35 protein-coding genes (1 of these 35 only partly in view) are annotated in these 41,136 nt (G+C 68.5%); 16 read left to right on the top strand and 19 right to left on the bottom strand.

The features are described from left to right. The 4 genes from MKI84_RS15360 to MKI84_RS15345 form a co-directional block, all read left to right on the top strand. Positions 1-669 (top strand): PDZ domain-containing protein (locus MKI84_RS15360; RefSeq protein ID WP_241620909.1); only part of this gene is annotated, 669 nt, incomplete at its 5' end. Between the two features lie 320 nt (positions 670-989). Next, positions 990-1,670: a response regulator transcription factor gene (locus MKI84_RS15355; RefSeq protein ID WP_241620942.1), complete on the top strand. Its 681-nt coding sequence runs from the start codon at positions 990-992 to the stop codon at positions 1,668-1,670. Beyond that, on the top strand, positions 1,654-3,066 hold the full coding sequence (locus MKI84_RS15350) for an ATP-binding protein (RefSeq protein WP_241620907.1): 1,413 nt from the start codon (positions 1,654-1,656) through the stop codon (positions 3,064-3,066). Before MKI84_RS15355 ends, MKI84_RS15350 begins: the two co-directional genes overlap by 17 nt. Before the next feature lie 82 nt (positions 3,067-3,148). Next, positions 3,149-6,148, top strand: coding sequence for a bifunctional [glutamine synthetase] adenylyltransferase/[glutamine synthetase]-adenylyl-L-tyrosine phosphorylase (locus tag MKI84_RS15345; protein ID WP_241620905.1), 3,000 nt, complete (start codon positions 3,149-3,151; stop codon positions 6,146-6,148). Here the strand turns inward: MKI84_RS15345 and MKI84_RS15340 are convergent. Then, on the bottom strand, positions 6,145-7,266 hold the full coding sequence (locus tag MKI84_RS15340; protein WP_241620904.1) for an NAD(P)/FAD-dependent oxidoreductase: 1,122 nt from the start codon (positions 7,264-7,266) through the stop codon (positions 6,145-6,147). The two genes, MKI84_RS15345 and MKI84_RS15340, sit on opposite strands and share 4 nt — an antisense overlap. 7 nt (positions 7,267-7,273) lie before the next feature. Next, positions 7,274-9,586: a PAS domain-containing sensor histidine kinase gene (locus tag MKI84_RS15335; protein ID WP_241620902.1), complete on the bottom strand. Its 2,313-nt coding sequence runs from the start codon at positions 9,584-9,586 to the stop codon at positions 7,274-7,276. A gap of 277 nt (positions 9,587-9,863) precedes the next feature. Here MKI84_RS15335 and fae point away from each other — a divergent pair, with 277 nt between their 5' ends. Continuing rightward, positions 9,864-10,403 carry a formaldehyde-activating enzyme gene (gene fae / locus MKI84_RS15330; protein ID WP_241620900.1) on the top strand — a complete coding sequence of 180 codons (540 nt, stop codon included), beginning with the start codon at positions 9,864-9,866 and terminating at the stop codon, positions 10,401-10,403. Between the two features lie 19 nt (positions 10,404-10,422). Here the strand turns inward: fae and MKI84_RS15325 are convergent, their stop codons facing one another. Further along, entirely contained in the window at positions 10,423-11,886 is a 1,464-nt protein-coding gene (locus MKI84_RS15325) for a sensor domain-containing diguanylate cyclase (RefSeq protein ID WP_241620898.1), read from the bottom strand. Between the two features lie 218 nt (positions 11,887-12,104). Then, a complete protein-coding gene (gene pepN / locus MKI84_RS15320; protein ID WP_241620896.1) occupies positions 12,105-14,741 on the bottom strand; it encodes an aminopeptidase N in 2,637 nt (878 codons plus the stop codon). A 189-nt stretch (positions 14,742-14,930) separates the two neighbouring features. Between pepN and MKI84_RS15315 the strand changes: the two genes are divergently transcribed. Further along, the gene (locus MKI84_RS15315) at positions 14,931-16,172 is read left to right on the top strand and encodes an acyltransferase family protein (RefSeq protein ID WP_241620894.1); all 1,242 of its coding nucleotides are present in this window, start codon (positions 14,931-14,933) and stop codon (positions 16,170-16,172) included. A 3-nt stretch (positions 16,173-16,175) separates the two neighbouring features. Here MKI84_RS15315 and folB read toward each other — a convergent pair whose 3' ends face one another. Genes folB through MKI84_RS15300 form a run of 3 tightly spaced genes read right to left on the bottom strand, consistent with a single transcriptional unit; the run spans position 16,176 to position 18,565 of the window. Then, positions 16,176-16,541, bottom strand: coding sequence for a dihydroneopterin aldolase (gene folB, locus MKI84_RS15310; RefSeq protein WP_241620893.1), 366 nt, complete (start codon positions 16,539-16,541; stop codon positions 16,176-16,178). 21 nt (positions 16,542-16,562) lie between these two features. After that, positions 16,563-17,606, bottom strand: coding sequence for a hydantoinase/oxoprolinase family protein (locus MKI84_RS15305; RefSeq protein WP_241620892.1), 1,044 nt, complete (start codon positions 17,604-17,606; stop codon positions 16,563-16,565). Beyond that, entirely contained in the window at positions 17,603-18,565 is a 963-nt protein-coding gene (locus MKI84_RS15300) for an ATP-grasp domain-containing protein (protein WP_241620890.1), read from the bottom strand. Before MKI84_RS15300 ends, MKI84_RS15305 begins: the two co-directional genes overlap by 4 nt. A 27-nt stretch (positions 18,566-18,592) precedes the next feature. Here MKI84_RS15300 and MKI84_RS15295 point away from each other — a divergent pair, with 27 nt between their 5' ends. Beyond that, entirely contained in the window at positions 18,593-19,291 is a 699-nt protein-coding gene (locus MKI84_RS15295; RefSeq protein WP_241620889.1) for a HisA/HisF-related TIM barrel protein, read from the top strand. Positions 19,292-19,296: 5 nt separating this feature from the next. On the opposite strand, the gene MKI84_RS15290 is transcribed toward MKI84_RS15295, so the two are convergent. From MKI84_RS15290 to MKI84_RS15275, 4 genes are read right to left on the bottom strand one after another with little or no spacing between them, the layout of a single operon-like run. Beyond that, positions 19,297-20,109: a triphosphoribosyl-dephospho-CoA synthase gene (locus tag MKI84_RS15290; RefSeq protein WP_241620888.1), complete on the bottom strand. Its 813-nt coding sequence runs from the start codon at positions 20,107-20,109 to the stop codon at positions 19,297-19,299. After that, on the bottom strand, positions 20,106-21,011 hold the full coding sequence (locus MKI84_RS15285) for a RimK family alpha-L-glutamate ligase (protein WP_241620886.1): 906 nt from the start codon (positions 21,009-21,011) through the stop codon (positions 20,106-20,108). Before MKI84_RS15285 ends, MKI84_RS15290 begins: the two co-directional genes overlap by 4 nt. Next, positions 21,008-21,976 (bottom strand): methenyltetrahydromethanopterin cyclohydrolase, encoded by a 969-nt coding sequence (mch, locus tag MKI84_RS15280; protein ID WP_241620884.1) that lies wholly within the window; start codon positions 21,974-21,976, stop codon positions 21,008-21,010. Before mch ends, MKI84_RS15285 begins: the two co-directional genes overlap by 4 nt. Positions 21,977-22,005: 29 nt before the next feature. Further along, a complete protein-coding gene (locus MKI84_RS15275; RefSeq protein ID WP_241620882.1) occupies positions 22,006-22,902 on the bottom strand; it encodes an NAD(P)-dependent methylenetetrahydromethanopterin dehydrogenase in 897 nt (298 codons plus the stop codon). A gap of 329 nt (positions 22,903-23,231) precedes the next feature. Here MKI84_RS15275 and MKI84_RS15270 point away from each other — a divergent pair, with 329 nt between their 5' ends. The 5 genes from MKI84_RS15270 to MKI84_RS15250 are packed head-to-tail and all read left to right on the top strand — an operon-like array spanning position 23,232 to position 28,244. Next, a complete protein-coding gene (locus MKI84_RS15270) occupies positions 23,232-23,612 on the top strand; it encodes a 4a-hydroxytetrahydrobiopterin dehydratase (RefSeq protein ID WP_241620881.1) in 381 nt (126 codons plus the stop codon). 5 nt (positions 23,613-23,617) lie between these two features. Then, a complete protein-coding gene (locus MKI84_RS15265) occupies positions 23,618-24,871 on the top strand; it encodes a molybdopterin-binding domain-containing protein (RefSeq protein WP_241620879.1) in 1,254 nt (417 codons plus the stop codon). Next, the gene (locus MKI84_RS15260) at positions 24,872-26,527 is read left to right on the top strand and encodes a formylmethanofuran dehydrogenase subunit A (RefSeq protein WP_241620877.1); all 1,656 of its coding nucleotides are present in this window, start codon (positions 24,872-24,874) and stop codon (positions 26,525-26,527) included. It begins immediately after the preceding gene. After that, positions 26,524-27,444 (top strand): formylmethanofuran--tetrahydromethanopterin N-formyltransferase, encoded by a 921-nt coding sequence (fhcD, locus tag MKI84_RS15255; RefSeq protein ID WP_241620875.1) that lies wholly within the window; start codon positions 26,524-26,526, stop codon positions 27,442-27,444. The genes MKI84_RS15260 and fhcD overlap by 4 nt, the downstream gene beginning before the upstream one ends. Continuing rightward, a complete protein-coding gene (locus tag MKI84_RS15250; protein ID WP_241620873.1) occupies positions 27,444-28,244 on the top strand; it encodes a formylmethanofuran dehydrogenase subunit C in 801 nt (266 codons plus the stop codon). The genes fhcD and MKI84_RS15250 overlap by 1 nt, the downstream gene beginning before the upstream one ends. Before the next feature lie 44 nt (positions 28,245-28,288). Here the strand turns inward: MKI84_RS15250 and mgtE are convergent, their stop codons facing one another. From mgtE to MKI84_RS15210, 8 genes are all read right to left on the bottom strand, one after another. Beyond that, a complete protein-coding gene (gene mgtE / locus MKI84_RS15245) occupies positions 28,289-29,665 on the bottom strand; it encodes a magnesium transporter (RefSeq protein WP_241620871.1) in 1,377 nt (458 codons plus the stop codon). A gap of 213 nt (positions 29,666-29,878) precedes the next feature. After that, positions 29,879-30,613 (bottom strand): (5-formylfuran-3-yl)methyl phosphate synthase, encoded by a 735-nt coding sequence (locus tag MKI84_RS15240; protein WP_241620869.1) that lies wholly within the window; start codon positions 30,611-30,613, stop codon positions 29,879-29,881. Continuing rightward, complete coding sequence (locus MKI84_RS15235) at positions 30,610-31,176, bottom strand: DUF447 domain-containing protein (RefSeq protein ID WP_241620867.1); 567 nt, start codon at positions 31,174-31,176, stop codon at positions 30,610-30,612. The genes MKI84_RS15240 and MKI84_RS15235 overlap by 4 nt, the downstream gene beginning before the upstream one ends. Beyond that, entirely contained in the window at positions 31,173-32,624 is a 1,452-nt protein-coding gene (locus MKI84_RS15230; RefSeq protein ID WP_241620865.1) for a DUF6513 domain-containing protein, read from the bottom strand. The genes MKI84_RS15235 and MKI84_RS15230 overlap by 4 nt, the downstream gene beginning before the upstream one ends. Continuing rightward, entirely contained in the window at positions 32,617-33,213 is a 597-nt protein-coding gene (locus MKI84_RS15225; RefSeq protein ID WP_241620863.1) for a flavoprotein, read from the bottom strand. Before MKI84_RS15225 ends, MKI84_RS15230 begins: the two co-directional genes overlap by 8 nt. Next, positions 33,210-33,827: an amino acid kinase family protein gene (locus MKI84_RS15220; RefSeq protein ID WP_241620861.1), complete on the bottom strand. Its 618-nt coding sequence runs from the start codon at positions 33,825-33,827 to the stop codon at positions 33,210-33,212. The genes MKI84_RS15225 and MKI84_RS15220 overlap by 4 nt, the downstream gene beginning before the upstream one ends. Positions 33,828-34,053: 226 nt before the next feature. Further along, entirely contained in the window at positions 34,054-34,857 is an 804-nt protein-coding gene (locus MKI84_RS15215) for a TrmH family RNA methyltransferase (RefSeq protein ID WP_241620859.1), read from the bottom strand. Between the two features lie 6 nt (positions 34,858-34,863). Then, positions 34,864-36,681: an ABC-F family ATP-binding cassette domain-containing protein gene (locus MKI84_RS15210; protein ID WP_241620858.1), complete on the bottom strand. Its 1,818-nt coding sequence runs from the start codon at positions 36,679-36,681 to the stop codon at positions 34,864-34,866. A 325-nt stretch (positions 36,682-37,006) separates the two neighbouring features. On the opposite strand from MKI84_RS15210, the gene MKI84_RS15205 reads away from it, so the two are divergent. From MKI84_RS15205 to MKI84_RS15190, 4 genes are all read left to right on the top strand, one after another. Next, positions 37,007-38,422, top strand: coding sequence for an FAD-binding oxidoreductase (locus tag MKI84_RS15205; protein ID WP_241620856.1), 1,416 nt, complete (start codon positions 37,007-37,009; stop codon positions 38,420-38,422). Positions 38,423-38,638: 216 nt separating this feature from the next. Next, positions 38,639-39,763, top strand: coding sequence for a tonB-system energizer ExbB (gene exbB, locus MKI84_RS15200; protein WP_425353847.1), 1,125 nt, complete (start codon positions 38,639-38,641; stop codon positions 39,761-39,763). 27 nt (positions 39,764-39,790) lie between these two features. Then, positions 39,791-40,285, top strand: a complete 495-nt coding sequence (gene exbD / locus MKI84_RS15195) for a TonB system transport protein ExbD (RefSeq protein WP_241620852.1) — start codon at positions 39,791-39,793, stop codon at positions 40,283-40,285. Beyond that, a protein-coding gene (locus MKI84_RS15190) for an energy transducer TonB family protein (protein WP_241620850.1) crosses the window boundary here: on the top strand, positions 40,282-41,136 show its 5' portion. The gene runs 12 nt beyond the window's last position; only the first 855 of its 867 coding nucleotides appear in the window; it begins with the start codon at positions 40,282-40,284; its stop codon lies off the right edge, out of view. Before exbD ends, MKI84_RS15190 begins: the two co-directional genes overlap by 4 nt.

Genomic DNA, 41,136 nt, shown 5'->3' with positions numbered 1-41,136 from the left:
GAGGCGCTGAAGACCGGCGGCACGGTGGCGCGCGGCTATGTCGGCGTGCAGATCCAGCCGGTGAGCGACGAGGTGGCCGAGGCGCTGGAGCTGAAGGACGCGCAGGGCGCGCTGATCGCGCAGGTCCAGCCGGGCACGCCGGGCGAGAAGGCCGGGCTGAAGGCGGGCGACGTGGTGACGGCGATCGACGGCAAGGCGGTGAAGGACTCACGCGAGATGTCGCGGGAGATCGCGCGCAAGAAGCCGGACACGGTGGTGAAGCTGAGCGTTCTTCGCGATGGCAAGTCGATCACGGTTCCGGTGACGCTGGAGCAGCTTCCGACGGACGTGGCCTCGGTCGACCCGAGCGGCGAGCAGCAGGAGAAGGCGGGCCGCGAGGTGCCGCGTCTGGGCCTGTCGCTGGCGCCGGCCAAGGGCGTCGCCGGCGCGGGCGAGCAGGGCGTGGTGGTGACCGAGGTCGACCCGAACGGCCCGGCGGCCGAGCGTGGCATCGCGTCGGGCGACGTGATCCTCGACGTGGCGGGCACCCCGGTGTCGAGCCCGGCCGAGGTGCGCGACAGTCTCGCCAAGGCGGCCAAGGACAACCGCAAGGCCGTGCTGATGCGCGTCAAGTCCGACAAGGGCACCCGCTTCGTCGCCATCTCCCTCAACGACGACAGCAAGGGCTGAGCCAGGCCCGCGCCTATAGACGACGGCGACATACACGCCGCCGTCCCACCCCATAGGCAGGTGCCCGGTCCTTCCCCCCCCGCCCCACCCTGGACCGCGGTGCCACCGGTCGCGGGACGCTCCCCTAACAAGGAGCGTCCCGTGCCTGAAGCAGGACATCCCTATCGAAATCGAGAGCCTCGATAGTCGGGAGACAGGAAATGGCGTACATGGAGAATGATCCGAATCCCGCCTCCGTTCTGTCTTCCCGGTCGGCCGAACGTCGCGACGCCTACACCGTCGAGCGTTCGGACCTCAAGAAAAGTGCTGAAGAATCCGCCATGCGCCTGCTTGTCGTCGAGGATGACCGCGATGCCGCCGAGTATCTGCGCAAGGCCTTCCATGAAGCGGGCCATGTGGTCGACATCGCCGGCGATGGCGAGGACGGGCTCGCTCACGCGCTGGACGGCGGCTATGACGTCCTGATCGTCGACCGCATGCTGCCGCGTCGCGACGGCCTGTCGCTGATCAGCGAGATGCGCGCGCGCGGCGACAAGACGCCGGCCCTCATCCTCTCCGCGCTTGGCCAGGTCGACGACCGCGTGACCGGCCTTCGCGCTGGCGGCGACGATTATCTGCCCAAGCCCTATGCCTTCTCCGAGCTTCTCGCCCGCGCCGAGGCGCTGGCGCGGCGCGGCGGGCCGAACGCGGCCGAGACCTTCTACCGTGTCGCCGACCTTGAGCTCGACCGGCTCGCCCATCGCGTCACCCGCGCGGGCCAGGAAATCGTGCTCCAGCCGCGCGAGTTCCGGCTGCTGGAATATCTGATGCGCCATGCCGGGCAGGTGGTGACCCGCACCATGCTGCTGGAGAATGTGTGGGACTACCATTTCGACCCGCAGACCAACGTGATCGACGTCCATGTCTCGCGCCTGCGCTCCAAGATCGACAAGGGCTTCGAGCCGCCGCTGCTTCATACGGTGCGCGGTGCGGGATACATCATCCGTGACATCGCTCGGTAGGCTGCTCCGCACCACCGCATTCAAGCTGATTGCGGCCTATCTGCTGGTGTTCGCGGTGTTCGCCGGCAGCGTCATCGCCTATCTCGGCTGGCACACCCAGCGCCTCGTCACCCGGCAGGCAATCGAGGCGATCGAGAACGACACGCGCTTCATCACCAGCCAGTACGACCGCGGCGGCATCAATCGCGTGCTGCAGGTGGTCTCCCGCCGCTCGCGCGCGCCGGATGCCGGGCTGATCCTGCTGACCAATTTCTCCGGCGAGCCGATGGCCGGCAATGTGCTGAACCTGCCGCTCAACTTCCTCGACAAGGCCGGCTGGCGCGAGATCGACTATGTCCGCGAGGAGGATGCCGGCAGCCGGCCGAGCCGCGCGCTGGTCCATGTCGTGTTTCTGCCCGGCGATTTCCGCCTGCTGATCGGGCGCGACATCGTGGAGCGCGAGGAACTGCGCCAGATCATCATCCGCCCGGCGGTGTGGGGGCTTGGAGTGCTGGTGATCCTCGGCGTCGCGGGCGGGCTGTTCGTCACCCGCCGCGTGCTCAAGCGCATCGACCAGATGACCGCGACCGCCGAGACCATCATGGCCGGCAACCTGTCGCGCCGCCTCGCTGTTGCCGGCACCGGGGACGAGTTCGACCGGCTCGCGCTCAGCCTCAACGCCATGCTGGAGCGCATCGAGACCTTGATGGCCGGTCTGAAGGAAGTCTCCGACAACATCGCCCATGATTTGAAGACCCCGCTGACCCGGCTGCGCAACCGCGCCGAGGACGCCTTGCGCACCGCGCAGGGCGATGAGCAGTGGCGGGCGGCGACGGAGCAGACCATCGAGGAATCCGACGGGCTGATCCGTACCTTCGACGCGCTGCTGATGATCGCCCGCGCCGAGACCGGGCAGGCCCGCGCCGGCATGGTGAGCTTCGACCTCGCCGAGACAGTCTCCAGCGTCGCCGAGCTCTATGAGCCGGTCGCCGACGAGCAGGGGCTCGACCTCACCGTTTCGGCGCCGGAGCCGCTTCGCGTGCACGGGCTTCGCGAACTGTTCGGTCAGGCGCTCTCCAATCTCATCGACAACGCGATCAAGTACAGCACGCCGTCGCTGCCGGGCGAGCGCGGGACCATCCGCCTGATGCTGGAGCGCCGGGGCGAGGAGGCGTGCCTCACCGTCGCCGATTCCGGCCCCGGCATTCCCGAAGCCGATCGCCAGCGCGTGCTGGAGCGATTCGTCCGGCTTGAGGCGAGCCGCACCCAGCCCGGTTCCGGGCTGGGCCTGTCGCTGGTTTCCGCCGTCGTGCAGCTCCATGGCGGTGCTATCGAACTGCAGGACAATGAGCCGGGCCTGCGTGTGGTGATCAAGATACCGCTGGAGGCCGGCAGCTCACCGGATAGTGCCTCCTGAAACGGCAAATGCCGAACCTGAGAGCACTTTTGCAACTATATTGCCCTAAGGTTCACGAAGCGGGTGGAGCACGGCGGGGCTGATGGCGGAAAAGCGCGGCAAGGCAGCAGGAAAGACGACGACCGATCGCGGAAACGACGGTCTTGCCGCCCATATGCGCCTTGCTTCGGCCGGGGAGCCCGCCGGCCGTGCGACCACCGCCACGGACAGCCTGCTGGCCGACGCCCCCGCCGCCCTGCGCAAGCGCTTGGCCGCGCTGCTGGCGGTGCATCCGGCGGCGCAGGCCGTGCTGAACGATGTCGCCGAGCACTCCCCCTTCCTGTCCGATCTGATGCGTGTCGATCCGGCGCGCCTGCTTCGCATTCTGGAGGCCGATCCGTGGGCCGGGCTTGCCGCCGCCCGGGCCGAGGCGCGCGCCGTGATCGACGCCACCGACGACGAGGCCGTCGTCATGCGCGCCGTGCGCCGGCTGCGGGCGGAGGCTGCGCTGACCATCGCGCTGGCCGATATCGGCCATGTGTTCGATCTCGACGCCGTGACCGCCGAACTCACCGACACCGCCGATGCCGCGATCGCCGCTGCGACCGGCTTCCTGTTCCGCGAAGCGGTCGCGGCGCGCAAGCTGCGCAAGGCGGGAACGAGCGGGCAGGGCTACACCGTGCTCGCCATGGGCAAGCACGGGGCGCGCGAGCTGAACTATTCCAGCGATGTCGACCTGATCGTGCTGTACGATCCCGAGATCGCTCCCTTGGCCAAGGATGTCGAGGCCGCACCGTTCTTCGTGCGGCTCACGCGGTCGCTGGTCCGGCTGATCCAGGAGCGCACCGGCGACGGCTATGTCGCGCGGGTCGACCTTCGATTGCGCCCCGACCCGGCCTCGACCCAGATCGCGCTCTCCATCGACGCGGCGCTCGATTATTACGAGCGCGAGGGCGCTACCTGGGAGCGCGCCGCCTACATCAAGGCGCGGCCGATCGCCGGCGACATGGAGCTTGGCCATCGCTTCCTGCGCCAGCTCTCCCCCTTCATCTGGCGGCGCTCGCTGGACTATGCGGCGGTCGCCGACGTCCACGCCATGAAGCAGGAGATCCACGCCTTTCGCGGCCATGAGGCGATCGCGGTCGAAGGGCATAATGTGAAGCTCGGGCGCGGGGGCATCCGCGAGATCGAGTTCTTCGCCCAGACCCAGCAACTCATCGCCGGCGGGCGCGATCCCTCGCTGCGCACCCCGCGCACGCTGGAGGCGCTGGACCGGCTGGCGGGGGAGGGCTGGATCAGCAAGGCCGCCCGTGACGAACTGGGCGAGGCCTATCTTTACCTGCGCCGCGTCGAGCACCGGCTGCAGATGGTCGCGGATGCGCAGACCCACACCCTGCCGGATGATGACGAGACGCTCGCCGGATTCGCCCGCTTCATGGGCTATGCCGATCGCGAGGCTTTCGCGGCCTCCCTGACCCGGCAATTGATGCGGGTGCAGCGCCATTACGCCAAGCTGTTCGAGGACGCGCCGCCGCGCGCGGCGGTCGAGGGCCGGCTGGACTTTCCCCCGGAAAAGGACGACCGCGAGACGCTCGCGACCCTGTTCAAGCTCGGCTACACCGAGCCGCAGGCCGCCAGCGCCATCGTGCGCGAATGGCTCTCGGGCGATTGCCGCTCGCTGCGCCAGGGCGCGGCGCGCGAAAGGCTCGCGGCCGTGGTGCCGCTGCTGCTGGACGCGCTGGCGCGGGGCGGGGCGCCGGACACGACGTTGAAGGCCGCTGACCGTTTTTTCCGCGAACTGCCCTCCGCGCTGCGCTTCCTCTCGGCGCTGGCCCGGCATCCGGACCTCGTGCGGCTGCTCGCCACCATTCTCGGCACCGCGCCGCGCCTTGGCGAGATGCTGGCGCATCGTCCCTCGTTGATCGATGCGCTGCTCGACCCGGCCTTTTTCGGCGCGCTTCCCGATGCGCCGGCGCTGGAAGCCCGGCTGTCCGCATTGCTCGCCGAGGCCGAGGACGAGGAGGACCTGCTCGACCGCGCCCGCCGCTTCCGCCAGGAACAGCATGTGCTGATCGGCGTGCGCATCCTCTCCGGCACGCTGCCGGCGGCGAGGGCGGGAGAAGCTTTCGCCCGGCTGGCCGATATCATCATCGGCGCCTTGGGGCGGCAGGTGGAGGCGCGCTTCCGCGAGGCGCACGGCACGATTGCGGGGGCGGAAGTCGCGGTGCTGGCCATGGGCAAGCTCGGCGGGCGGGAAATGACCGCGGGCTCCGACCTCGACCTGATCGTGCTCTATGATTTCGACGACGAGCACCCGGAATCCGACGGACCTCGCCCGCTTTACGGCGCGCAATATTTCGCCCGCCTCACCCAGCGCCTGGTGAGTGCGCTCACCACCCCCACCAATGCCGGCCAGCTTTATGAGGTCGACCTGCGGCTGCGTCCCTCCGGTCGCTCCGGCCCGGTCGCCACCCGCCTTGCCGCCTTCGAGCTGTACCAGCGCGATGAGGCATGGACCTGGGAGCATATGGCGCTCACCCGCGCGCGCATCGTCTCGGCGTCGCCCGCCTTCGCAACGCGGGTCGAGGCGGCGATCGCGAGCGTGCTGCGCCGTCCGCGTCGTGGCAACCATGTCGCGGCCGACATCGTCGACATGCGCGGCGCCATCGCCTCCGAGCGCGGCGACGACAATCCGTGGGACCTGAAGAACGCGCGGGGCGGGCTGATCGACATCGAGTTCATCGCGCAATATCTGGTGCTCACCTGCGCCGCGAAACATCCCGAGGTGATGGAGACCTCGACCGCCCGCGCTCTGGCGGCGGCGGTGAAGGCGGGCGCGCTCGGCACCGAGGACGGGCAGGTGCTGATCGCCGCCTGCAAATTGCTGCACGACCTCACGCAGGTGATGCGCCTGTCGCTTACCGGGCCGTTCGTGCCGGGCGATGCGAGCCCCGCTCTGCGCCAGTTGCTGGCGCGGGCCGGCGGCATGCCGGACTTCTCGACGCTGGAGGCGCATCTCTTCGAGACGCAGGCCGAGGTGCGCGCGATCTTCGAGCGGCTGCTCAACGAGGCGGTGTCCGCCCGCCCGCGCCGCCGGGCCTAACCGGCCCTGAGCTTTTCCGCGACCAGATCGGCGATGGCGAGGCTGGCGGTGAGGCCGGGGGATTCGATCCCGAAGAGCTGCACCAGCCCGCCGACGCCATGCTCGGCCGGCCCGTCGACGCGGAAATCCGCCCCGGGCGCTCCCTGCGGCGTGATTTTCGGCCGAATGCCGGAATAGGCGGGGGACAGCGCCCCGTTCGGCAGCGCCGGCCAGTAGCGGCGGATCGCGGCATAGAACACATCCGCCCGCGCCGGATCGACGTCGTAGTCGAGCGCTTCCACCCATTCGGTGTCCGGCCCGAAACGCGCCTGCCCGCCGAGGTCGAGGGTCAGGTGCACGCCGAGCCCGGCGGCTTCCGGCACCGGATAGATCAGCCGCGAGAACGGTGCCCGGCCGGGCAGGGAATAATAGGAGCCCTTGCAGAAATAGGCGTTCGGGATCGCGTCGGCGGGAATGCCGTCGATAGCTCGCGCCAGCGCCACCGCGCCGTGGCCGGCGGCGTTGACGAAGCTGCGGGCGTTCAGCGCCATCGGCTCCGCCCCGCCGACGTGCAGGTGAATGCCCTGCGCCGTCACCGTGCCGCCCTCGATCGGGGCGTTCAGCGCGATCATGCCGCCGGCATCCTCCAGATCGCCCTGCAGCGCCAGCATCAATCCGTGGCTGTCGATAATGCCGGTGGACGGCGACAGCAGCGCCGCATCGGCGTGGAGCGCGGGTTCCATCGCGCGCGCCTGCGCGCCGTCGAGAAAGCTCAGATCCTCCACCCCGCAGGCCCGCGCATGGGCGTTGATGCCCGCGAGCTTCTCGCTCTCGGCCGCGCCATTGGCGACAATCAGCTTGCCGCAGCGCCGATGCGCGATGTTGCGCTCCGCGCAGTAGCCATAGAGCCGGCGGCGACCCTCGACGCAGAGCCGCGCCTTCAGCGATCCGGGTGCATAGTAGAGCCCGGCGTGGATCACCTCCGAGTTGCGCGCCGATGTTTCCGAGCCGATCAGCCCGGCTGCCTCGATCACCAGCACCTCGCGGCCGGCCAGCGCGAGGGCGCGGGCGATGGCGAGCCCGACCACGCCGGCGCCGGCCACGACGCAATCGATCGCCTCGCCTTCCGGTTCGCTCATGGCGCTGTCAGTCCTGCTGTGCGGAGCCGCTGCGGTAGTGTAGCGCCGGCCGGCCATTCAGCGGCAGGCGAATAATTACGGTGGTGCCGACGCCCTCATTGGAGCGGATGCGCATGGTGCCGCCATGCAGTTCCACCAGCGACTTGGCGATGGCGAGGCCCAGCCCCGAACCCTTGTACGTCTTGGTGAACTGGCTTTCCACCTGCTCGAACGGCTTGCCGATCTTGGCCAGCGCAGCTTTGGGGATGCCGATGCCGGTATCCTCGATCACCAGCAGCGCCGCCTGCTTGGAGCGGCGGGTGCGCACCGCGATGCGCCCGTTTTCCGGGGTGAACTTGATGGCGTTGGAAATCAGGTTGAGCGCGATCTGCTTGAGCGCCCGCTTGTCGGCTTCCAGCGTGATCGGCGCGTCTGCCTCGCTGGTGACGCGCAGGTGCTTCTCGTCGGCCCGCACCGCCATGACGCGGATGGCATCGGCCAGCACGTCGTCCAGCGAGGTGGTTTGCAGCGAGAGGTGCATCCGGCCCGCCTCGATCCGCGACATGTCGAGAATGTCGTTGATCACGTCGAGCAGATAGCGGCCGGAATCGCGGATATCGCGGCAGTATTCGTTGTACTTGTCGTTGCCGAGCGGGCCGAACAGCCCGCCTTCCATCAGCTCGGAGAAACCGATGATGGCGTTGAGCGGCGTGCGCAGCTCGTGGCTCATATTGGCGAGGAATTCGGACTTGGCGCGGTTGGCGTCCTCGGCCTTGGTCTTCTCGTCGGCGTAGTTCTGGGCGAGTTCGGCGAGCTGGAGCGCCTGCATTTCCAGCGTCTGCTGCGATTTGCGCAGGTCCGCCACCAGCGCCATCAGCCGGCGCTCGCTGTCCATCAGCCGTTCTTCGTGGCGCTTGAGCGCGGTGATGTCGGTGCCGACCGAGACGAAGCCGCCATCCTTGGTGCGGCGCTCGGCGATCTTGAGCCAGCGCCCGCCCTCGATCTGCGCCTCGAAGGCGCGGGCGCCTTCCTCGGGGCGGTCTTCGGAGCGCAGCGGAATGCGCACCACCGGCTGGCGCGCCTGCGCCGCCACGGTCTCGAACGGCGTGCCCGGCACCACGGCGGTGTCGCCGAAGCCGTGCAGCGACTGGAACTTGGAATTGCACATCACCAGCCGGCCGCCCGCATCCCACAGCACGAAGGATTCCGAGATGCTTTCGATCGCGTCGCGCAGCCGCATGTCGGCGGTGGCGGTGCGCTCGGCGAGGCGGCGCTCCTCGGTGACGTCGACCGCGATGCCGACGAGGTGCGGAGGCTCGCCATTTTCCTGCGCGACCACCTCGGCCCGCGCGCGCAGCCAGACCCAGCGCCCGTCGGCGTGGCGCATGCGGAACATGCGGTCGATGGTGCGGCCCGGCTTGTCGGCGATTTCCTGCGCGACTTCATAGAGATTGGTGTCGTCGGGATGCACGAGGGCGGCGACCTCGGCGAAGGAGATGAGGTCGTCGCGCGGCTCGTGGCCGAGAATTTCGAACATGGATTCCGACCAGAACATGCGCCCGCGGCCCATGTCCCAGTCCCACAGCCCGCAGCGTCCGCGCGAGAGTGCGGTGTCGATGCGTGCGCGCACCGTGTCGTAAATGCCGTCGGCCTCGCGGGCGCGGGTGGCCTGCCAGTGGAAGGCGAAGCCGAGGATCAGCAGAACCGCGCCGGTGGTGGACAGCAGCGTGACGGTGAGGATGGTGTCCGATTGCCAGGTGGCCAGCGCCCCGCCGATCGGCTGGATCGCCACGAGCTGGAGCGGCAGAGTCTTGAGGTTGTGCACCGCCGCCAGCGCGGGCGTGCCGTCCGGTAGCGCGACTTCGAGCACGCCGGCATTCTCGGCGAAGATCGTCAGCGCCTGCACATTGGCGATGAGATGGCGGATGTCCTCGGCCGTGGTCGGCTGCGGATCGAGCGTGGCGACCACGCTGCCGGAGGAATCGATCAGCCCGTAGCGGCGTCCGTCCTCGTCGGCGCGGGCGGGAAGGCCGGCGCGAAGCAGGGCGTCCGGCGCATCGCCGGCCTTGGCGTGCGCGCGCATGTCGCTGGCAATGGCGAGGGCGAACAGGGCAAGCTCGTCTTTGGCGTCGGAAATGGCTTCGGCGCGATAGGCGCGGGTCTGCACAACCGCCGCGATGGCGACGATGGCGATGAACGCCACGATCAGCGCCGGCACCGCCTTGCGCATGAAGGGCTCGGCCTCGACCAGCCGCTGATAGGCCGGCCTTGCCACCGACCGGGCGAGCCCCCGCATGGCCTGCACGCGCACAGATGCGCCTACAGCGTTGGCGCGAGCCATCGCCGATCCCCCCAAATTCCCCATGTCCCAATTCGTGCGACCGGAGCGACGTCCCGCATCCCTCCGAATCACCTTGATTTGAATCGAAACGACCCCCTCCTGTCTAGAGTCCCGGGGAGTCAAGACGGCTGTCGAGACACGGAATTGTTGAGTGTTAACGGGTGCTTCGCCGCTAAAGCTGAGTCTCTTCCGGGGCTTGCGCCGGTTGTGATGGACGCAAACTTTCTTGGGGTGCTATTCGCTCGGGCCATTCGCATATCCCCTGGAGGACATAGTCATGAGCGAAATCTGGTTCCGCACCGGCGAGGCGACCGTTCTGGCCGCCGACGGACAGTTTACCGATGCCATGCCCGAGGTGCTGATCGGGTCGGTGCGCGGCCCCGCCGGCCATGCTTTCGCGTCGATGATGGGGCAGGTCCAGGGTCACACCCGCATGTTCGTGGTGCGCGATCTCAACCAGCAGGTGCGCCCCGCCACCATGATGACGACCAAGGCGACGATCCACACGCTGGAATATGTCGACCTGCTGGGCGGCGTGGTCCAGGGCGCCATCGGCGACGCCATCGTCGACGCGCTCAGCGAGGGAATCCTGCCGAAAGAGGCCGCCGACGAGATCTGCATGATCGTGATGATCTGGCTCGATCCGCGCTGCGCCGAGGATCCCAATCTCGACAAGGCCGACCTCTACCGCACCAATTACGAGGCCATGAAGCTCGCACTTGAGCGCGCCATGAAGGGCGAGCCCACGGTCGAGCAGCTCATCGCCAACCGCAAGAGCGTGAAGCACTACGCGCTGGACGGCGTGGTGGAGTACTGAGGCGCCGGACCTTACGGCCTCACGGCATCTGGCCATCGGCCGGCGGCGGGTCCACCGTCGCCGGCGCGGACCGTTCCGAGCGGGGCAGGAGGCGCATCGCCGCGCCTTCCTGCGTCGGCGCGATGGCGATCGCGTTGCGCCCGCCCTGCTTCGCGGCATAGAGCGCATTGTCGGCGGCACGCACCAGCGCGTTGAGCGACGTGGCCGGGCTCCGCATCTCCGGCCCGAGCACGGCGACGCCGATGCTGATGCTGACCAGATTGAACGAACTGCCGGCATGCGGCAGCTTGAGGGCGCGCACGGCGGCCAGCATGTTTTCCGCCACGGTCACGGCTTCCGCCTCGCCGGTTTCGGCGAGCACCGCCACGAATTCCTCGCCGCCATAGCGCGCCACCATGTCGCTTGAGCGGCGCGCGTTGGAGCGCAGCGCCCCCGCGAGCAGGCGCAGGCACTCGTCGCCTTCGGGGTGCCCGTACAGGTCGTTGAAATCCTTGAAATGATCGACGTCGATCATCAGCAGCGCGAGCGAGGAGCCGTTGCGCTCGCGCCGGCGCAGTTCGAGCGCGAGCACCTGGTCGAGCTTGCGCCGGTTCGGCAGTTCGGTGAGCGGGTCGATCTCGGAGAGCGCGGTCAGGCGCCGGTTGGCTTCGATCAGCTCGCTTTCCAGCGCCTCGCGCTGGCGCACGGTCGCGGAGAGTTCCTCCTCGATCTGCTTCTGGTGGCTGATGTCGACGCTGGTGGCGATCACGCGCAGCGGTGCATCCTGTCCGCTGTCATTCTCGACGACCTTGCCGCGGCTGAGAATCCAGAGCCAGCGTCCGTTCTTGTGCCGGACGCGGTAGATCGCCTCGAACTGATCGGCCTCGCCACGGATCAGCTTGTCGAAACGGGCCTGAACCTGGCGCCGGTCCTCCGGGTGAACGATGCCCCAGGCCACATTCTCGGCGCCGGCGACCGCTTCGTTCAACTCATAGCCCAGAACCAGCTTCCAGTGCGGTGACCGCCAGATCACTCCGCTGCCGAGATTGTACTCCCAGATCCATTGCCTGGCGCTCTGCAAGGCAAAGTTGCAGAGCTGCTCCATGTCCTGGAGCGCCTTTATCGCGGCCTGCTCCTCGGTGACGTCGAGCATGGCGCAGGACAGGGCGACGATCGCGCCGTCGGCGTCGCGGTAGGGATGCGCCTTGACGCGGAAGGTGCGCCCGGTGCCGGGAAGCTCGATCAGTCGCCGGGCGGTCAGCGCTTCGCCGCGATCGACCCGGCGGAAGCCTCGCTCCAGCAGCGGAATGGCGGCCGGAAGCACATCGCCGATGGCCGCGCCGACAAGCTCGGCGAGCGGCCGACCCAAGGATTGGGCGAGCCCCTCATTGGCCGCTATGCAGCGCATCTGCCTGTCCACGAGACAGAGCGCAGCCGGCGAGCTGCCATAGGCTTCGTCCAGCGAAACGGTATCGAGATAAGGTTTTAGTGCCTCGGTGCTCAAAGCACTCTCCAATACCGAAGGATTATCCTCGTAACATTAGCTCAGTATCCGTTGCTCCGATATCTGCCTTAACCGCACAGGTGATATTATGTTTTTCAGGGTGGATTATTGATCTTTTCAATCAAAAGATCCGGCCTGATCGGGAGTACATTTTCTCAATCAGGTCAGCGGGAGCTTTTTTCTTCGCGGGACGTCGATCAACTCTCGCGAAACGTGTGTCAGCCGAGCGAGCGGCCGGCAATGTCCGCCACATCCGGCGACAGGCCGGGCGTGCGGGAAACCCGCTGCAAGGCCGCCTCCGCCGCTTCCCGCCGGGGGGCATCCAGCGAGCGCCAGCTTCGGAACGCCGCCAGCAGACGGGCGGCGACCTGCGGGTTGATCGCGTCCAGCGTCAGCACGGTCTGCGCCACGAAATCGTATCCGGCCCCGTCGGCGCGATGGAACTGGGTCTGGTTGGCGGCCGCGAAAGAGCCGATGAGCGAACGCACCCGGTTCGGGTTGGTCATGGCGAAGGCGGGATGGGCGGTGAGCGTGCGCACCCGGTCCAGCGTGCCGGGTTCGGCGATCTGCGCCTGCAGGGCGAACCATTTATCGATCACCAGCGGGTCGCCCTGGAACATGGCGTAGAAATCGGCCAGCGCCGCCTCGCGCTCCGCCGGCACGGCATGGGCCAGCACGGAAAGCGCGACGAAGCGGTCGGTCATGTTGTCGGCGGCGCGGAACAGGCCGAGCGCCCGCGCCGGTCCGTCCCCGGCGCCGGCAGTCGCCAGCAGATCGAGGCAGGCATTGCGCAGCGCGCGCCGTCCGGCGGAGGCCGCGTCCGGCGAATACGGCCCCGGCACCGCGAAGCGCTCGAAGGCGCCGGCCAGCGGCTCGGCCAGCGCGCTGCCGATCGCCCGGCGCAGCGCGAGCCGCGCGGCGTGGATGGCGTCGGGGTCGACATCGCGGGCGATCTCGCGGGCGACGTCGCCCTCGGACGGCACGGAAAGCGCCTGCGCGATGAAGGCGGGGTCGAGCGCGGGGTCGGCGAGCACCGCGCCCAGCGCCTCCACCAGCGGCGCGGCATCCGGCGTCGCGCCGGCCCGCGCGGCGTCCACCAGCACGCCGAGCGCCAGCGTCTGCGCCGCATCGAAGCGGTTGAACGGGTCGGCGTCGTGGCGTGCGAGGAAGATCAGGTCCTGCGTCGACAGGTCGGTGACCAGCTTCACCGGCGCGGAAAAGCCGCGATTGAGCGAGGGGCGGGGGCGCTCGGTGACATTCTCGAACACGAAGCGCTGCCGCGCCTCGCTCACCAGCACGACCCCCGGCGCGCCATTGCTGCCGCCGGCCGGCTGGAGCGGCAGGTCGCGGCCGTCCTCGCCAACGAGGCCGAGCGCGAGCGGGATGAGCATCGGCTGCTTGTCGATCTGGCCCGGCGTCGCCGGCACGGTCTGCGCGACATCGAGCGTGAAGGTCGCGCCCGCCGCGTCCCAGTGGCCGGCAACCTCCAGCCGCGGCGTGCCGGCCTGCGCATACCACAGGGCGAACTGCGACAGGTCGGTGCCCGTCGCGTCCTGGAAGCAGGTGAGGAAGTCCTCGATGGTGGCGGCGGTGCCGTCGTGGCGCTCGAAATACAGGTCCATGCCCGAGCGGAAATTCTCCTCGCCCAGCAGCGTCTTGAGCATCCGCACCACTTCCGCGCCCTTCTCGTAGACGGTCGCGGTGTAGAAATTGTTGATCTCGCGATAGGAGGCGGGCCGCACCGGATGGGCGAGCGGGCCGGCATCCTCGGCGAACTGGTGGCTTTTCAGCAGCCGCACATCGGCGATGCGCTTCACCGCCCGCGAGCGCTGGTCCGAGGAGAATTCCTGGTCGCGGAAGACGGTGAGCCCTTCCTTCAGGCAGAGCTGGAACCAGTCGCGGCAGGTGATGCGGTTGCCGGTCCAGTTGTGGAAATATTCATGGGCGATGATCGCCTCGATATTGGCGTAGTCGGCGTCGGTCGCGGTCTCCGGGCTCGCCAGCACGTATTTGTCGTTGAAGACGTTGAGCCCCTTGTTCTCCATGGCTCCCATGTTGAAATCGGCCACCGCGACGATGTTGAACACGTCGAGGTCGTACTCGCAGCCGAACAACTCCTCGTCCCAGCGCATGGAGCGCTTGAGCGCGTCCATCGCATAGCCCGCGCGTCCCGCCTTGCCGGGCTCGACATAGATGCCGAGTTCGACCTCTTTGCCGGTCGCGGTCATGAAGGGTTCGGTGATGCGGTCCAGCCGGCCGCCGACGAGAGCGAACAGGTAGCAGGGCTTGGGGAACGGGTCGTGCCACACCGCGTAGTGCCGGCCGGTACCCTCCACCTCGCCGCTTTCCTGCAGGTTGCCATTGCCCAGCAGCACCGGCGCTTCCGCGCGCTCGGCCTCGATCCGGGTGGTGTAGACCGAGAGCACGTCTGGCCGGTCCGGGAAATAGGTGATGCGCCGGAAGCCTTCGGCCTCGCACTGGGTGCAATAGGTGCCGCTGGAGCGGTACAGCCCCATCAGCTTGGTATTGGCGGAGGGGTCGAGCAGGGTTTCGATTTCCAGCAGCACCGGCTGCTGCGGCGGGGCGAGGATGGTCAGCGCGGAAGGGGTCGCGACATAGGCGGTGCCGGCCAGCGCCCGCCCGTCGAGGCTTACCGCTTTCAGCACCAGCTCGTCACCGTCGAGCACGATGGGCGAGCCCGCGCGTCCCGCCGGGTTCGGGCGCATTGAGAGGCGGGCGAGGATGCGGGTGGCGCTCGGGTGCAGCCGCACGTCGAGTTCCACCGTGTCGACCAGCCAGTCCGGGGGCCGATAGTCGCTCAGGAGGATCGGCTGCGGCTCGGTGGTCGATGGCATGGAAGGCTCCTCAAGGCACGCGACCCACAAGATGTAGAGCCTCGCCGCGCCGACCGGAAGCCCCTCGGCGCACGCTTCGCCGGCTTGCCTGGCCGCCAGCCATGACGGAACCGCACCGGCCATCACCCGTTAGCGGGGGCGGGCGCCGTCGGGCGGCCTGGAAGGACAAGTCGATCGGAGACGGTAAGCATGAAGGCAGGCGGAACGCCGGAGCGGTTCGAGGCCCTGGATTCCTGGCGCGGCATCTGCGCGCTGGCGGTCGTCATTTATCACTTCGGCTATAGCGTCGATATCGAGTTCATGCAGTCGGCCGTGCTGTACAACGCCTATCTCTTCGTCGATTTCTTCTTCGTGCTGTCGGGCTTCGTGGTGTGCCATGCCTATCGCGACCGGCTCGGCTCTCGTCGTCAGCTCGGCGGCTTCCTGCTGCGCCGCATCGGCCGGCTCTGGCCGCTCCATCTCGTGGTTCTGTTCGCCTTGATGCTGGCGGTCACGCTGATCAACGTCGCCGGCTATCACCCGGATCGGCTCATGATCCATGAGGGGCAGGGCAATTACTCGCTGCACGCGCTGCTGCTGAACGTCGCGCTGCTCAATTCCATGGGGTTCTACGGCATTTCGTGGAACGGCCCGGCCTGGAGCATCGGCGCGGAGTTCTACACCTATGCGCTGTTCGCCGTGGTCGTGGTCCTGTCGGGTCGTCGCCTGCTGCCGGCGGCGCTGGCGATTTCGCTGGCGGCGATCGGTGCCATCGTGCTGTTCGCGCCGTCCTATATGAATTCCACCGCCGACTACGGCTTCATCCGCTGCCTTGCCGGCTTTTTCGCCGGCGTGGTGGCGAGCCATCTGCATCAGCGCCTGCGCGGCCTCCCGCTGCCGGGCGCGACCCTGTGGGAGCTGGCGGCGGTGGCGCTCGCCGGGTTCTTCATCGCGAAGGCCGGCGAGGGCGCGAACCGCGTCGGGGTGCAGAGCGTGCTGGCGCCAGCGGTGTTCGCGCTCGCGGTGCTGGTGTTCGCGCGCGAGGGCGGCCTCGTGTCGAAGGCGCTGCGGCTGCGTCCGTGGCGGGCGCTCGGCCAATGGTCGTTTTCGATCTATCTGATCCACATGCCGCTGCTGATCCTGCTGTCCTACGGGCTCTGGCTGATCGGCGATCTCTCCGGCACGGTCCTGCGCGCGCCGGTGCTGGTGAACGGGCGCGAGGCGCAGCTTTACGAGGTCGGCGGCCCGCTGGCCTCGGCGGCGCTGCTGGCGGCGTTTGCGCTGGCGGTGATCGCGCTGGCCGCGCTCAGCTTCCGGCTGGTCGAGGTGCCGTGGCGCGATTATTTCGCGCGGCTGGCGCGCACCTATGAGGCCCGCGGCCGCAGCTTCCGCCTGCTGCCCGCCCGCAGCGTCGGCGGCCGGCCGGAGGCGGTACGCGCGCGTTCGCGCTGATCCCTATCCGCGTGAACGGACGATCTCGACGCCGGCGTCACGGAAAATGCCGGCGATCGGCGCCGACGGCTTGTGAATCTCCACCCGCACCTTCTCGACGCGGGCATGGCGCTCCAGCACGGCGGAAGCGATCGCCTGGGCGAAGGCTTCCAGCATGTGGAAGCGCCGGCCGGACGAGACCTGGTGCACCAGCTCGAACACCTTCTCGTAGCCCACCGTCGCGGTGTAGTCGTCGCGCGTCGCCGCCGGGGTGGTGTCGAGCCACCAGTCGACATCGATGACGAAGCGCTGCCCAAGCCGGGCCTCTTCCTCGTGCAGCCCGTGATAGGCGTGCAACTCGACGCCACGGATGAAGATGCGGTCGGTCATGGGGGAAGGTTCCGTGAGGGGTCAGGCCGGGGCGAGCGCAGCGGAAAGCAGGCCGACCGCGACGGCCGGCGCGCAGTCGGCAGCGTCGCGGGCAAGTGCGGGGTCGTCGGTCAGCACGTCGGCGAGGTCGAGATAGGACAGGTCGCGGCGCTCCGCGATGCGGGCGGCGATGAAGCGTCCCACGCCCGCGCCCACCAGCCGCTCGATGCCGGTCTCCAGTCTCGATGCCACGCAGTCCAGCGCGTCGTCGATCAGCCGCAGTTGCGCTTCGGCGAGGTGCCGGGCGAGGGCGCGGGCCTTTAGGAACGTGGCAGGCGTGAGGTCCTGCCCCACCATCCGCAGCAGCCGGCGGGCGCTGGCCTCCTCGGTCTTCGGCCCGCCATCGGCGCTCGGGTGCAGGTCGGCGAGGTCCGGCAAGTCGTGGGTGAGGCGATAGAGATCGGCGCTGGTGGCGTAGTGCTCGGCCATCAGCGGCAGCCAGCGCCCGTTGAACGGCGCCTGCCGCGCCAGCGCCATCACCGGGGTGCGCGCCGCGCCGGTATAGATCAACTCGTTGGAGGCAAGCCGATCGGCATCGGTGAAGCCGCGCGCCAGCACCCGGCCGTCGCCGAAGGGGATGATGTCGGTGGTGGTCGATCCGGTGTCGATCAGGATGCCGCCCGGCAGCAGATGGGCGAGCACCGCGCTGGTGGCGTACCAGTTGGCGGAGCCGATGGTGTCGGCATGGGCGGCGGCCGCGTCGGGCGCGACGAACCCCTCCGGCCCGGCAAACAGCGCGAGCGGCGCGTTGCCGAGTTCGCGCATCAGCAGCGCCGTGGTGCCGACCACGCCGGCCGCCCGGTTCGGCCACAGGTCGGCGACCTCGGCGGTCATGGTGACGGCGGAGGGGATGCCCTCGGGAAACTCGGCGCGTAGCGTGCGCAGCGCCTCCGCCAGATGCTGCTCGCCCTTCCACACCGGGCAGGGCGCGATGCGGATCGCCGCCAGCCGGCCGTTCTCGGCAAAGGCGGCCAGCTTCACATGGGCGCCCCCGACATCCCACCCCAGACGTGCGATCGCGGTCATACCCGCACCTCCACCGGCAGCGCGGGCGGCATGTGCGGCAGGTCCGGCACCGCGCCGTCGCGAATGAACTCGGCGACGAACGCCATCGGATTGACCCCCAGCGCCGCGCGCAGGCCAGCATAGGACGTGGTGAGGCGGGCATTGACCTCGACCACGACCGGCCCGTAGGCGGTCTCGATATAGTCGATGCCGCAAATGCCGTGCAGCCCCGGCAGCGCTTCGCCGACCCTGCGACCCAATTCGCGCAACCCGTCGTCGAGCGCAATGCCGCCGACCGTCACCCCGTCGAAATGCAGGCGCCCGTCGATCCGGCCTATCACCTGGCGATTGGCGGCCAGCACATGGGCGCGCCCCTCCTGGCACAGCAGGCTGAGGCTGGCGGGCTCGCCCTCGACCAGTGGCTGGAGCAGGCCATTGGCCGGGTAGGGCGGCGCGGGCATGCGCTCGAACAGCTTCACATCGACCGCGCCTGCGCCATCATCCGGCTTGATGATGAAGGGACCTTCGGTTCCGGGAGGCACGTCCTCGATGCGCAGTGTCGGCACCACGGCGATTCCGGCCCGCCGCAGAACCTCGGCCACCCGGGTCTTGCTGGTGCACAGTTCCAGCGTCTCAGCGTCGGCCGCCACCACGCGGCGGCAGCGCGTGCGCAGCAGGGCGACGAAATTCTGCAGGATGCCGTCGGTCTCCGGCGCGACCGGCCAGACGCAGTGCGCTTCACCGGCGAGATCGGCCCAGATCGCGCGCCGGTCCTCGCCGGCATGGATCGGCCGGCTGGTCCCGCGCGGCGGCGCGGGCAGGCGCGCATCATGGGTCGTGACGACACGCACGCCCGGCAAATCTTCAAGATCGCCGATCAAGGCATCGCGCATCAGCGTGCCTTCGGCTATCAGCGATGTGGGCAGGTCGATATCGGCGAAGTCGCCGCCGGTCACTGTTTCGCAGACGAATACCAGCATCGTGCCGTCCGTAAGGGAGAAGTACAGGTGGAACTTATACCGGTCCTCGATCTGATGGGAGGTGCGGTCGTCCGTGCCCAGCGTGGCGACAGGGCGAATTACCGGCCGATCGTCACCCCGCTCTGTGCGGGGTCCGATCCGGTCGCCGTGACCGACGCGCTGCTGCATCTCGGGCGTTTCCAGACGCTCTACATCGCCGATCTCGACGCCATTGCCGGCGTCGGCGACCATGAGGGCGCGGTGGCGGCGCTGCGCGCGCGTTATCCCCATCTCGATCTGTGGGTCGATGCCGGCGAGGCGGATGAGGCGGGGCTGGATCGTCGCCGCGCCAACGGGCTCGGCCGCCCCGTGGTCGGCAGCGAAAGCGTGAGCGACCCCACCGCCAGCATCTCCGCCCTGCGCAATCATCACGCCCTGCTGTCGCTGGATTTCGGACCCGAAGGCCCGCGCGGCCCGCGCGAGCTTCACGAGGAGGCCGCGTTCTGGCCGGATGGGCTGATCGTGATGAGCCTTGCCCGCATCGGCGCCGGCGAAGGGCCGGACTATGATCGGCTCGCCGGCGTTATGGCGCGGGCGGCGGGACGGCGCGTCTATGCGGCCGGCGGCGTGCGCGGCCCTACCGATCTCGACCGGCTGGCGGCGATGGGCCTTGCCGGCGTGCTGGTATCGACCGCGCTGCATGACGGGCGTCTGTCTCCGCAGGACATTGCCCGTTTCATCGGCTGAATACCTCATCGCAGAAGCGTCGCCGCGAACAGCGTGGCGACGGTGAGGTCGGCGCTGGTGCCGGGGTTGAGGCCACGATCTTTCAGCGAGAGGTCGAAGGCATCGAGCACGCGGTGGCGCTGGCCTTCGGACGCGCTCCAGTCGATCCCGGCCGCGATGCCGGCCGCCTCGGTGCGCACCCGTTCCGCCGTCTCCACCCCGAACTTCCGGGCGATATGACTGTCGGGGAAGGTCGCGAGGAAAGCCATGTAGACCGCCTCCGTCCCCGCCCGCGCCGACAGCCCGTCGAGTTGCGGCAGGCCCAGGGTCAGCACATCCTCGAACCCGTTCACATATTGCGCGGCGATGCGGTCGCGGTGCGCGGCCTCGCCCATCGCATCGCGCAGCGTGATACGCGCCGGTTCGCGCACATCATGCGCCGACGGCGCGCCGATTCCGCCGGGATTCGCGCGCGAAATCGCCCGGAAGGCGGCATCGGCGTCGGCCACGGTGAGCCCCGCCAGCACCTCGCCAAGCCTCTCGCGCAAAGCGCCCCCGCGCTCGGCCGCCACCGCCAGCGGGGCGCAGAGCAGCACGATGCCGAGATTGGTGTTCAGTCCGGCCGCGGCGACGGAAGCCTCCACCGCCCCCTCGATCCGCTCCCCGACACCCGCGCCCGACGCTGCGATATGGGGCGCCGCCGCCACGGCCGCCGCCTCGAAATGCGTGATCTCCATGCTATGGCCGGGGCGAAAACGGTGGACATTACCGGGCTTTAGCGCGTCGAGCTCGGCCCGGCACGCGGCCAGGAACGCCTGCGCGAGGCGGTCCGGCGTCATTGCGCCGGCACCCGTCCGAGCGTCGCGACGAGATGGCGGGCAAGGGCCTGCGCGACATTGAGGCCGGTGGCGCCTTCCAGCCCCTTCCAGGCCGGCATGGAGTTGACCTCCAGCACCAGAAACCCGCCGCGCGGGTCTTCGATCAGGTCGACCCCCGCATAGTCGGCCCCGACCGCCACGGTCGCCCGGATCGCAAGGTCGCAGGCAACCGGATCGAGCGGAGCGGGCTCGGCGATTGCGCCCTGATGAATGTTGGTGATCCAGCCATCGGCTCGGCGGATCATCGCCGCGACCGCGCGGTCGCCGATCACGAAGACCCGCCAGTCGGAAAAAGAGCGCGCGCCGGGATCGCCGACGAAGTCCTGCAGGTAATACACCCCGCCGACTTTCTCCGGCTCGGGCAGTGTATCGCGAGGCGCGAGGCGGCGAATGCCACGCCCCTGTGCGCCGAATAGCGGTTTGAGCACATTGTCGCCCGGCGCCTCGTCGACCAGCGCCTGCATCGCCGCACGGTCCTCGCCGACGAAGGTGCGCGGGGTCGGCAGGCCGGCGCGGTTGATCAGGAAGCTGGTCATGCTCTTGTCGACGCAGCGCTCCACCGCGCGGGCGTCGTTCATCACCTTCACGCCGCATTCGCGCAGCGCGTGCAGCAGGCTGAGCCGTGCGGTGATCTGCTCGGTCGAGCCCTTGGCGATCAGCCGCACGAAGGCGGCGGCGGGAAGAGCGCCGTCCAGCCCCGGCAGCATCAGGCCGTGCGCGCTTTCGCCGATCGCGAAGCCGCAATCATTGAGCGAGAGCACGGCGACGCGGAGCCCCTCGGCTTCCATCGCCGCCTTCAGCCGGCGGGTGTGCCAGTCGGCATCCTCGGTGAAGATGACGGCGGTGTCGTCACGGCTCCTCATCCGAAGGAGCGGTCCAGCACCGCCTCGTGGAACGCGCCATAGGTGAAGCTGCGGCCGGTTTCCAGCGCGGTGACGGTGACGCGCGCGGGGCTGAACAGCATCGGGTCCATGGCGTAGAAATCGCCCTTATAGGCGGTGAAGATCTCGCCGAAGCTGCGGCCATGGTCGCGCGAGGTCGAGCTTGGCAGGCCGGCGGCAAGCTGCTGCGCCTCGTCCTCCGGCCCGTCCACGAACAGGTGCACCTCACCGCCATAGAGCGCGGCGTCGTTGGTGCGCCCCATGGCGGTGACGAAATCCGCGCCGGGCGGGGGCAGCGGCGCGCTGCCGATGCCGTCCACCACGCGCGTCAGCGGGTAGTGCAGCGCGTGTGCCTTGTGCAGCGCCACTTCGAGCACGCGCGCTACCACCTGCACCGTGCCGGCGAGGCTCTGCGTCGGGGTGAGGATCAGCGTGAGCCGGTCGGCGCCGAGTTCCAGATCATTGGCCAGCCGCTCGATCAGCGTGTCGGGCGGGAGGCGGTCGACCTCCAGCACCAGCGTCGCCGTGCTGCCGATATCGCGGTAGTCGATCTCGGCGAACAGGTCTTCCTTGGCATAATGCGCCCGGCCTGGGCCGGAGCCGAGCGCGAAGAAATCGCCCTCTGCCAGGCTCCAGCCGGCATATTGGCTGGCAAGGCAGGCCAGCACCGGATCGCTCGTGCGCACGGCCAGCAGCGTGCTCCAGCGCGCGAAACGGGGGCTGGGGGCGATGCTGACGGTGCCGAGGCCGCCCAGGCAGATTTCAGCGATGCGCCGGCCCGCCTCGATGCCGCCGCGCGCCTTGATGCCGGCATCGACGATGCAGGCGCCGCCATAGCCGCGGGAGACGTCGAGCCGCAGCGTGTCGGCGTGGGCAACAAGGGATTCGACGAGGGGATGGCTCAGCGCGCTCACGCTGGGACGCCGGTCGCGCAGGGTGGAGTCCATGTTCAGGTACCTTTGTCGGATCGCGGCCGTCAGAGCGACAGCGAGCGGGCGAGGCTGAACGCATCCTCGAACCCGATGACCAGAGGAGTATCAGTGCCGCGCATGCGCTTCAGAAGCTCGTGCTGCACGCGGTATTTGAGATGGCCGATGGCCAGCGCGCCGATGCCGACCGCATCGCCTCCGATGGACTTGCCATCGTCGAGCGCCTCGACGCCGGCGATGCCGGAGGGCGGCACGGCGTTGACATCCGCCGCCACCAGCAGCTTTCCGGCGCTGGCGAGGTGTTCGCGGGTGAGGATCTGCACGCCTGCCTTGCCGCAGGCCAGCGCCACTTCCGCGTCGGGCAGCAATGCCCGCTTTTCCGCGTCGTCACGGGCGGCGGCGGTGCCGAGCGTCACGTTGAAACGGGTCTTGAACTCGCGGGCCTTGGCCTCGACGGCCTCGATCTCGCGATGGGAGACCAGCGTGACATGCGCGCCGGCCTGGGCCGCGATCACCGCGGCGATGCCGCCCACAACGCCGGTGGCGCCGTAGACCTGCACCTTGGCGCCGCTCAGCCCGTCGGGCCGGGTCGTCTTCAGCTTCTTCTCGACTTCGGCGATCATCGCGGCCGCGGTGGTGAAGGAGCCGGCCGGGTCGACGAAGATCGAAATCTGGAATGGGGGGAACAGCGCGCTCGCCGCCTTGTCGGCCATGTCGAGCGCAAGCCCGGCATCCTTGCCGCCGATGAACAGACCGGTGCGCGCGGCATGACTCGGCGGGCGCGAGAACATCATGTCCTGGGTCAGGTCGGTCATCTCGTCGAGGCGCACGTCGGGATAGGGCACGATGGTCGTGTAGCCGGCATCCAGCGCCATGTTCACATCGAACGGGCTGACGTGACGAAGCGGCGAGATGACGTGAAGAATGGGGGCGATATCCGCCATGTCGTTTCGATCCCTAGGAAATATGGGCCATTACGGCCTCTGTTCGGAAAAGAGCGACGCGGGCTTTCGCCAAACCGTCGCCAGCGCTGCGAAACGCAGGCAGGCCCATCGCACCGCGCGCGGGCCGTTCGCCCGCCATGCCGCCGATAGCCGATGCCGGGCTGGGGGCCCGATCCGTCCCCATGGTAAGGCCGAGCGCCCCGCCACGACAAGCCGTCTGCGCCACCTGTTGTCAGGAAGTTTGCCGAGAGGCGGTTTTGCGTGCTACCGAATCGTCAAGTGCCGCCCGCGCCAAGAACGGGCGGACTGGCCGGGGAGGACGAGACGCTGTGGCGATCGATCCAAAAAAGACTATTGATGACAAAGAGATAGTGGCGCGGCTTGCCGCCGAGCTGCCGAAGTGGCGGCTTGAGGATGGCTGGATACGCCGTACCTACAAGACCAATGGCTGGAAGGGCACGCTGATGGTGATCAACACCGTCGGTCACCTTGCCGAGGCCGCCTGGCACCATCCCGACATCACCGCCTCCTATGCCTGGGTCGAGGTGCGGCTGATGTCGCACGACGCCAAGGGCATCACCGAGCGCGACATTCAACTGGCGAAAAAGATCGAAGACGTCGTGGGTTGGCAGCCCGGCACCGAGCCGGACAGCGCGCTCGAGGGCACGCCCCGCGGCGATCTTCGCTTCGCCTACATCAAATATGACTGAGCGCCATGGCTGATCATTGGACCGAGACTTTCACCGATGTCGTCTGCGCCTTCTGCGGGCTCGGCTGCGATGATCTTTCCGTCGAGGTGACGGGGCGCGACGTGCGTGCAATTGGCGCGGGCGGCGGCACCGTCTGCGCCGAGGCCGCCCGCCTGCTGCGCCGTCGCGACGTGGCCGATCCGGCTCCGGCCCTTGGTGGCGAGGCGGTTTCCGGCGCCGAGGCGGCGGCACAGGCCCAGGCCCTGCTGCGCGCGGCACGGGCGCCGGTCATTGCCGGGCTCGGCGTCGACATGGCGGGAGCCGGGGCGCTGGTCGACCTCGCCGCCCGTTTCGGCGGCGTGCTGGACCATTACGCCTCGCCCGCCCTGTTCCGGAACTATGCCGCCGCGCAGCGCACCGGCTGGCTGTCGGTGACGCTGGCTGAGGTGCGCAACCGCTGCGACGTGCTGCTGGTGGTGGGCGAAGACCCGACCCCGCATTTCGGGCGGCTGTTCGAGCGGCTCTACCCCGCTACCCCGCTGTTCGCGACCGGCGAGCGGCGGGTGATCTTCCTAGGGGGAGGACCGGGCGAGAAGGCGCGCGACCAGCTCGCCCGTGCCCGCGTGACGCATTTGGCGGCCGAAGATGCGGTCGCGGCGCTCGAAGCCATCTCCGGCCTGCTCGCCGGGCGCGCGCTGCCGGGCGAGGCCTATGGCGGCGTGGCGGTTGAGGCTCTCGCCGACGTGGCAGCGGCGCTCAAGGGCGCTGCCTATGCGGTGGTGACGTGGAATGCGGCGACGCTCGACGAGGGTGACCTCGTCGCCACCCGGGCCACCGCCCTCGTCGACGCGCTGAACGTGACGACGCGGGCCGGCGTGTTCCCGCTGGGCGGGCGCGACAACATCATCGGCGTCAACCAGCTGCTGCTGTGGCGGCTCGGCTATCCGCTGCGTACGGCAGTGCGGGCCGGCGGGTCCGAGCATGATTCGACCCTGTTCGAGACCGGCGCGGCGCTTGAGGATGCCGATCTCATGGTCTGGGTCAGCGCGCTGAGACCGGAGCCGCCGCCGCGCTTTTCCGGCAAGGTGATCGCCCTTGCCCATCCCGAGACGGTTTTTGAGGCGGCGCCGGACGTGTTCATCCCCGTGGGCACGCCGGGCGTCGATCATGCGGGCACGGTGTTCCGCATGGATTCAATTGTGAGCCTGCCGCTCGGCGCCCTGCGCGTCGCGACGCTTCCGAGCGTCGCCGAGGCTGTGCGATGCATAGCGGAGGGTTGAATGCGCATAAGGCTGAAGGGTGGGCGTGTGCTCGACCCGGCCCATGGCGAGAGCCTGGTCTCTCGCGACGTCGAGCTGGTTGACGGTCGTATCGTCGCCGGCACCGACCTGAAGGCCGATGTCGAATACGATCTCGGCGGCGACGTGGTGATGGCGGGCGGCATTGACCTGCACAGCCACATCGCGGGCGGCAAGATGAACCTTGCCCGCATGCTGATGCAGGAAGACCGGCGGGCCTTTCCCGAGCTGCCCGGCGCCTTCTGCGGCTGCGGCGGCGGGCGCGCGGTGCCGACCGCCCACGCCACCGGCTGCCGCTATTCCGAGCTTGGCTACACCACCGTGTTCGAGCCCGCCATGGTCGGGGCCAATGCGCGCGGCGCGCATCTGGAAATGGCGGACATCCCCAACCTCGACACCGGCGCCTATCTCGTTCTCGGCAACGATGATTTCCTGCTGAGGTTGATGGCGGCCGGGGCGAAGCAGGAGCAGATCAACGCCTATGTCGGCTGGATGGTGGAGGCGACGCAGGCCTTCGCCATCAAGATCGTCAATCCCGGCGGCATCAACGCCTTCAAGTTCAACGCGCGCTGGATGCAGCTCGACGAGGCGAACCCGCATTACGGGGTGACGCCGCGCACGGTATTGCAAACCCTGATCCGCGCGGTGACCGAACTCGGCCTGCCGCACCCGATCCATCTGCATGGCTGCAATCTCGGTGTGCCGGGCAATGACGAGACCACGCTGGCAACGATCCTTGCTGCAGAAGGCCGCCGGCTGCACCTCACGCACCTCCAGTTCCATTCCTACGGCACCGAGGGCGACCGGAAGTTCTCCTCCTCCGCCGCGCGTATCGCCGAGCTGGTGAACAAGAACCCCAACATCTCGGTCGATGTCGGGCAGGTGATGTTCGGCCAGACCGTGACGGCCTCCGCCGATTACATGTCGCAATACCGCAACCGCGGCATCGCGACGCCGAAGAAGTCGATCGGCATGGATATCGAGCTCGATGCCGCCTGCGGGGTCATCCCGTTCGAGTATCGCGACAAGTCCTTCGTCAACGCGCTGCAATGGGCGATCGGGCTGGAACTGTTCCTGCTGGTGGACGATCCCTGGCGCATCTTCCTGACCACAGACCATCCCAATGGCGGGCCGTTCACCACCTATCCGCACCTGATCCGGCTGCTGATGGACCGCGATTTCCGCAACGCCCAGCTCGCCACCCTACACAAGGCGGCGCAGGCGCACACCCTGCTCGGGCAGATCTCCCGTGAATACTCGCTGGACGAGATCGCCATCCTCACCCGCGCCGCTCCCGCCCGTATTCTCGGCCTGACCGACAAGGGCCATTTGGCGCCCGGCGGCGTCGGCGATGTCGTGGTCTATGCCGAGGAGAGCGACCGCGAGGCGATGTTCTCCACGGCGCGGCTTGTGTTCAAGGATGGCCGGCTCGTGGTGAAGGACGGTGCCATCGTCGAGACGGTGGCCGGCACCACCCATGTCGCCCGGCCGGAATTCGACCGGGGCATCGAGAAGGACATGCAGCGGTGGTTCGACGAGGCGGTGGGGCTGAAGGCCAGCCATTTCCGCATTGCCGACCATGAACTCAGAAACGGGGCCGGGCCTACGATCCTGACATGCGAGGGGGTGGCGCCATGATTCTCAACGGCGTCGAGATACGCGACACCTTCGCCGAGGCCTTCCCGATGGTCGGCACGCGGCTGATCATCACCGCCGACACGCCGGAATGGGCGATGATCGCCGGGCGCACCACCACGGGCTTTGCGACCTCGGTCATCGGCTGCGGCTGCGAGGCGGCGGTGGAGCGGGAGATTCCGGCGAGCGAGACCCCGGACGGGCGACCCGGCGTCGCCATCCTGATCTTCGCGATGGATTTCGGCTCGCTGAAGAAAGTCGTGCCGCTGCGCCTCGGCCAGTGCATCCTGACCTGCCCGACCACGGCCTGCTATGCCGGCATCGACACCGGCAAGCGGGTGCCGCTGGCCAAGACCATCCGCTATTTCGCCGATGGCTTCCAGATTTCCAAGAAGATCGACCAGAAGCGCTTCTGGCGCCTGCCGGTGATGGAAGGCGAGTTCGTCTGCGACGAGGACACCGGCTCGGTGGAAGGCGTCGGCGGCGGTAATTTTCTCATTCTTGCCCGCACCCGCGCGCAGGCGCTGCATGCCGCCGAGGCGGCCGTGAAGGCGATGACGACGGTGGAGGGCATCATCCTGCCATTCCCCGGCGGGGTGGTGCGCTCCGGCTCCAAGGTCGGCTCCAAATACAAGGGCCTGTTCGCCTCCACCAACGACGCTTATTGCCCGACGCTGCGCGGCGTCCGGCCCAGCGCACTGCCGCCCGAGGTCGGCTCGGTTCTGGAGATCGTGATCGACGGCGTGAGCTTCGAGGCGGTCTCTCAGGCCACTCGCGTCGGGATCGAGGCGGTGTGCGCCATCGGTGCCGACGGCGGCATCGTCGCGATCGATGCCGGCAATTACGGCGGCAATCTCGGCCCCTTCCACTTCAAGCTGCGCGAGATCATGGGCGCGGGCGCAAATCCGGGAGCGGCGTGATGAGCGGTGCGGTTCTCAAGCCCCGCGCGGCGCTGGAAGCGCGGGTGGACCTCTCCAGCGTCACGCCTGGCACCTTTGCCGGGCTCTCGCTGCGCGAGATCGAGCAGATGATGCTGCCCTGCGGCGGGCGCGCTGTGCCGCTGGCAGAGCTGTTCTTCGTCGAGCGCGGGCCGGAGGGCTCGCTGGTGATCGAGATTGGCGACCCCCGGCTCGATCATGTCGGCGCGAAGATGGATGGCGGCGAGTTGCTGGTCGACGGGCCGGTCGGTGCCTGGGCCGGGCATGGCATGTCCGGCGGCACGCTGCGCATTGCCGGCGGTACCGGCGATTTCCTCGGCGCCGAACTGTCCGGTGGGCGCATCAAGGTCGCGGGCCGTGCCGGGGCGCGGCTCGGCGCGGCGTCGTCCGGTTCGCGGCGCGGCATGTCGGGCGGCGTCATACGGATCACGGGATCGGCGGGTCCCCGCGCGGCCGAGCGCCAGCGCGGCGGGTTGATCGTGATCGAGGGCGACGCCGGCGAAGGCCTCGCCACCGAGATGATTGCTGGCACGGTCTGCGTGCTCGGCGCCATCGGCCCCCTCATGGGGCGCGGCATGAAGCGCGGCACGGTGCTGACGCGCACGGTTCCCGAGCTGCCGGCAGGCTTTGTCGATACCGGCACGCAGGAACTGATCGCGCTCCAGCTCATGGCCCGCCGTGTGCCCGACCTTTCGGGTTTCCTCGACAAGGCGACGCGCGCGCGCCGTCTGGTCGGGGATGTGCTCCTGGGCGGGCAGGGCGAGGTGCTGGTGCCCGAATAGACCGGGCACCCTCTCCCCGACGGGGAGAGGGCCGGGTGCGTGACCTAGAGCAGCGTTCCCGAGAGGATGGCCAGAGCCACCGAGAAGTAGATCACCAGTCCGGTGACATCGATGAAGGTCGCCACGAACGGCGCCGAGGCGCTTGCGGGGTCGAAGCCGAGACGGCGCAGCACGAAGGGCAGCATCGAGCCGAGCATCGAGCCGAAGGTGACGATCGCCAGCAGCGAGGCGCCGATGGTGGCCGCGATCAGCATCCAGTGCTCGCCATAATCGTGCAGGCCCAGCATCTGCCAGGCGGAGATGCGGATGATGCCGAGCGCGCCGAGGATCGAACCGAGCGCGAGCCCCGAGGGCAACTCACGCAGCGCCACCCGCCACCAGTCGCCGAGCTTGATCTCGTGCAGCGCCAGCGCGCGAATGATCAGCGAGGTCGCCTGCGAGCCGGAGTTGCCTCCTGAACTCATGATCAGCGGGATGAACAGGGTCAGCACGATCGCGCGCTCCAGCTCGTCCTCGAAATGCTGCATGGCGCTTGCGGTGAACATCTCGCCGACGAACAGGATGCAAAGCCAGCCGGCACGCTTCCTCAGCATGTTCAGGAAGCCGATCTCCATATAGGGCTCGTCCAGAGCCTCCATGCCGCCGAACTTCTGCACGTCCTCGGTCGATTCCTCGATGATGGCGTCGATCATGTCGTCGACCGTCACGATGCCGATCACGATGCCGGCGTCGTCGACCACCGGCACCGCCAGCAGATCGTATTTGGAGAACAGCCGCGCGACATCCTCCCGGTCCGCCAGCGGGCCAGTGGTGATCGGGTCGGGCGCGGCGGCGACGGAAAGGATGGGGTCGTCAGGCGCGCCGGTAATGAGCCGGCGTAGCGACACCGCCTTGATGAGCTTTCCGCTTGACGGATCCAGTACATAGATCGCGTAGACCGTCTCGCGGGTGCGCTCGACCTGCCGGATATGTTCCAGCGTCTGGCCGACCGTCCAGGTCGCGGGTACCGAGACGAATTCGGTGGTCATCAGGCTGCCGGCGGTGTCCGGCGGGAAGGTGAGCAGTCGCTTGATCGCCGCGCGCGTCTCCGGGTCCAGCGCCGCCATGAGGCGGGCTCCCGCGCGCTGATCCATCTCGGCGAACAGGTCGGCCGCGCGGTCGGCCGACATGCCGGCGACCAGGAGCGCGGCCTCCCCGGTCGGCAGCGCTTCGAGAATGCGCACCGACTGGTCGAATTCCGGGTGGTCGAGCAGTTCGATGACCTGCTCATGCGGCAGCCGCGCCACCAGCGTGGCGGCGGCGATGTCGTCGAGTTCATTCAGGCGGGCGGCGATGTCGGCAATGTGCTCGCGTGCCGGCAAGGCAGGGCCGGCCTCGTGCAGAACGTGGTCGAGAGTGGTCTCGTTACGCGGATCGCTCATTCGGGCTCTTCTTTCCGTCGACGGCCGCAGGGGCGGTCGCACGGAGAGCCGGATGCGCGGGGAGGATTACCCTTCGCGGATCAGGCCGCGGCGGCCACCGGCGGCATAAACAATCGACTTTGACTGTCGCTGGACATGGCTAGGGGGTTCCGGTTGCGCCGCGATGACGAAAGCGCGCGGCGGGGCGCTCAGTGGACCTTCCGGTGCGTCGAGTCAACCCGTCGCGGTGCCGGCCTGCGCCGGTAGCCGGGCGCGCACCTGCGCCAGCCGTGCCGGGTCCAGCGTCCCGGTGCGCCCCTGCGCGCATAGCGCTCCGCGAAAACCGAGATAATCCGGCCCCACCATGGCGAGCGGGGCGATGTCGTCGAGGGTCAGCGAGCCGGCAAGGCCGGTCATCAGCCCGTGCCGGCGAGCCTCCTGCACGAACTGGCCAAGCGTCAGCGGGTCGAGATGAGCGGTCAGCGGACCGGATTTCTTGTCGGCGGTATCGAGCATGATGCCGGAAAAGCCCGCCCGCCCCAGCGCGCCGACAACGGCGAAATCCAGCTGCTGGTCGGCGAACAGGACGCCGATCAGCCGGTGGGCGTCGGCAAGCGGCGCCAGCGCCTCGATGCACGCTTCCATGGAGGGCGAGGCGAACAGGCCGACCTTGACGAGGGGCACGCCGGTCGCCGCCACGCGCTCCGCGGCGGTGCGCAGCAGCACCGGCACCATGGGCTGGTCTCCGGCAGTGGCCGAGAGTGCGGGGGCGGCGGGCCCCCAGCCGCGCCAGAGCTGGACGGCGGAGATCAGCGCCTCGACGCTCCACGCGCCGAGCGCCCCGAAGGCGGGCTGCTTCAGGTCAATGATATCGGCGCCGCCGACCCGGGCGAGTTCCATCTCGGCAAGGTCCGCGACGCTGGCGAGCAGTCCGGTCGCAGGCGCCGCCGTGCCGTGTCCGGCGCTCATGATGCCCGCCTGCGGCGATGCTCGGCGATGGCCTCCTGCACCCAGCCCCACGCCTCCAGCTCGTCAGGCCCGGCGGTCTTCTCGACCGCGATGGCAAGATAGGCCATCTCCTGGTCGACCTTCTCGTCGGTGAGCATATCAAGCCGGCTCGCCAGCACTGCGGCTTCCAGTACCGCGGCCTTTGCGCGGTTCATGCCCTCGAAGCGCTTGTGATTGTCGCGGTAATAGGTCTTGCAGTAGATTTTCGGCCGGTGGGGATCCTCCTCGATGCGCTCCACCGTCACCTCGTCATTGGCGATGGCGTCGGACAGGCGCGGGCAGTCGAGATAGACCGACTTGCTGACATCCACATTCATGCGCCGCCCGACCACGCAGCCGGCGAAGATGCGCACGTCATCGGTGAAGTTCACCACCGCGATGCGGGTCGCGACCAGATTGTCCAGCGTGCGCGAGGGGCGGAATGGCTGGAGGAGATAGCCGCCCTCGATCACCGTCGCACCCATCGGCGCGATATGCGGCTCGCCGGAGGCCGAGCGGGTGGTGACGATGGTCTCGCGGATCATTCGGCTTCGCCCTTGTTTTTCTTCGCGGCCAGCGTCGTGCCGGCTTCCTTGAATGTCAAACGATGCGCCGCCTCGGGGCTACCGGCGATCTCGCCCGCCGCGCCCCATTTCAGCCCCTCGTCCTGCGCGTAGCGCTTGCCCAGCTTGTAGGCGATTTCCGCCCGGGCGGTCTCCACGCCGAGATAGAAGGCATGCGCGCCATCGCCTTCCACGCCCAGATGCGGGAACAGCGCGAAAGGTTCGTCGGCAATCTGATGACCGTCGCGATTATAGACATGGATACCATCGGCGGCGACATCGATGCGAAAATTGCGGTCGCGCACCTCGCTGGCGAGCCGGGCGATATCCTCCGGGCTGGCGGCGTGAGGCTTGCGATCGCGCAGCGCCATCAGCCCGCCGCCAAACCCTTGAGGCAGCGCGCCGGCCTGCCGGGCCGCGTAGAATTCCCGCCGCGCCCGGTCGAATTCCCGCACCGCCGTGCGGCAATGCGGGCTGACCTGCACCGCCAGCACCGCCTGGATGCGCAGCTCCGATATCATGCCCATCAGCAGCGCGTTGATGCCGGTGGTGTCGGCGTCGGTCAGTTCGGTGACATTGCCGATGCCCATCAGCATGGGAATGTCGGGAAAACGCCGCCTCAGCTCGGCATAACGCACGATGGACGGCGTGAAGCCGTAGTGGATCGGGTCGAGGATCGGGTCGGCATAGAAGGGCTGTCCGCTGGCAAGGCAGGCCTCGACGGCGCGGACCAGCGAGTCGAGGTCGCCCTGCTTTGCCGGCACCAGCACCGGCACGGCGGCGCCTTCCTTCGCGATGTCGAGATTGGTCTCGTTCAGGCTCAGCAGGAAATCGGCGCCGGCGCGGGTGGCGCGAGCGAGTTCGGCCGGGTCGAAGGAGTCGACGCTGACCCGCAGGCCTTCCGCCTGCAGCGCGGCGATGGCGTCTTCCAGATGCGGGAACGGCGTATCGGGCAGGCAGCCGAGGTCGATCACGTCCGCGCCCTCGCCTTTGAGGAAGCGCGCGCGCTCGATGAGGGCGGGAATGTCCATCCTGGTCGCGTCGACGATCTCGGCGAAGATGGTGACGTCGTGCTTCGACAGGTCGACCGCCCGTCGCTCCAGCCCGAAATAATCCGGCAGATCGGCCACCTCGTCCGGCCCGCGCGCAAACGGCACGCCGAAGAAGCGCTCCAGCCTTTCGAGGTCGCCGCGAAACCGTCCGGGCATCAGCACGCGGTCGGTGCCTTCGGGGATCTTGAGCCGGCGTTCCACAATCTCGGCGGTCATCAGTGCCGCGACCTTGACCCCGACACTCACCACGACCGGATCAAGGCTGGCATCGGCGATGTCGCCGGCGATCTTGGCGAGGCGCGGCTCGGCGAGTGAGCCGGTGACGAGGGCGACCTTTTCCGGTCGTGACGGCCGCTCCGCCGATGGGGGCTCAGCCATGCGCCGACGCGCCTTCACCCGCCAGCCAGCGGGTACGGGCCGCGATGGCGCTCGTCAGGTCCTCGATGGATTCGACCACCGTCGTGTCGTCAAACTCCTTGAGCTTGGCGGTGTTTTCGAGGTCGATGCGGCGCGGATAGACCGAGACCGGCCCCTTGGGCGCCATGGTGATCATCTCCGGCGCGGTGTCGCAGGCAAACACGATCGAGGGCACCCGGCATTTGCCGGCCTGCGCGAAGCAGTTGGTCACCAGCGTGTCGGAAATGCCGAACACGCATTTCGCCACGGTGTTGGACGAGGCCGGCGAGACCACGAGCGTGTGGTACAGGCCCTCATAGAACCGGCCGACCGGAGCGGAGCTGGCGGTGGTTTCCCTGAAGATGCGGGTGCCCTCCGGCAATTCCTGCTTGTACATCCGCAGGACCTCGTCCGCCGCCTTCGAGACGAACAGGTCGACGGCGGGCAATTGCTTGATCAGCGCGATGGACTCGGTGAAAAAATGCCCGGAGCCAGTCAGCGCCCAGCTCCAGCGCGGATAGGTCGTGCCGTTCGCGCCCATGTCGTCCGTACTCATGTCGTCCGTACTCATGCCGCCCGGCTCCCCTTTTCCAGAACATCGTCGGACGAGGCGGCTTCTAGCCTGCCGGCGAAGCGGCGGGCAAGCACCGGCACGTGAGGGTCCACCAGTCCGGCGGCCGCCCAGTCCCCGGGCGGGCCGTGCGGTTGAACGACCGGCGCCGATTTCACGAAGACCACCCGCGCCGCACCGAGCTGGATGCCCAGCCACAGCGCGAGGCTGTCCGATGTGACGTCCCAGCTTTCCGGCAGATCCTGCGCCGCGCGCGCCATGGCGGCCGGCAGCCACAGCGCGGCGCGGCCGTCATCATGGGCGCGGGAGATCGCAGCGGCATCCGCACAGGGGATGAGGCGCGGCTCGATGTCGGCGAAGGCGAGGGCGGTCTGTTCCATGGCGAGGATCGCCATGTGATGGGCGGTATGGCCGGACAGCGCGAGCCGGGGCTGGAGCGCGCGCACCGCATCCGCCAGCGGGCCGCCACCCGGCACCAGCACCACCGGCGGGCCGATTTCGGCGTAATGAGCCAGCAACGCCGGCAGGCGCGCCGAGGCCGTGAGGCTGCCGCCGAGCTTCACGATGTCGAGGCGGGGCGGGGCGGCTGCAGGATGTGGTGTCGGGTTCGGCATCGGGAGTGCCCTGTTTCCCGTGACGCTACGCCAAACCCGTCCGCCCGGAAATGGCCCGCGACCTGCGACATCGCCGCCGCGCGGATAAAAAAAAGCCCGAAGCAGAGCTTCGGGCTTTTGAAAGTGAACGGTCATAAAGACGGCGTGCCGTCTGGTATTACAAGTACAAGCATGCGCGCTGCCGGGCCGATTGTCGAGCGTGATTCGCACGTTCAAGCGGGCGTGATCACCCAAAGGTAAGTTGGTGTAGTGCAATCCCGCAACTGGTCGCGACATTGAGTGAATCAAAGCCGGCTTTCATCGGTATTCGCACCGTGCGCGTGCGTTCCAGTATGTGGGGGCTGAGTCCCGGACCTTCGGCGCCCAGCAGCAGGGCGGTGCGTGGCTGCCGTTTTACCTGCGAAAGTACATGCTTTCCCGCCGGGCTGAAGGCAAGAAGCTCGAACCCGCTTGCCGCCAGTAGATCCAGAATGCGCTCTGCCACGCCCTCGCGGGCGAACGGCACGACAAGGCTTCCGCCGACCGAGACGCGGATGGCCTTGCGGTAGAGCGGATCGCACGAGGCGAAGTCGAACAGCACCGCATCGGCCCCGAAGGCGGCGGCGTTGCGCATGATGCCGCCGACATTGTCGTGATTGGTGATGCCGAGCGGAACCACCACCAGCGCCTCGTCCGGCAGCGCGGCGATGGCCTGTTCCATCGACCGCGCCTCGCCGCGCAGGCCGATGCCGAGCATGCCGCGATGGATGTGGAAGCCGGTAATGCCGTCGAGAATGTCCTGCGAGGCAGTGTAGACCGGCAACTCGGCCGGGGCCTGCGCCAGCAGCGGCGCCAGCGTGGAGACGCGGCTCTCCGCGATCAGGAGCGAATCCAGCGCGAAGCGGTTGCGCGGAGAGAGCGCGACGTCGAGCACGGTGCGCCCCTCGACGATGAACCGCCCGCCGCGCCCCACCAGATCGCGCTCGCGAATGGCATGATAGGGCGCGATGCGCGGATCGTCGGACGAAGCGAGGGGGATGAGGGACGGCATGTCAGCCTAACCCCCCAGTTCCTCGCGCAGCATTTCCAGCTCCAGCCATTGCTCTTCCATCTTGGCGAGGTCGGCCTGGGCCTTGGTCAGCTCGGCGGTGGCCTTCTGGAAGCCGGCAGGGTCGCGCGTGTAGAAGTTCGGCGTGGCGAGACGGTTGTTGAGCCGGGAAATATCCGATTCAAGCTGCGCCATCTGCCGCGGCATCTGTTCCAGCGCATATTTCTCCTTGTTGGAGAGCTTGCGCTTGGATGCGGCGGGAGAAGCTTTTGCGGTCGCGCCGGCCGCGCTGGCTGCGGGCTTGGCCGGCGCGGCCGCAGCCGCTTTCGCCTTCACGCCATGGCCGCGCTGCGCCACCATGTCGGAATAACCGCCGGCATAGACGTTCCAGTTGCCTTCGCCCTCATAGGCGATGGTGGCGGTGACGGTGCGGTCGAGGAAGTCGCGGTCGTGGCTCACCAGCAGGACGGTGCCGGCATAGTCGTCGATCATCTCTTCGAGGAGATCGAGGGTCTCGAGGTCGAGATCGTTGGTCGGCTCGTCGAGCACCATCAGGTTTGAGGCCTGCGCCAGCGCACAGGCCAGCAGCAGCCGCCCGCGCTCGCCGCCCGAGAGCGAGGACACCGGCGTGCGCGCCTGTTCCGGCATGAACAGGAAGTCCTTCATATAGCCGATCACATGGCGCGGATTGCCGCCGATGAACACCTGGTCGCCGCGCCCGTCGGTCAGCGTGTCGCGCACCGAGCGTTCGGGGTCGAGCGCGGCGCGGCGCTGGTCGAGCGTCGCCATTTCGATGTTGGTGCCGATCTTGGCGGTGCCGCTGTCGGGTTCGAGTTCGCCGGTGAGCATCTTGAGCAAGGTGGTCTTGCCCGCGCCGTTCGGGCCGACGATGCCGATGCGGTCGCCGCGCTGGATGCGGATCGACAGGTCGCGCACGATCACCCGGTCGCCATAGGACTTGGCGATGTGCTCGGCTTCCATCACCAGCTTGCCGGAAACTTCCGCCTGGGTGGAGGTCAGCGACACGGTGCCGAGCGCATGGCGGTGCTCGCGGAACTGCTTGCGCAGGTCGGCGAGCTGGCCGACGCGGCGCATGTTTCGCTTGCGCCGGGCGGTGACGCCGTAGCGCATCCAGTGCTCTTCCGCGACGATCTGCCGGGCAAGCTTCTGCTGGTCGCGCTCCTCTTCTTCGAGGACCTGGTCGCGCCATTCCTCGAAGAATTTGAAGCCGCGTTCCATACGGCGCGTCCTGCCGCGATCGAGCCAGACCGTGGCGCGGGTGAGATCCTCAAGGAAGCGCCGGTCATGGCTGATCAGCACGAGGGCGGAGCGCGAAGACGCGATCTCGGATTCCAGCCATTCGATGGCCGGCAGGTCGAGATGGTTGGTCGGCTCGTCGAGCAGCAGGATGTCCGGCTCGGGCGCCAGCACGCGCGCAAGCGCCGCGCGCCTCGCCTCGCCGCCAGAGAGGGTGGAGGGATGCTCGTCGCCGGTGAGGCCGAGTTCGTTCAGCAGATAGAGCGCGCGATACTCCTGGTCGCCCGGTCCCATGCCGGCCTCGACATAGGCGAGCGTGGTCTCGAAGCCCGAGAGGTCCGGCTCCTGCGGCAAATAGCGCACGGTGGCGCCCGGCTGCACGAAGCGCGCCCCGGAATCGGCCTGAACCATACCCGCGGCGATCTTGAGCAGGGTCGACTTACCCGAGCCGTTGCGCCCGACGAGGCTGACGCGCTCGCCGGCGGAGACGGAAAGTTCAGCCCCTTCCAGCAGCGGGGTGCCGCCGAAGGTGAGGCGCGTGTCTTGAAGCAGAAGGAGAGGGGGTGCCATGGCGGTGGGGATAGGGGCAAAGCCGCGCGGGGGCAAGGGGCGAGCGGCGGCAGCGGTGCCGGGAGGCTCGGCCTTCCACGTCGTCGCTTGGATCAGCGGGCGCCGGCCGGGGGAGACAGTGGCCGGCGGTCACGCGGTCACGGCCCGCGAAGCCCTGCACCCGGCGCGCGGGTGCGCGGGTTGCCGCGACGTGTGGCGCGCCGGTCGTCAATGCCGCCGGGTGCGTCGGCGCCAGCATCTGGCGATGGCGACCTTGCCTCTGGCGAAACCGCCCATATGGTGGCGGGCGACGTGGGCGCGAGCGCCCTTCACCATGGAATGCCGCATGTCCTCCTCTCCCGACCTCTCCGCCCTTCTCGCCGTCATCGCCCAGCGCATCGGTGCCCAGCATGTGCTGACCGATCCGGCCGATACGGCTGCCTATCTGCGCGAGGAGCGCGGGCTTTATGACGGGCGCACCCCGGCGGTGCTGCGGCCGGGTTCCACCGAGGAGGTCGCGTTCATTGTCGCCGAATGCGCGAAGGCCGGGGCGCCGCTGGTGCCGCAGGGTGGCAATACCGGGCTGGTCGGCGGGCAGATGCCGTTCGGCGAGCTGGTGCTCTCGCTGGCGCGGCTCGACCGCATCCGCAATGTCGATCCCGTCGACCTGACCATGACCGTGGAGGCCGGCTGCATCCTCGATACGGTGCACAAGGCGGCGGAGGAGGTGGACTGCCTGTTCCCGCTGCACATCGCCTCGCAGGGCTCCTGCCGCATCGGCGGCAACCTCGCCACAAATGCCGGCGGCACGGCGGTTCTGCGCTACGGCAATGCGCGCGAGCTGGTACTCGGCCTTGAGGTCGTGCTGGCGGATGGACGGGTGTGGAACGGGCTGCGTCGCCTGCGCAAGAACAATGCCGGCTACGATCTCAAGCAGTTGTTCCTGGGAACCGAGGGCACGCTCGGCATTATCACTGCCGCGGTGCTGAAGCTGTTCCCGCGTCCGGTGCAGCGTTCCACCGCCTTCCTCGCCGTGCCGGACCCGGAATCCGCGCTGGCGCTGCTGCACCGGCTGCGCAGCCTCGCGGGCGACGCGCTCACCACCTTCGAGCTGATGGCCGAATTCGGCATCCAGACCGTGCTCCGGCACATGCCCGGCACCACCCGCCCGCTTGGCGAGGTCTATGACTGGTACGTGCTGGCCGAATTCTCCTCGCCGACCCGCACCTTCGAACTCGGTCCGCTGATGGAGGAGGGGCTGGGCGCCGCCTTCGAGGCCGGCGAACTGCTGGATGCGGTCATCGCGTCGAGCGAAGCGCAGGCCAATGCGCTGTGGCGGCTGCGCGAAGATATGTCGGAGGCGCAGAAGCACGAGGGTGGCTCGATCAAGCACGACGTCTCGGTGCCGGTCTCCCGCGTCCCGGAATTCCTCGCGCGGGCGCTGCCGGCCTGCATGGCGGCGCTGCCGGGGCTGCGGCCGTGCCCGTTCGGCCATGTCGGCGACGGCAATATTCATTTCAACCTGAGCCAGCCGGTAGGCATGGACAAGGCTGACTTCATCGACATGTGGGAGCATTTCAACCGCATCGTCCACGACATCGTGGCGGCCATGGATGGCTCGATCGCCGCCGAGCACGGCATCGGGAAACTCAAGCATGAAGAACTGGCGCATTACGCCGATCCGGTCAGTCTCGACCTGATGCACCGCGTGAAGGTGGCGCTCGATCCCTTGAATCTGCTGAATCCCGGCAAGGTGATCTAGGTCGATATCTTCCGATTTCAGAGTTTAGAATTATAAAAAACAAGCAGATTGTGAGGTATTAATCTGTTTTGAATGGTTCTACAGTTTGGCGATTTGGCTTTTTCATGTTGTCGACGTCACGCTTGCGGGTTTATGGAAGCCGATAACAGACAGGGCCGGCCTGCACGACACGCCGTCATGCGATCTGCCGCCGGCTCCGAGATTTCGGGTAGCCCAATGCCGATGCTTCGTAGAACCGCTCCGTTCCATGCCTGCGCGAAGGTGTTCGTCGTCGTGAGCCTGCTCTGCGGACCCACGGCGCCCGCCTTCGCCCAGCAGCCCGACCCGGCCGCGCCCGTTGCTGCGCCTTCTGTTGCCACGCCGGCTTCCGAAGCTCCTTCTGTCGCCGCGCCTGCCGTCGTGGAGCCGCTGGTGCCGGCGATGCCGACACCGACGTCCACCGCGCCGACGTCCACCGCGACCGGCGCCGGCGGCGCTCCCGAAGCATCCCCGAACCCGTCTCCTGTGGAGGCCGCCGCACCCCTGCAGGCCGGCGACGTGCCTGCCGATCCCATGGCCGGCCCCGCTGAGATGCCGGCGGCGGCGGAAGATGCCTCCGCTCCCGCCATTTCCGCCCAGCTTCCGCACGACCTGTCGCCCTGGGGCATGTTCATGGCGGCGGACATCGTGGTGAAGGCCGTGATGCTCGGCCTCGCCTTCGCCTCGGTGGTGACCTGGACGGTGTGGCTGGCGAAGACGCTGGAACTGATGGTGGCCCAGCGCCGCCTGCGCAGCGCTCTGCGCGGCTATCTCGCGAGCCCCTCCCTCGACGCCGCGCGCAAGGTCGGCGCCGCCGGCCCGGCCGGCGCCATGCTGGCGGTCACCGACCTGGAGCTCAAGCGCTCGGGAGACCTGCCGGCCGAGGGCATCAAGGAGCGCGTCTCGATCTCGCTTTCCCGCATCGAGGTCGCGGCGGGGCGCGCGATCACCCGCGGCACCGGCCTGCTCGCCACCATCGGCGCCACCGCGCCCTTCGTCGGCCTGTTCGGCACGGTGTGGGGCATCATGAATTCGTTCATCGGCATCTCGAAGGCGCAGACCACCAATCTCGCGGTGGTCGCCCCCGGCATCGCCGAGGCGCTGCTCGCCACCGCCATCGGCCTCGTCGCCGCTATCCCGGCGGTCGTGATCTACAACCACTTTTCGCGGCAGGTGTCGGGCTATCGCGTGCTGATGGGCGATGCCAGCGCAGAGGTGCTGCGCCTGCTTTCGCGCGATCTCGACCGCCGCGATGCCGGTCATCGCGACCCGCGCCAGAAGGGCGTCGAGTCGTCCGTGCGCCTGCGCGCGGCCGCCGAATAATCCGGCGCGTGCGAGGGAGACGCCGCCATGGGCGCTAAGCTGCAAAGCACCGATACCGACGATATGGTCGAGAACCACGAGATCAACGTCACGCCGTTCATCGACGTGATCCTCGTGCTGCTGATCATCTTCATGGTTGCCGCGCCGCTCTCCACCGTCGACGTCGCGGTTGACCTGCCGGCTTCCAACGCCGCCGTGCAGCCGCGCCCGGACAAGCCGGTCTATCTGACGGTGAAGGGCGACCTTGGCCTCGCGCTCGGCAATGAGGATGTCTCGCGGGAGGGGCTCGGCGACGTGCTGGCCCAGACCACCGAGGGCAAGAAGGACACCCGCATCTTCCTGCGCGCCGACAAGGCGGTCGCCTATGGCGATCTGATGGAGGTGATGAACCTCCTGCGCACCGCCGGCTATCTCAAGATCGCCCTGGTGGGGCTGGAGGCGGTTCCGGGGGCTGCGCCCGCTCCCGGTGCGGCGCCCGCTCCCGGTGCGGCCCCCGCCCCGGCCGGGCCCGCCGCGCCATGAGCCTGATGCTGCTGAAGAGCGGGTCGCGCCACCGCGCGGTGGAGGCCTGCGCGTGGCTGGGCTGCGCGGCGGTGGTGCTGGCGGTTCACGGCGGCGTGCTGGCCTATCTCCTTGCCGCGCCCCCGGTGGTCGCCGCCGAGGAGCCCGCCGCGATCATGGTCGAGCTCGCCGAACTGCCGGTCGCGCCGGTGGCCGATCCGATCGAGGTGCCGCCGGGTCCGCAGATGATGGAGACGCCGGAAAAGGTTGAGGAGGAAATTCCCCCCGATCCGCTCGCCGAGGAAGAAGACGCCCCGCCACCGGAGCCGCTGCCCGATCAGGAGCCGGTGCCGGAAGTGATGGAGAGCCCGGCGCCCGATATCGAGGTGCCGCTGCCGCCCCCGCCGCCGCTTGCCTCCGAACTGACCCCGCCGGAGAAGAAGCCGGAGCCGCCGAAGGAGCGCCCGAAGCCCAAGCCGAAGAAGAAGGAAAAGAACGACAAGCCGCCCGCGCCCAGGACCACGGCCCCGCCGGCGGTGGATGCCGCACGCGCGGACCGCGTGGCCGCGCCGTCGGCCGGCTCCTCCTCGTCGCGCTCGATGGCGCAGGCCAATTGGCGCTCGCGGCTCATGGGGCATCTCAACCGCCACAAGCGTTACCCGGCCGAGGCGCGTGCCGCGGGCCATCAGGGCCGTCCGCGCGTCGCCTTCTCGATCGACCGTTCGGGGCGGGTGCTGTCGGTGCGGCTGGTCGGGTCGTCGGGCAATGCCAGCCTCGATGCGGAAGCGGTGGAGATGATCCGCCGCGCCTCCCCGGTGCCGCCCCCGCCGGCAGATGTTTCCAGCCTGAGCTTCTCCGTGCCGGTGCTGTTC

Origin of the sequence: Ancylobacter gelatini (assembly GCF_022601675.1) — a bacterium.
Classification (GTDB): Bacteria; Pseudomonadota; Alphaproteobacteria; order Rhizobiales; family Xanthobacteraceae; genus Ancylobacter; species Ancylobacter gelatini.
This window is presented reverse-complemented; position numbering and strand designations above follow the sequence as displayed.

Excerpts from the sequence above, each read along its gene's own strand:
- MKI84_RS15205 (WP_241620856.1), top strand. The coding sequence starts at position 37,007 with ATGTCCTCCTCTCCCGACCTCTCCGCCCTTCTCGCCGTCATCGCCCAG.
- folB (WP_241620893.1), bottom strand. The coding sequence starts at position 16,541 with ATGACCGACCGCATCTTCATCCGTGGCGTCGAGTTGCACGCCTATCAC.
- MKI84_RS15260 (WP_241620877.1), top strand. The coding sequence starts at position 24,872 with ATGCGCATAAGGCTGAAGGGTGGGCGTGTGCTCGACCCGGCCCATGGC.
- MKI84_RS15340 (WP_241620904.1), bottom strand. The coding sequence starts at position 7,266 with ATGAGCGAACCGGAAGGCGAGGCGATCGATTGCGTCGTGGCCGGCGCC.
- MKI84_RS15215 (WP_241620859.1), bottom strand. The coding sequence starts at position 34,857 with ATGCCGTCCCTCATCCCCCTCGCTTCGTCCGACGATCCGCGCATCGCG.
- MKI84_RS15230 (WP_241620865.1), bottom strand. The coding sequence starts at position 32,624 with ATGGCTGAGCCCCCATCGGCGGAGCGGCCGTCACGACCGGAAAAGGTC.
- MKI84_RS15225 (WP_241620863.1), bottom strand. The coding sequence starts at position 33,213 with ATGAGTACGGACGACATGAGTACGGACGACATGGGCGCGAACGGCACG.
- exbD (WP_241620852.1), top strand. The coding sequence starts at position 39,791 with ATGGGCGCTAAGCTGCAAAGCACCGATACCGACGATATGGTCGAGAAC.
- MKI84_RS15345 (WP_241620905.1), top strand. The coding sequence starts at position 3,149 with ATGGCGGAAAAGCGCGGCAAGGCAGCAGGAAAGACGACGACCGATCGC.
- MKI84_RS15250 (WP_241620873.1), top strand. The coding sequence starts at position 27,444 with ATGAGCGGTGCGGTTCTCAAGCCCCGCGCGGCGCTGGAAGCGCGGGTG.
- MKI84_RS15290 (WP_241620888.1), bottom strand. The coding sequence starts at position 20,109 with ATGACGCCGGACCGCCTCGCGCAGGCGTTCCTGGCCGCGTGCCGGGCC.
- MKI84_RS15335 (WP_241620902.1), bottom strand. The coding sequence starts at position 9,586 with ATGGCTCGCGCCAACGCTGTAGGCGCATCTGTGCGCGTGCAGGCCATG.
- exbB (WP_425353847.1), top strand. The coding sequence starts at position 38,639 with ATGCCGATGCTTCGTAGAACCGCTCCGTTCCATGCCTGCGCGAAGGTG.
- pepN (WP_241620896.1), bottom strand. The coding sequence starts at position 14,741 with ATGCCATCGACCACCGAGCCGCAGCCGATCCTCCTGAGCGACTATCGG.
- MKI84_RS15265 (WP_241620879.1), top strand. The coding sequence starts at position 23,618 with ATGGCTGATCATTGGACCGAGACTTTCACCGATGTCGTCTGCGCCTTC.
- MKI84_RS15220 (WP_241620861.1), bottom strand. The coding sequence starts at position 33,827 with ATGCCGAACCCGACACCACATCCTGCAGCCGCCCCGCCCCGCCTCGAC.
- MKI84_RS15300 (WP_241620890.1), bottom strand. The coding sequence starts at position 18,565 with ATGCTGGTATTCGTCTGCGAAACAGTGACCGGCGGCGACTTCGCCGAT.
- mgtE (WP_241620871.1), bottom strand. The coding sequence starts at position 29,665 with ATGAGCGATCCGCGTAACGAGACCACTCTCGACCACGTTCTGCACGAG.
- MKI84_RS15275 (WP_241620882.1), bottom strand. The coding sequence starts at position 22,902 with ATGGCGGATATCGCCCCCATTCTTCACGTCATCTCGCCGCTTCGTCAC.
- fae (WP_241620900.1), top strand. The coding sequence starts at position 9,864 with ATGAGCGAAATCTGGTTCCGCACCGGCGAGGCGACCGTTCTGGCCGCC.
- MKI84_RS15240 (WP_241620869.1), bottom strand. The coding sequence starts at position 30,613 with ATGAGCGCCGGACACGGCACGGCGGCGCCTGCGACCGGACTGCTCGCC.
- MKI84_RS15210 (WP_241620858.1), bottom strand. The coding sequence starts at position 36,681 with ATGGCACCCCCTCTCCTTCTGCTTCAAGACACGCGCCTCACCTTCGGC.
- fhcD (WP_241620875.1), top strand. The coding sequence starts at position 26,524 with ATGATTCTCAACGGCGTCGAGATACGCGACACCTTCGCCGAGGCCTTC.
- MKI84_RS15315 (WP_241620894.1), top strand. The coding sequence starts at position 14,931 with ATGAAGGCAGGCGGAACGCCGGAGCGGTTCGAGGCCCTGGATTCCTGG.
- mch (WP_241620884.1), bottom strand. The coding sequence starts at position 21,976 with ATGGACTCCACCCTGCGCGACCGGCGTCCCAGCGTGAGCGCGCTGAGC.
- MKI84_RS15285 (WP_241620886.1), bottom strand. The coding sequence starts at position 21,011 with ATGAGGAGCCGTGACGACACCGCCGTCATCTTCACCGAGGATGCCGAC.
- MKI84_RS15355 (WP_241620942.1), top strand. The coding sequence starts at position 990 with ATGCGCCTGCTTGTCGTCGAGGATGACCGCGATGCCGCCGAGTATCTG.
- MKI84_RS15235 (WP_241620867.1), bottom strand. The coding sequence starts at position 31,176 with ATGATCCGCGAGACCATCGTCACCACCCGCTCGGCCTCCGGCGAGCCG.
- MKI84_RS15305 (WP_241620892.1), bottom strand. The coding sequence starts at position 17,606 with ATGACCGCGATCGCACGTCTGGGGTGGGATGTCGGGGGCGCCCATGTG.